At 69.7% G+C, this 42,575-nt stretch carries 34 protein-coding genes (1 of these 34 only partly in view); 20 read left to right on the top strand and 14 right to left on the bottom strand.

The genetic code is table 11. The features are described 5' to 3' along the window. Window positions 1–397: 397 nt before the first annotated feature. A complete protein-coding gene (locus tag ABD091_RS17525) occupies window positions 398–1,423 on the bottom strand; it encodes an alpha-hydroxy acid oxidase (RefSeq protein ID WP_343920833.1) in 1,026 nt (341 codons plus the stop codon). Beyond that, window positions 1,420–2,691 carry a tyrosine--tRNA ligase gene (tyrS, locus tag ABD091_RS17520; RefSeq protein WP_343920831.1) on the bottom strand — a complete coding sequence of 424 codons (1,272 nt, stop codon included), beginning with the start codon at window positions 2,689–2,691 and terminating at the stop codon, window positions 1,420–1,422. The genes ABD091_RS17525 and tyrS overlap by 4 nt, the downstream gene beginning before the upstream one ends. A gap of 66 nt (window positions 2,692–2,757) precedes the next feature. On the opposite strand from tyrS, the gene ABD091_RS17515 reads away from it, so the two are divergent. From ABD091_RS17515 to ABD091_RS17505, 3 genes are all read left to right on the top strand, one after another. Continuing rightward, window positions 2,758–4,149, top strand: coding sequence for a serine/threonine-protein kinase (locus ABD091_RS17515; RefSeq protein ID WP_343920829.1), 1,392 nt, complete (start codon window positions 2,758–2,760; stop codon window positions 4,147–4,149). Between the two features lie 3 nt (window positions 4,150–4,152). Beyond that, on the top strand, window positions 4,153–5,322 hold the full coding sequence (locus ABD091_RS17510) for a WD40 repeat domain-containing protein (protein ID WP_343920827.1): 1,170 nt from the start codon (window positions 4,153–4,155) through the stop codon (window positions 5,320–5,322). Between the two features lie 187 nt (window positions 5,323–5,509). After that, window positions 5,510–7,597 carry an acyltransferase family protein gene (locus tag ABD091_RS17505; RefSeq protein WP_343920970.1) on the top strand — a complete coding sequence of 696 codons (2,088 nt, stop codon included), beginning with the start codon at window positions 5,510–5,512 and terminating at the stop codon, window positions 7,595–7,597. On the opposite strand, the gene ABD091_RS17500 is transcribed toward ABD091_RS17505, so the two are convergent. The 3 genes from ABD091_RS17500 to ABD091_RS17490 all read right to left on the bottom strand — a co-directional run bounded on the left by ABD091_RS17500 (window position 7,534) and on the right by ABD091_RS17490 (window position 10,636). Further along, window positions 7,534–8,352, bottom strand: a complete 819-nt coding sequence (locus tag ABD091_RS17500; RefSeq protein ID WP_343920825.1) for a phosphatase PAP2 family protein — start codon at window positions 8,350–8,352, stop codon at window positions 7,534–7,536. The genes ABD091_RS17505 and ABD091_RS17500 overlap by 64 nt on opposite strands. A gap of 62 nt (window positions 8,353–8,414) precedes the next feature. Continuing rightward, window positions 8,415–9,122, bottom strand: coding sequence for a flavodoxin family protein (locus ABD091_RS17495; RefSeq protein WP_343920823.1), 708 nt, complete (start codon window positions 9,120–9,122; stop codon window positions 8,415–8,417). Between the two features lie 32 nt (window positions 9,123–9,154). Next, window positions 9,155–10,636 (bottom strand): LCP family protein, encoded by a 1,482-nt coding sequence (locus ABD091_RS17490; protein ID WP_343920821.1) that lies wholly within the window; start codon window positions 10,634–10,636, stop codon window positions 9,155–9,157. Between the two features lie 520 nt (window positions 10,637–11,156). Here ABD091_RS17490 and ABD091_RS17485 point away from each other — a divergent pair. Beyond that, a complete protein-coding gene (locus ABD091_RS17485) occupies window positions 11,157–12,524 on the top strand; it encodes a phage integrase central domain-containing protein (RefSeq protein WP_343920819.1) in 1,368 nt (455 codons plus the stop codon). Window positions 12,525–12,529: 5 nt separating this feature from the next. Here the strand turns inward: ABD091_RS17485 and ABD091_RS17480 are convergent, their stop codons facing one another. Both ABD091_RS17480 and ABD091_RS17475 read right to left on the bottom strand, forming a co-directional pair. Continuing rightward, window positions 12,530–13,120 carry a hypothetical protein gene (locus ABD091_RS17480; protein WP_343920817.1) on the bottom strand — a complete coding sequence of 197 codons (591 nt, stop codon included), beginning with the start codon at window positions 13,118–13,120 and terminating at the stop codon, window positions 12,530–12,532. Between the two features lie 700 nt (window positions 13,121–13,820). Further along, window positions 13,821–14,240, bottom strand: a complete 420-nt coding sequence (locus ABD091_RS17475; RefSeq protein ID WP_343920815.1) for a hypothetical protein — start codon at window positions 14,238–14,240, stop codon at window positions 13,821–13,823. A gap of 23 nt (window positions 14,241–14,263) precedes the next feature. Here ABD091_RS17475 and ABD091_RS17470 point away from each other — a divergent pair, with 23 nt between their 5' ends. The 4 genes from ABD091_RS17470 (at window position 14,264) to ABD091_RS17455 (ending at window position 22,023) form a co-directional block, all read left to right on the top strand. Then, the gene (locus tag ABD091_RS17470; RefSeq protein ID WP_343920813.1) at window positions 14,264–17,038 is read left to right on the top strand and encodes a hypothetical protein; all 2,775 of its coding nucleotides are present in this window, start codon (window positions 14,264–14,266) and stop codon (window positions 17,036–17,038) included. A gap of 575 nt (window positions 17,039–17,613) precedes the next feature. Then, window positions 17,614–17,922, top strand: a complete 309-nt coding sequence (locus tag ABD091_RS17465; protein WP_343920811.1) for a hypothetical protein — start codon at window positions 17,614–17,616, stop codon at window positions 17,920–17,922. Window positions 17,923–18,264: 342 nt separating this feature from the next. Beyond that, window positions 18,265–19,065: a DUF5677 domain-containing protein gene (locus tag ABD091_RS17460; protein WP_343920809.1), complete on the top strand. Its 801-nt coding sequence runs from the start codon at window positions 18,265–18,267 to the stop codon at window positions 19,063–19,065. Between the two features lie 312 nt (window positions 19,066–19,377). Continuing rightward, window positions 19,378–22,023, top strand: a complete 2,646-nt coding sequence (locus tag ABD091_RS17455) for a Helicase associated domain protein (protein WP_343920807.1) — start codon at window positions 19,378–19,380, stop codon at window positions 22,021–22,023. A gap of 958 nt (window positions 22,024–22,981) precedes the next feature. On the opposite strand, the gene ABD091_RS17450 is transcribed toward ABD091_RS17455, so the two are convergent. Beyond that, on the bottom strand, window positions 22,982–23,668 hold the full coding sequence (locus tag ABD091_RS17450; RefSeq protein ID WP_343920805.1) for a hypothetical protein: 687 nt from the start codon (window positions 23,666–23,668) through the stop codon (window positions 22,982–22,984). A gap of 297 nt (window positions 23,669–23,965) precedes the next feature. On the opposite strand from ABD091_RS17450, the gene ABD091_RS17445 reads away from it, so the two are divergent. From ABD091_RS17445 to ABD091_RS17435, 3 genes are read left to right on the top strand one after another with little or no spacing between them, the layout of a single operon-like run. Then, on the top strand, window positions 23,966–24,211 hold the full coding sequence (locus ABD091_RS17445; protein WP_343920803.1) for a hypothetical protein: 246 nt from the start codon (window positions 23,966–23,968) through the stop codon (window positions 24,209–24,211). A gap of 23 nt (window positions 24,212–24,234) precedes the next feature. Further along, a complete protein-coding gene (locus ABD091_RS17440) occupies window positions 24,235–24,444 on the top strand; it encodes a hypothetical protein (RefSeq protein ID WP_343920801.1) in 210 nt (69 codons plus the stop codon). A gap of 40 nt (window positions 24,445–24,484) precedes the next feature. Beyond that, window positions 24,485–25,246: a DUF4839 domain-containing protein gene (locus tag ABD091_RS17435; RefSeq protein WP_343920799.1), complete on the top strand. Its 762-nt coding sequence runs from the start codon at window positions 24,485–24,487 to the stop codon at window positions 25,244–25,246. Between the two features lie 84 nt (window positions 25,247–25,330). Here the strand turns inward: ABD091_RS17435 and ABD091_RS17430 are convergent, their stop codons facing one another. Beyond that, window positions 25,331–26,290 carry a hypothetical protein gene (locus ABD091_RS17430; RefSeq protein ID WP_343920797.1) on the bottom strand — a complete coding sequence of 320 codons (960 nt, stop codon included), beginning with the start codon at window positions 26,288–26,290 and terminating at the stop codon, window positions 25,331–25,333. Window positions 26,291–26,479: 189 nt separating this feature from the next. Here ABD091_RS17430 and ABD091_RS17425 point away from each other — a divergent pair, with 189 nt between their 5' ends. From ABD091_RS17425 to ABD091_RS17410, 4 genes are all read left to right on the top strand, one after another. Further along, a complete protein-coding gene (locus ABD091_RS17425) occupies window positions 26,480–27,730 on the top strand; it encodes an AlbA family DNA-binding domain-containing protein (protein ID WP_343920795.1) in 1,251 nt (416 codons plus the stop codon). A gap of 166 nt (window positions 27,731–27,896) precedes the next feature. Beyond that, the gene (locus ABD091_RS17420; RefSeq protein WP_343920793.1) at window positions 27,897–28,871 is read left to right on the top strand and encodes an endonuclease/exonuclease/phosphatase family protein; all 975 of its coding nucleotides are present in this window, start codon (window positions 27,897–27,899) and stop codon (window positions 28,869–28,871) included. Window positions 28,872–29,108: 237 nt separating this feature from the next. Then, a complete protein-coding gene (locus ABD091_RS17415) occupies window positions 29,109–29,627 on the top strand; it encodes a hypothetical protein (RefSeq protein ID WP_343920791.1) in 519 nt (172 codons plus the stop codon). 506 nt (window positions 29,628–30,133) lie between these two features. Next, window positions 30,134–30,448: a hypothetical protein gene (locus ABD091_RS17410; RefSeq protein ID WP_343920789.1), complete on the top strand. Its 315-nt coding sequence runs from the start codon at window positions 30,134–30,136 to the stop codon at window positions 30,446–30,448. A gap of 193 nt (window positions 30,449–30,641) precedes the next feature. Here ABD091_RS17410 and ABD091_RS17405 read toward each other — a convergent pair whose 3' ends face one another. Continuing rightward, window positions 30,642–32,498 carry an SGNH/GDSL hydrolase family protein gene (locus ABD091_RS17405; protein ID WP_343920787.1) on the bottom strand — a complete coding sequence of 619 codons (1,857 nt, stop codon included), beginning with the start codon at window positions 32,496–32,498 and terminating at the stop codon, window positions 30,642–30,644. Window positions 32,499–33,283: 785 nt separating this feature from the next. On the opposite strand from ABD091_RS17405, the gene ABD091_RS17400 reads away from it, so the two are divergent. Beyond that, a complete protein-coding gene (locus ABD091_RS17400; protein ID WP_343920785.1) occupies window positions 33,284–35,830 on the top strand; it encodes a tetratricopeptide repeat protein in 2,547 nt (848 codons plus the stop codon). On the opposite strand, the gene ABD091_RS17395 is transcribed toward ABD091_RS17400, so the two are convergent. After that, the gene (locus ABD091_RS17395; protein WP_343920783.1) at window positions 35,827–37,221 is read right to left on the bottom strand and encodes a hypothetical protein; all 1,395 of its coding nucleotides are present in this window, start codon (window positions 37,219–37,221) and stop codon (window positions 35,827–35,829) included. The two genes, ABD091_RS17400 and ABD091_RS17395, sit on opposite strands and share 4 nt — an antisense overlap. 292 nt (window positions 37,222–37,513) lie before the next feature. Then, complete coding sequence (locus ABD091_RS17390; protein ID WP_343920781.1) at window positions 37,514–37,861, bottom strand: hypothetical protein; 348 nt, start codon at window positions 37,859–37,861, stop codon at window positions 37,514–37,516. 327 nt (window positions 37,862–38,188) lie between these two features. Between ABD091_RS17390 and ABD091_RS17385 the strand changes: the two genes are divergently transcribed. Beyond that, complete coding sequence (locus ABD091_RS17385) at window positions 38,189–38,542, top strand: hypothetical protein (RefSeq protein WP_343920779.1); 354 nt, start codon at window positions 38,189–38,191, stop codon at window positions 38,540–38,542. Window positions 38,543–38,722: 180 nt separating this feature from the next. Here the strand turns inward: ABD091_RS17385 and ABD091_RS17380 are convergent, their stop codons facing one another. Further along, window positions 38,723–38,878, bottom strand: a complete 156-nt coding sequence (locus ABD091_RS17380; protein ID WP_343920777.1) for a hypothetical protein — start codon at window positions 38,876–38,878, stop codon at window positions 38,723–38,725. 174 nt (window positions 38,879–39,052) lie between these two features. Here ABD091_RS17380 and ABD091_RS17375 point away from each other — a divergent pair, with 174 nt between their 5' ends. Next, on the top strand, window positions 39,053–39,394 hold the full coding sequence (locus tag ABD091_RS17375) for a hypothetical protein (protein WP_343920775.1): 342 nt from the start codon (window positions 39,053–39,055) through the stop codon (window positions 39,392–39,394). Between the two features lie 496 nt (window positions 39,395–39,890). On the opposite strand, the gene ABD091_RS17370 is transcribed toward ABD091_RS17375, so the two are convergent. Beyond that, a complete protein-coding gene (locus ABD091_RS17370; RefSeq protein WP_343920773.1) occupies window positions 39,891–40,634 on the bottom strand; it encodes a DUF4145 domain-containing protein in 744 nt (247 codons plus the stop codon). 744 nt (window positions 40,635–41,378) lie between these two features. On the opposite strand from ABD091_RS17370, the gene ABD091_RS17365 reads away from it, so the two are divergent. Together ABD091_RS17365 and ABD091_RS17360 are read left to right on the top strand one after the other, a co-directional pair. Beyond that, entirely contained in the window at window positions 41,379–42,410 is a 1,032-nt protein-coding gene (locus ABD091_RS17365; RefSeq protein WP_343920771.1) for a ComEC/Rec2 family competence protein, read from the top strand. Further along, window positions 42,403–42,575, top strand: the 5' end (the start) of a protein-coding gene (locus ABD091_RS17360) for a hypothetical protein (RefSeq protein WP_343920769.1). 628 nt of this gene lie beyond the right edge of the window; only the first 173 of its 801 coding nucleotides appear in the window; it begins with the start codon at window positions 42,403–42,405; its stop codon lies beyond the right edge, outside the window. Before ABD091_RS17365 ends, ABD091_RS17360 begins: the two co-directional genes overlap by 8 nt.

Here is a 42,575-nt window from a genome sequence, read left to right as displayed (position 1 = left end):
AAAACCACGGCTCGCCGACAGGTCACACAAACTAATTCCATCGACTATCAAACACACTGTTGAGTTCTCAAACATCAGACGCTGTCCGCGCTTGGCCTCTCGGCTTTCGCTCGGTGCGTTTCCAACGTTATGGGCTTTCGTTTCACCGTGCAAATCCTGGCGATTTCGGCCCCATCTCGGCACGCCGCATCACCGGAGTTTTCCGAGCCCGCCTCGTGGCGTGACCCAGACACCCGGTCAGAGGTGATCGTGAGAGATGGCCACCCGGGGCCGGCCGCCCGAACCAGAAGGTTCTTGCTGCCCGCCGCTCCCTGGCGACTCGGAGAACATTAGGCGAGAGCAGGGGACATGCCAAATCGAGTCGTTGTGTCCTGGGCCACAACGACGTTTTCGCAGGTCAGGGGCTTGTCGGCCCACTGGGGACGGCGATCCCGCGCGCGTCGCGCGGCGTCCGACAGCCTGCGAGCAGCAGTGCCTGCGCCGTCTCGTCGGCCAGGCGGGAGAGCAACCGCTCGACCTCGTCGGCGCCACCGAGGGCCAGCGCGTGCAGGGGCGGCCGGCCCAGCAGGGCCGCGTCGGCGCCCAGCGAGAGGGCGGCCAGGACGTCGAGGCCCGAGCGGATGCCGCCGTCGACGAGCACCGGCACCTGCTCACCGACCGCGGCCGCGACGCGCGGCAGGGCCGCACGCGTGGTGGTGGCACGGTCGAGCTGGCGCCCGCCGTGGTTGGAGACCCACACGGCCGAGGCGCCGGCGTCCACGCACGCGCGTGCGTCGTCGGCGCGGAGCACGCCCTTGACCACCACGGGGACGCCGGTCACCTCGTGGAGCCAGCCGATGTCGGCAGGCGCGAGGTCGTCGGCCCAGCGCACCTCCCCCGGCTCCTCGAAGTTGCAGCGGAACCACGACAGGTCGGTTCCGGCCCAGTCCTCCTCGGGCGGTCGCCGCTTGGGACCCGGCACGGGGGTGTCGACCGTGAGCACCACGGCTCGGGCCCCGGCGGCGACCGCGGCGCGCAGGACGGGCGCCGCCGAGTGGCGGTCGGGCGGGAGATAGGCCTGCAGCCACCACGGCGAGCCGGCGTCGATGTCGGCGAACCGGTGGCCTGCGTTGGAGCTGACGACGTGGAGCGCCCCGACAGCCGCGGCCCCCGCGGCCATCGCCGGCTCCCCCGCGGGGTGGGCGACGCGCTGCAGGGAGGTCGGGGCGATGCCGACCGGCGTGCGCAGGACGTCGCCGAGCAGGTCGGTGGTGAGGTCCACGGGTCCGCCGGACAGCACCCGGGGCGCGAACCTGACGTCGCGCCAGGCCGCCGCTGCCTCGGCCGTGGTGATGCCGTCGTCGGCGCCCGCCTCGACGTACTCCCACATCGGGCGGGGCATGACGGACCTCGACTGCTCGGCGAGGTCCGTCACCCAGGTCATCGCGGCAGGACCTGGATCCCGGCGAAGTTCTTCTTGCCGCGCCGGAGCACCAGCCAGCCCTCGCCGAGGAGGTCGGACGCGCCCGGGACGTGGTCGGGGTCCTCGATCCGCACGTTGTTGAGGTAGGCGCCGCCCTCTCCGAGGATGCGGCGCGCCTCCCCCTTGCTCTTGGCCAGCCCGGTCTCGACAAGGAGGTCGACGACCGGCGGCACCTCGCCGTGGACCTCGACGCTGCCTGCCTCGCGCAGTGCCGCTCCCAGGGTCGCGGTGTTGAGGTCGTGGAGGTCACCGCCTCCGAACAGGGCCGCGGCAGCGGCCTTGGCCTGCTCGGTCTCGGCGGCCCCGTGGACGAGGGTGGTGACCTCGTCGGCGAGGTGCTTCTGCCCCGCGCGCAGCCACGGCTTCTCGGAGGTCTCGGCCTCCAGCGCCTCGATCTCCTGCCGGTCGAGGAAGGAGAAGACCCGCAGCAGCTCCCCGACCTTCTCGTCCTCGACGTTGAGCCAGAACTGGTGGAAGGCGTAGGGCGAGAGCATCTCGGGGTCGAGCCAGAGCGCGCCCCCTTCGGTCTTGCCGTACTTCGTGCCGTCGGACTTCGTCAGCAGCGGCGTCGCGAAGGCGTGGGCGCGACCCCCGTCGCTGCGGCGGATCAGCTCGACCCCCGCGGTCAGGTTGCCCCACTGGTCGCTGCCGCCGAACTGCAGCGTCACGCCGTGGTCGCGGTGGAGGTTGAGGAAGTCCCACGACTGGAGCAGGACGTAGCTGAACTCGGTGTAGCTGATGCCCTGCTCGAGGCGACGCGCGACGACGTCGCGCGCGAGCATCCGGTTGACGGGGAAGTGCTTGCCGACGTCGCGCAGGAAGTCGATGGTCGACAGGCTCGCGGTCCAGTCGTAGTTGTTGACCATCGTCGCGGCGTTCGGGCCCTCGAACTCGAGGAACGGCTCGATCTGGCTCCGCACCCGCTGGACCCAGTCCTTCACGACGTCGAGCGAGTTGAGCGAGCGCTCCCCCGAGTCCTTGGGGTCTCCGATCATCCCGGTCGCGCCACCGACGAGCGCGTAGGGCCGGTGCCCGGCGCGCTGCAGGCGCCGGGCCGTCAGCACCTGGACGAGGTGGCCCATGTGGAGGCTCGGGGCCGTCGGGTCGAACCCCACGTAGTACTTCACGCTCCCCGCGGCCAGGGCGCCGCGAAGGGCGTCGAGGTCCGTCGAGTGCGCGAGGAGGCCTCGCCACTCGAGGTCGTCGAGGAGGGTGGGGTCGAGGGACACCGGGCTGCCTTTCGTCGTGTCGTCGCGGCCAAGCCTGCCGCATCGCGGCGTGGATAGCATGCCCGGGTGATCGCAGGCAGGTATGAGCTCGAGCGCGAAGTGGGCCGCGGCGGCATGGGTGCCGTGTGGCTCGCCGAGGACACGGTGCTCGGCCGCCGCGTCGCGGTGAAGAAGGTCGGGATGACCCCGGGTGGGTCCTCGCCCGACCTCGAGCGCGCCGAGCGGGAGGCGCGGCTCGCCGCCCGGCTGAGCCACGCCCACTCGGTCGCCGTCTTCGACCTCGTGACCGACGAGGACGGCCAGTGGCTGGTGATGGAGTACGTCGAGGGCACGACCCTCGCCGGACTCGTCAAGGAGGAGGGCGTGCTGCCGCCGGAGCGGGCCACCCTGCTGCTCCAGCAGGCCGCGGACGCCCTGGCCGCCGCTCACTCGGTCGGGATCGTGCATCGCGACGTCAAGCCGTCGAACATGCTCGTCGACGCCGAGGACCACGTGAAGCTCTCCGACTTCGGCATCGCCAAGGCCGAGGCCGACGTGACCCTCACCCAGACCGGTCTGGTGACCGGCTCCCCCGCCTACCTCGCGCCGGAGGTCGCCTCCGGCCGACCCGCGACCGACGCCAGCGACGTGTGGTCGCTGGGCGCCTCCCTCTTCCACGCGCTGGCCGGGCGGCCGCCGTACGAGGTCGGGGACAACCTGATGGGCACGCTCTACCAGATCGTCCACGAGGAGCCACCGCGGCTGGAGGACGCCGGCTGGCTGGCGCCGCTGCTCGAGGCCACCATGACCCACGACCCTGCGGCTCGCTGGTCCATGGCACAGGTGCGCGACTACCTCGCCGCCGGCCCCTCGGCGACCCGGCCGACCCCCGTCCCTGCGCCCGCCCCGGTGCCCACACCCGTGCCAGGACCGGATCCGACAGCGGCGGTCGAGCACACGGCAGCGCTGCAGGCGGTGCCGGAGCCACGCCGGTCCCGGACCCCGCTGCTGCTGGCCGTCGCCGGGGTCGTGCTGCTGGTGGCGCTGGTCGGGGTCGCCTGGGCCCTGGTGACCGGCGGCGACTCCCCCTCCGCGACACCCGCCGGCGGTGGCGGTTCCTCGTCGTCCGACGGCAACGGCGGCGGGAGCACCGGCAACACGCCGAAGGAGCAGCCGACGGCCGCGGGGATGGAGACCTTCATCAGCGACTACCTCACGACGGCCGCCGCAGACCCGTCGCAGTCGTTCCCGATGCTCACCAAGTCGTTCCAGGCGGCCAGCGGCGGCTACGAGGGCTACTCCGGGTTCTGGGACACGATCGAGAGCGCCCGGCTGGTCGACGTGAGCGCCGATCCCGAGTCGATGACCGTGGCCTACACGGTCGACTACGTGAAGACCGACGGCTCCGAGACCTCGGGCGACGTCGTGCTGGGACTGGTGTTCCGCAAGGGTGAGTACCTGATCAACGAGGAGGCATAGGGGTTGCGGATCCGGATCCAGAAGCGGGGGCTGGTACCGGCAGCGGTGGTCGCGGTCGTGGGCACGGTCGTGCTCTACCTCGGGGCCACCGCCGGACTGGCGGCCTGGCACCGCCAGCAGCAGGACGCCGCGCCGCCCACGGGCCGGGGCTACCTCCCCGGCGTCATCGAGAACGCGCCGTCGTCGCTGCCGACGACCGGCGAGTACGGGCCGCCGGGCCAGGTCGCCGCCGTCTACGCCGGCACGGACGTCGACGACGGTCTCCGAGGCTCCGTGGACCATCCGTGGATCACCATGTCGGCCACGACGGGTGACTACCGTGCCCTCAGTGAGCCGGGTCTCCCGGAGGCAGGGCCCGGCGTCGTGCAGGTGAGCCCCGACGGGGGTCTGATCGCGTGGTCCGGGCCCGACGGCCTGACCGTCTACGACACCGCCACCGGCGACGTGGACCGACCCGACGTGGGTCCGGTCGACGCGGTCGGGCCGTTCGCCGACGACGCGGAGCACCTCGTGGTCCACGCCGCCGGCGCGAAGGTCGTCGACCTCGCCCGCGGCGAGGTGGTGGCCGAGGCCGAGGCCGACGCCGAGTCGGTGCGGGGGGCCGCCTGGCGTCCGGACGGCACCAGCCTCGACCTCGTCACGAGCACGGGACACCTCGTGCTCGGTGTGGACGGGACCAGCGAGACCAGTCCGACGTCGATCCCGCCCGGCTCCCAGCTCGCGTGGGCACCGCAGGGCGACCGGCTGGTCGACCTCCACGACGTCGACGGCACCTTCCGGCTCTTCGTGTCCGACCTGCGCGACGACGGGGCGTTCGGTCCCGAGCGGCGGGTGGACACCACCGGGGTGGCCCTCCTCCACCTCTTCGGCTTCTCCGGCGCCGACACGGTCGCCATCGACTCCTACCTGCTCGAGACCGGCAACATCGAGCGGGTGCTCGACGTCCCCCTCGGGCAGGGGTCGACCCAGGACCTCACGCGGCTGCCCTCGCCGGGTGACAACTGGGTCGACGTCTCGACACTCTCGATCGCCACCGACCTGCTCCCGGTCGGGAGCTATGAGTGGGACAGCCAGGTCTGGCCCTGGAGCTACACCAGCCGGCTCGCGGCCTGCGCGATCTTCATGTTCTTCCTGTTCGGGCTCTACGTCACACGCCGACCGAAGAAGCGATGAGCCCCGCCGACCGGCGCCTGCCCGACGGCAGCGCGGTCGACGCCCTGGCAGACCTACGCTGCCGCCCGCAGCACCTCCGGGTCGTCGTCCTGGCAGGTGCCCAGGATGGGGAGCAGCACGCATGTGCGGGCGGCCGGTCGGTGCCTAGCCTGACGGGACCCCCGACCCCGCCCAGGAGTGATCCCCCCTGTTCCGCGCCGACATCCAGGGCCTGCGTGCCCTCGCCGTCCTCGGCATCCTCGTCTACCACTTGGGCCTGAGCCCCTACCGCGGCGGATTCGTCACCCTCGACGTGTTCTTCGTGCTCTCGGGCTTCCTCATCACCCTCCTGCTGCTCCGGGAGGTGGAGCGCAGCGGCCGCATCGACCTCGTGGCCTTCTACGTACGCCGGGCCCGGCGCATCCTGCCGGCGGCCACCGTGGCGATCGTGGGCACGGTCGTGGCCTCCTACCTCTGGATCAACCCGCTCGACGCCCGTGACGCAGCGGTGGACGGGGTGTGGGCATCGCTGTTCGTCGCCAACGTGCGCTTCGCCATCGACGAGACCGACTACTTCGCCCAGGACGACCTCGCGTCGCCGCTGCAGCACTTCTGGTCGCTGTCGGTGGAGGAGCAGTTCTACCTGGTCCTGCCGGCGCTGCTGCTGGTGACCGTGCTGCTCGCCCGCCGCACCCGTCGTGGCGCGCGCCCGGTCACGGCCATGGCGACGGTGCTCGCGGTCGTCACGGCCGCGAGCTTCGCGTGGTCGGTGCACGCCTCGCAGGTCAGCCCGCAGACGGCCTACTTCTCGACGTTCACCCGTTCGTGGGAGTTCGGTGTCGGTGCGTTGCTGGCCATCGCCGCACCCCGCCTGGTCTCCCGGCTCGGTCCTGCCGCTCGCAACGGCGTGGCCCTCGGTGGGCTGGCACTCGTCGGAGTCGCCCTGTTCACGGTCTCCTCGTCCGACCCCTATCCGGGATGGCTGGCCCTGATGCCCGTCCTCGGTACCGGTGCGGTCCTGGTCGCCGGGAGCGGCGAGACAGGCCCCACCCGGGTCTCGCGGGCGCTCGGAGTCCGGCCGCTGCGGACGATCGGCGACGCGTCGTACTCGCTCTACCTGTGGCACTGGCCCGTGATCGTCGTGGCCGAGCAACGCCTGCAGCGCGACCTGCGACCGCTGGACGTCGTGGTCGTGCTCGGGGTCACGGCCCTCATGACCTGGGCGTCCTACCGCTACGTCGAGACGCCGTTCCGCCACCGCCGCTCCCGACGGCGGGGACAGGGCCTCGCGCTCTACCCCGCCGCCCTGGGCATCGCCGTGGGCAGCTGCCTGCTGGCGGTGGTGGCCGTGGACCGGGGTGTCGAGACGTCGGCGCCCGCGATCGAGGTGGACGACGTCGAGACCGGACCGCGCGGGCGGGACCTCTCCGACGACCCCGTGGTGGCGCTCGTCGAGGCCTCGGTGAAGCAGGCACGACAGGGCGCCCCGGTTCCCGGCGACCTGCGGCCCGGGCTGCGGGACCTCAAGGGGGACACCGCGGACCTCGGCCGGTGCGACAACCTCGACCCGCCGTGGCGCCTCTGCCGCCGTGGCGACGCCACCGGCGAGAAGACCGTCGTGGTGCTCGGCGACTCCCACGGGCGCCACTGGATCCCGGCGATGGAGGAGGTCACCCGGGAGGCCGGCTGGGCGGCGTACTACCTGGTCAAGTCACAGTGCACCCCGGTGCGCGTCGAGGGAGTGCTGAAGGGTGAGGACGGGCCCTTCGAGGAGTGTGCGGACTTCAACGCCTGGGCGATGGACCAGCTCGAGCAGCTCGATCCCGATCTCGTGGTGGTCTCGACCACGGCGGCCTCGCGGCTCTGGGTGGACGGCGCGGTGGTCTCCGACCAGCCGACGATCGACGACGAGGTGCGCCGCGGGTTTCGGGACCTCTTCGCCGACCTGGCGCCGCTGACCCGGCGTACGACGCTGCTGGTCGACGTGCCCAGCCGGACCACCCGTCCCGCCGAGTGCCTCTCCCGACGCGACGCGACGTTGGCGGCGTGCCTCGAGGAGCCGACGGCCCGGCGGGCCGCCGCCTCCGCCACCAGCATCGACGTCGCCCGCCGGGCGGGGGTCGACGTGGTGCGCACCGAGCAGTGGGTGTGCGCCGACGGCCAGTGCCCCGCCGTGGTCGGCGACATGGTCGTGCAGCGCGACACCGGCCACCTCACGACGGTCTACTCGCGTCACCTCGCGGGAGCGCTCGGCAAGCGGCTGGGCCTGGACCGTCGGGGCTCGGCCAGCAGGTAGAGCACCACGAGCAGCACGGCGACGTCGACCGCGGCGACCAGTGCCGTGCCGGCGACGAAGGCGCCGAGCTCGCCGAGCACCGAGCCGCGCAGGGCGGGCAGCGCGTCCAGGAGGAGGACCAGGGCGGTCCCCAGCGCCACGGCACCCAGGCTCGCGGCGAGGAACCACTGCAGGCGGGGCGGTGGGCCCTCCGGCTCTTCACCGAGAGCGACCGTCACGGCCAGGCCCAGGGCCGCCCAGACCCCGACGAGGAGGAAGGCCGCCATCGAGTCGGCGGCCCGGTGCCAGCCGGCCACCATCGTCGCGACCGCGGTCACCAGGGCCACGACACCGCCGAGCAGGGCCGCTGGGACGCGGAGCCGGGGCGGGAGGACGACCAGGACGGCGACCACGGCGGAGAAGACCGCGGTGCTGTGGCCGCTCGGCAGGCTGTTGAGGGTCGCGGGCGCGTACTCGTCGAGGCCGAGGTCGGGGCGTGGAAGCAGGTGGTTCTTGAGCAACCAGGTGGACACGTTGGACGCCACCAGCACGCCGAGGGCGACCAGCCCGGGCACCCTCGCGAGCCGGACCAACGCGATCGTCGCCACTGCTGCCGTCGCGGCGGCGAGGGACGCCACGGACACCACGTCGAGGATCGTGTCGACGGTGGTGCCGAACGCTCCCCGGGTCTCGATGGCCCCGCGCAGGGCCGCGTCCCCGAACTCGCGGCCGAGGACGGTGCGGACGGACCACCAGTAGATGACGGCGAACCCCACGGCGCAGCCGGCTGCTGCGACCAGTCTGCGCCCGACGTCACGACCCATCCCGTGGCCCGCGGTCAGCGGTACTCGGGGTTCTCGAAGTCGAAGCGTGCCCCCGCGTCCCACTCGCGTCGCTGGTTGCCGTGGGCAGGGACTCCCCCGGCCCCCTTGAGCATGCGGGCGAGGTGCATGAGGTTCCACGTCATGAAGGTGGTGTTGCGGTTGGTGAAGTCGTTCTCGGGCCCGCCGCTGCCTTCGTCGAGGTAGGAGGGACCGGGGCCGGCCTCACCGATCCACCCGGCGTCGGCCTGGGGCGGGATCGTGTAGCCGATGTGCTGGAGGGAGTAGAGGACGTTCATCGCACAGTGCTTGATGCCGTCCTCGTTGCCGGTGATCAGGCAGCCCCCGACGCGTCCGTAGTAGGCGTACTGCCCCTCCTCGTTGACGTCGCCGGAGGCGCCGTAGAGCCGCTCGATGACCTGCTTGGTGACGCTGGAGTTGTCGCCCAGCCAGATCGGGCCGGCGACGACGAGGATGTCGCTGGCCATCACCTTCTCGTGCACGCCCGGCCAGTCGTCGCTGGCCCAGCCGTGCTCGGTCATGTCGGTGTAGACCCCGGTGGCGAGGTCGAGGTCGACGGGTCGGATCACCTCCACCGCCACGCCGTGCTTGCGCATGATCGAGGCGCTCACCTCGACCAGGCCGGCCGTGTGGCTCTGCTCGGGCGAGCGCTTCAGGGTGCAGTTGAGGTAGGTCGCCCGCAGGTCGGAGAAGTCGAGGTCCATGGACCCCACGATCCTCCGCGGGGGCCGACATGTCACGAGACGGTCGGGACCACCGGGTCGTAGGCGCAGGAGTCCTTCGTGCTCCGCGGCCTGGACGGGTCGCCGCGCCGGCCCGGTCGCCGTACGGGGTCGAGGGCCGTGGCGACGGTGTCGCGGAGGTAGTCGTAGTCGGGGTCGCCCGAGAAGAACTGCTCGCTCGTCTTGAAGACGACCGAGCGCACCTTGGCGTCCTTCATCCTCAGCGCCAGCTCCGCGAAGGCGGGGAGCAGGCGTTGGGGGACGTCGGAGTAGACGACCTCCTTGCCGGCGGCCGCGAGCTCGGTGTAGCGGCGGACCAGCGTCAGCGGGTCGGCCGCGTCGATGATCGCGGCGACGGCGCACCGCTGACGGTCCATCCGCTCGTAGTCGTCGGAGCCGTAGCGCCCGCGGGCGAACCAGAGGGCGTGGAAGCCGTCGAGGTGCTGGTCCGGGCCGGGCTCGATCCAGCCGGTGGGCGGGATCCCGGCGTCGGTGTTGCCGTTGATCGCCACGCGGGTGTTGACGTTGACCGTGATGCCGCCGATCGCGTCGACCACCTCCTGGAAGCCCGCGAGGTTGACCAGCAGGTAGTAGTCGACGTCGATGCCGAGGCTCCCGCCGACCGCCAGCTTGACCGCGTCGGCGCCCTCGTTGGTGCTCCGGCCCAGGACGCCCGGGTGGAGCAGCGGGATCTCGCGGTAGACCGCGTTCAGCATGTAGGAGGCCGGGTCGCCGTAGCCGGTGAACCCGGTCGGGTAGAGGTCGTGGAGCGGGCTGTCCTCTGGGAACTGGGCGTACATCATGTTGCGCGGCAGGCTGAACATCACCGTCTTGCCCGTCGCGGTGTCGATGCTAGCCAGGATCAACGTGTCCGTCCGGACACCCTCCCGGCCCGCTCCCCCGTCGCCTCCGAGGAGGAGGACGTTGACGCGGTCACGGCCACCCCACGGGTCCTTCTCTGTCACGTCGGTGGGCACGGTCGAGGTCTCGTTGTCGGTGAAGACCGTCTCGACGAGGTCGGCCTGGACGCGCGCGTACTGGGCCGCCACGACGAACGGCGTACCGACGACGACCACCAGGGCGAGCACGAAGAGGTGGCCGACCCACGTGGTCCAGCGCGGCCGGTCCACCGGCCGCACCTGGCGGTAGGTGAGGTAGACGGTGACGGCCCAGGCGGAGAGCGCGACGACGATCACCCACACCGCGACCTTCAGCCGGGCCGGGTCGAGCACCAGGTCGAGCGCGGCACGCAGGTCGCGCCCGGCGTACCAGGCGCTGAAGCCTGCGACTGCCAGCGCGGGCACGAGGACCAGGACACCGAGCAGTCGCCGGCCGGTCCAAAGGAAGCCGCTCCCCGGCAGCACCGCGCCGAGCAGGGTCACCCCCACGGTGCCCGGGAGGCCGGCGGCCCGCCGCCACGGGCGGCGCAGGGCACGCCGGCGACCGGGCGGGCGCAGCACACCCACCCGGACCTCACCGTCCGGGGACTCGACCACAGGCGCAAGGTATCTCCTGCGTCCACGGCGCGGCGGGAGGTGGCGCTGAGGTGTTCGTGGGGCGGGTGGGGCTCGAACCCACGACCCAAGGATTATGAGTCATGGGTCGGCCCGCGGTTCCACCTCGAGAGTGTGCGGCCACCGCCTCCGAATCACACCTCGATTCCCCCAAGCCCGGCGTCGCGCCGTGTCCATTGCGAGTCGATTTCGACTGCAATGGTGACCAGGGACCATCACGGCCGGCACCGTCGTGGGGTGTGCGCAACCCGACGTCCGCACCGCGAACCGCCCAAGCCGGACCTGCACGACGAGCTCTGGACGGTCAGGCACCTCGCGACCTTTCTGCACTGCGGCAGGACGACAGCGTTCGCGACGGCCGCGGTCCCGGGGTTCCCCAAGGCCCTGACCCTGGCTCGCGGCCGGGGGCGCCTCTGGGCGGCAGACGAGGTCCGCGCCTGGGTCTACGGCACCCGGCAGACCATCGCTCCGGCAACGGCCTCGAACCCCGAGGGGGTGCGCCATGGGCCGCCAACCGAGCGCTGATCCTGCTGGACTGCTGCTCGTCAGTCCTTCAGGCCGGGTCCGCGCCACCCCACCAGCCGCAGGAACCCGCTACTGGCGGCTCAGCATCGTCGACGGCGCCGGCCACCGCATCCGGCAGACCACCGGCGGCACGACCCGGGCCAGCGCCGAGCGCGCGCTCCTCGAGCTGGACAGGCACCTGGCCGCCCACAGCCCGGCAGGCGCCCGCGCGCGTCACGGCGCCGAGCTGCTCAGGTACTACCTCGATGACCGCCGACCCAAGAACCAAAGCCACCCCGACCGCTCCCCGCGATGGAGCCAGAGCTACACCGACCAGACCCGGCACCTGGTCAACCACTACCTGTGCCCGGTCCTGGCCAGCACCCCTCTGGCCGAGTGGAGCGCCGAGCATGCCTTCGCCGTCCTCGACCGCTGCCCCACCAACTACATGGTGTCCAAGGTCCGCCGTACGCTCTCGGCCGTCCTCACCCTCGGAGTCGCCGATGGCTTCCTACGATCCGACCAACGGGACCTACACCGGGTCACCGTCCCGCTGCGCCCAGACGTCCGACCTCGTCGTCGAGAACCGCCCGCGCGGCTTCCCGACGCAAGCGTCCTGCTCAGGCCCGACGAGGTGCCGAGCACAGCGCAGGTCGAACAACTCGCGGCTTCCACTCCGCCGTGCATGGAGCCGCGCTCGTGGGAGGGCGTCGTCAACTTCCTCGCCTACACCGGCGTCCGGATCGGAGAGGCACTGGGTTGCGCGGACCGAGATGTCCTCGACGACCTCCCCACCGGTCTGATCGCCGTGCGCTGGCAGCTAATCGAGCCGGTCGGCCAGTCGAAACGTCTGGCCCCGCCGAAGAACGGATACGGCCGGCTGGTCGCGGTCTGCGAGGAAACCCCGTTGGGGTTCCCGCTGCGTAGCTGGCTCCTGGAGCGTGCCGAGGTTGCGGCGCAGGAACGGGTGGGGGGCCACAACCCGGCAGGCGCGCTCTTGGTCACACCACGGGGTCGGTGGTGGACCCGTAGCAACTTCCGCGCTCGATGCTTCAACCCGGCGGCCACTGCCGCGGGGTGGGAGCGACTGAGCTGGCGCGGTCCGGTGCGTCGCAAGGTCGCGGGTCGCTGGGTGACGACCCAGGCCGAGCGCCACGACTGGCGGCACCCTCTCCATTCGCTCCGCCACCACTACGCCTGCACGGCCCGTGACATGTGGGGCTGGACCGGCGCGGAACTGTGCCTGAACGGAGGCTGGGCAGACGAGGCGTTCGTGCACTCCCGCTACTACGGTGCCAGCGAGGAGACCTACCGACGCGCGGTGGCGAAACAGGCGGGTACGTCGCTCTCGGGACGGCTCGCGTGAGCACCTCAGCCGCGGACCGCGCCCTCCCCGGGGCCGGACACCCGTCCGCTGGCGGCGGCCTTCCGAAGCCCGGTGTCTGCTGCGGCCACCGGTGGTCGGAAGACGTCTTGGTGCGAGCAGTTGTGCTGGACGCACACGAAGCCCCGGGGGTCAAGGTGCAGCGAGGGAACCAGCGGCCCGTCGGGCAGCCAGTTGCCTCCCTGAGAAATCCACACCAGCAGCCACTGAACACTGAGACCGTCTTCCATCAGCAACCGCTGCCACAGTGCAGTGGTCGCCCTCACCCGGGTCTCCCCCTTGCCGTAGGCGACGCCCGAGAGCACTCTCCGAAGCGTGGCCGGGCTCTGCTGCGACTGTCTCGCAATGTCAGTCACAGACACGGCGCGGAGCTTGTACAGGGAGCTCTCAAACATCAACACCCAGCGGAAGTGCGCGTCTTGGTCCTCACCCCAGGTGGGCTCGGTGATCGGCACCCCCGGATACAGACCCTGCCGTCCCTCACTCGGTCGTGGCGGACGTGCGCCCGCTGCTGCAAACCCCTGCGGGTCGCACCACCAGCCGCCGTACACCTCCTGCAGGGCCTCCTGGAGCAGCATTCGGTGCTCCTGTGTGGCCTTAAGGTCCGCTGCCTTCAGCAGAGCGGCGGCACCGAGAGTCGACGGCAGCCGCCTGGGCCGCTGCATCGGTCCTGCCGTCACCGCTCTCACGTCTCCCACCGTTGGGCGCTTCCGCGACCGATCCGGAACCAACCGGGGGCTACTGCTGCCCTCGACGTGGATCGGCCGCGACGGACGCTAGGGACGGCGCACGACTCCCCACACGATTCCGATCGCAAAGAGATGCCAACGCAGAGAGATCCCCTGGGACCCGGGTGTCCCGCGCGCGACAAACGAGCTGCGCCTCAGCGAGCTCCGGAGGCCGGTCAGTGCGCGAGGGCGTGGAGGGGCCGAGCACCTTCGGGCCCAGCCGGCGGCCAGCGGCCGCCGGGCGAGGCGCCACGGCGCAATGCCCACGTCGTGCGAGGGACCACTGCCCCCCGGGATGGCGCACCCGACTGCCGATGGGGAATCCGATGGCCCGCAGTCGTCGCCTGAGCAGTGGCGGTCGTGCCCGACCTACCGACCGGTCCGAAGGCCCACGCCCGGACGCCGCCGACGGGACTGACGATCAGCATGCGTGCGAATGTCCCGCCGAGCTCGCCGTGCGCACCGGCGACGGCCGCACCGTAGCCTTCACCGAAGCGCTTGACGCCGTCCTCGCGGGCGGGGAGTCGCCCGGCACTCCGATCCTCCTGGTCTACTGCGCCTGTCGTCGCGCGACCACGGCGGCGACCACAAAGCCCCAGGCCGCCGCCCGCACCGGGTCCCGGAGATCCCAACGCCGATCGGCGACCGCCACGGCCTTCACCGTGGATGGCAGGGGAACATGAGTGAGCCCGACCACCAGGTCCACGACGGCGCGCGGCCAGACTGCTGTGGCGGGCAGGACGACCTCCTCGACCGCCAGTCGCGCGCAGCACACCGCCAGCGATTCTCCGTGCGCCCAGTCTTCGCGCCGGCCGCGGTGCCAGTAGACAACTCGGCCACCCTGATCGACCTCGAGCAGCAGACGGCCCGCATGGTCCCCACCGTCCTCCGAGCCGCGGTCTCGACCGTGACGCATGGCCCACCTCCCGGTCGCCTGAGCCCACGCGAAGATGCGAGTATAGTTCGCCACAGGCTAACTAAAGGACGGTCGTGATGGATAGGGCCACGACTCTGCTCCCCGACGACACCATCCGGTTGCCCCCGAGCACCACCGACGGGGACCTCGACTTCGGCAACCGCGTTCCCGGTGCCCTCCTCGACCTGCTGCCGGGCCGCCGCGTGGCCGCCATGCTCCGCGAGTCCGGGGAGAATGGTGTAGGCCCGGTTCTCGCGGCCGCGAGGTCAACGAAGACGATCGCCCGTCGTATCGCGAAGCTCGACATCCACATCACCGCTGCTCTCCCTCCACCTGAAGCCCTTGCGACCTGCCACCGTCACGCCAATGTCACCCACCACGACCGGGACGACGACCAGGACCCCTTCACCTTGCGAACCACCGTCGTGGAGATGACCGGCACGCCACTGGTCCTACTGCTCATGACCGGTTCCGCCGCTCAGCTCGACGATGACTTCGACCAGCCCGCCACACGTGCCTGTGCCGAGTTCCTGACTCGATTCCGGCCCGCCCTGTCGATGGCAGTTGAGCTGTCTCGAATCGGCCGAGACCCCTGGGCGATGAAGGACATCGTCACCACATTCCGGCGCATCGAGAAGGAGTACGGCATCGCGTCATGGTTGTGCAGCAACGACGACTCCCGCGACTGGGACCCCGACGCCCTGTTCCTTGAGCCCTTCAGCAACACCACCGAGGACCGCCTGTTTCGTGCTGGCCGCAAGGGGCGCGCCGAGTCACTCCGATTCAAGTCGCGGGTCATGGGCGCCATCGAGAGCGAACTGGAACCCGAGATACCCATGGTCGGCGGGCGTGCACGTGACCCCGGCGCCGGTCCGGTGCTCCCCGGTTTCGGCCAGGTACATGAAGTGACCGAACGCGGTCTGCGCGGTCGACCCATCATGTTCGCAGACGGCGCCGAGGGATTCCCCCACCCTCACGAGGCCAGCGGCTCGCTCCCACGGTTGGTGGAAAACGGCCGGGAACTCCCCTATCCCGACATGCTCGAAACCCTGCGGTGGCTGTTTCGCACCGCCGACACACCCGGATGGACCGATCTGGACAAGATCGGCCGTGAGCTCGAACGCCGCCGGTTCTCCCACCAAGGCCTCCGGAGAATCCACGGGCCGACCGCGCTCTTCCAAGCTTCTTCACATGGCACCCGCAAACTGCTCAACCTCATCATGACCCGGCACCTCGACGACTACCACCTGCGTCGAACGACGCGGCGTCGCGACGGCAGTGAGTGGCTCATCTCCGACCTCCCGGCGACAATCAGCACGGCCGACTACCGCCGACTCCGAGAACGCTGGCCTGCACCTCAGATCCGCGACCGCCCCGACACCTACCTGCTCACCAGCACCGAGGTTCTCGTCGACGACATCGAGCCCGGCATCCTCCAGGGCCGACGGCGCCGGAGCGACAACGCCATCATCTACGTGGTGCTCACCCCCGATAGCTCCGCACACCTCGGCGCCCACAGTCGCCCCGTCCCGCCGCTGCCGCAGGCGGTCTACTTCTCCGCGCTCTTCGATGCCCTCGGCCGCAGCGGCGCGTCTCTGACACCACCGCCCGACGACGAGCCTGATGAGCTCGCCCTTCTCTCCGCCGAGGTCGAAGTCGAACGCCAGTCACTGCGACAGCGCCGCCTGGCCCAACAACGCCGATTCCGAGAGCTCGATCCCGGCCAACAACACCAGCTCGACAGCACCGCGACCCGTCCCGACGGTCTCCAGATCGCGGACTCAGTCGAGCGCTCTACCACCTCGGGGACAACCCTTCCGCCCCCAGCTGCCACCGACGACGGCTACATCCACGACCTCAGGGAGAAGTACAACAGCGAGAGGCAGTCACTGCTCACCGACGAAGCGCAACTCCGAGAACGCCAACGTCAGCTCGAGACACTTCAGGGCCAACCCCGGCACCCCGGCCTCCCGGTCGCCGATCTCCTCCTGCTGGCTGGTGCCGCAGCCAACGAGAACGACCGCCAGATGCGCATCCCGTTGCACGCCGCCACCTCGGACTTCCGCATCTACCGCAGGGGTGCTCCCACCAGCCCCGATGACCCGTCGGACCCGACGCCGTCCTTCGCCTGCACCCTGACGATCCACGACCCGGGGGTGGGGACGCGGCAAGCTCAAGTGCGGGGCACCTACCCCACCCGCTACCAGAAGGAGACCAGCGCAAAGGTTCGCGAGATTCTCGAGAGGCTCAACGACGGGGTCCCGCTGCGCAGCCAGGCGGGGACCAGTCGCTCGGACCTCCCCGACTTGCGCCGCGCCCTGGGCGGCCGACAGGCACTGAGGGTGCTGGGCATCTCCGACCCACGACTGCTGACGATGACGATGCAGTGCTGCCACCCACTCCGCCCCCTCGTGGAGCTCGACCTCACCACGCCCACCGAACCCATGACGCTGCCTCCGCTGGATGAGGAGGCTCTCGGGAAGCTCGCCGACGACAAGGGATGGCCACTCGCTCTCATGCGGCGCATCCGGACGTTGCACCTGGAAGGGACCCGCACCACCAGTTCCTGGCTCTACCGCAGCGCCCCTGGCACCAGCACCCTTTATGCCACGGGACGCCGGCGCCGCACCGGATTCCACATCTCCCAGCCACTGCTCCTGAAGACGCCGCGAACCAGGGACGACTGGTACCTCGACGGCAGGACCGCCACCCTCCTGCCCTGCTCGTGGTGCGGCAGCCGAAGGATCTACAGCTCGCGTCTTATGGAAGCGGTCGGCGGGATCTGCAGGGCCTGCCGACGTGATCGCGCGGGAGTGCGCTGGCCACCCGCCTACGACCGGTTCCTCGAATGAGGATCGCCCAGGCCCGCGCCGGCGGAAGCGGGCTCTCGGTCGGGCTACACAGCTCCACGCGCCTGGACGGACCCACTCGTCCGCGTCGGCCCCGGACGGAGGGGCCCGGCCGGTGGAACGACTTCGCCAGGAACCGCACAAAGCTTCGTCCAAGGGTTCGCGCGCTACTTGGGGGATCGACGTCGGACTTGCCGGCCATCGCGACCCGCAAGCGACAAGGTGTGGCAGCGCATCACGCTGCATCGACGCCATTGCACCTCCCTCTTACCGTCCCCTCGCCCGGGCTGCGGCCCTGATGATCGAGCAGGAGACGAGGCCGGTGGGGACCGGCCAAGACGACCGCCACAACCGCTGCGACCGCAAGACCCTGTGCTTGTGGTGCTGTGCAGTTGCATGGGGTTGGCGGGCGCAGTTGCACGTCGCCAACGGTTGAATCCGTGCCAACGGTTGCGCGGTGTCGGCAGTTCCACGCTGCCTACAGTTGTGGCGGTGCCAACCACAGCGCGGAGGCGGGCGCCGGGGCTCCCACGGAAGCGACGAGGCTCTCTCCATGGCTGGAGCGCAAAGCAGGGAAGTTGTTCGTGATCGGGGCGGCTGGCCTCTACGGGTCGTACTCCCTCACCTACTCAAGTTCGGCGATCGCCAAGGCGCTCAGCGTCGAGGTGGACCTCGTCTACGGGGTGCTCGCATCCATGATGCTGTTGTCGTTCCTCATCGGAGCGCTGGGATTGGCGGCATTCGTCACACTTCTGGTCACCGTTGCGGCCGAGTCCCTGGGGCGTGGCGGGTTCGCTGCTCGGATGCGTGGCCGACTTCGCCCGCGAAGTGACAAGGTGCCGGGCGAGCCCGCCGTTGAAGGACCGGCGCGTCCAGACGACAACTGATTTGGCGCCGGCGGCAAGGTTTCAGCACACCGCAGGTTGCTGAGGGGTCCCGGTCGACCACCCGACCGGTGTTCTAGCTCGGACGCGTCACGTCCACCGACCTCGGCCTCGAGGAGCCGATGCGCTCGAGCTCGGCGACTTGGTTCGAGTCACCGCCGCCGCCGACAGGTACGAAGCGCTGCAGCGCCTCCTCTACCTCAACCGGAGTCGACCGCGTTGCGCCGAACCGCGTCGCGCCCCTAGAGCACACCCGCGCCCCGGCACGGGTGCCGACGGCCCGCGCGATCTGCTGCCGCAGGATGTAGCCATGAACACACGAGCCGCTTCCGGGGAGCGGTACGCATGACCGACGACGCGATCGATGAGGACCTTTACCGACGCATCGGAGCCGAACTCCTCGACACCTGGAACGCCGCGCAGGGCGGGCAGTTCACCGCCCGACGCACCCGCGGCTCTTGGACCCAGCCGCAGCTGGGCTCCGTCCACGCGCTCACCGCGCATGTCCACCGCCTCTACGTGCCGGCCACACGGCTCTTAGACGACGGGTGGGCACTGGAAGCCATGCCGCTCGTCCGGACCGCGTACGAGTGCGCCCTGACCGCGCAGTGGGTGGCGCAGACGGAGGACGGTGCCAACGCGTTCGTCAACGAGGATGCCCGGCAACGGCGCGCGTTGGAGCGGACCGTCAAGGCGGGTGTACCGGCGAGCATCCGTGGGGACGGCAAGATCCCCGGCAGCGATCTCGAGCCGCTGGAGACGACCGCTGGCGGCCCTGCCAGGAACTTCGAGCAGCTCTGCGACGACCTGCACCCGGGCGGCGCCTCGGCGTACTTCCCTTACCGGGTGCTGTCCATGTACGCGCACGCCACAGTGGCCCTCGTCGACGACTACCTCGAGCCCAACGAGGACGGTGAGCTCGGTGCGATGCGCCTGGACCCCAAGCCCACCGCGAGCGCCGCCTGGCGGGGCCTTCTCGTCAGCTCGCTGGTCTGGGCTGGACGAGCTGTCGACTACTTCGACCAGGACCATCGACGCCGTAGCCAGTTGCGGGCAGCCGCACGCGAGTTGGGCATCGAGTCCGTGCTCCAGCTCTCGCCGGCGGCCGGGCGCCGGCAGCGAGCCGCTCGACGGGCGCAGCCCTGACTTCAGCCGGTCGGCGTGCCGACGTGGCTGCGGGCCGGGGCCGTGATCCGCTGGGTGCGCGGTCGTCAGGCTCTTGCACTTCTTGCCGGCGGCCCTCCGGGGGCGTCGCGCAGACTACGCAGCGCCCTCCACACGCCTCCCGGGCGGGCAACGCTGATACTGCATCGAGTTGTCAGCGGTCGGACCTACCGTCCTCGTCACAGTTGTTGTCTTACGACCGGAGAGGCCGATGCCTGACGACGCACCCGCGGCCCGGGCCCGCCGCGACGGCGGCCTGTTGTCCTGCGGTCGCGTCGGCGGACGGTGAACGCCATGTCGAAGAGGTTCGCGTCCGCGGTTGCGGCCGACGCGTCGATGCTCGCGCTGTGGGATGCGGCCGCCAACGCGCCGGTCGACCCCGACCAGGTCGGCAGTCGCTCCAGCCGCCCGCGGTGGTGGAGGTGTCCGGTCGCCGACGACCACCGCTGGACGGCCTCACCGTCCTCGATCACCCGGTCGCTCGCGAACGGCTTCACCGGCTGCCCCTGCTGCGCCGGGCGCCAGCTGTCGATCACGAACAGCTTCGCCGCCCGCTACCCCGAAGCGGTCGACCTGTGGCATCCCGACAGGAACGGCGACCTCACGCCCGACCGGGTGCTCGGCGGCTCCTCAGACCTGGCGTGGTGGAAGTGCGCCGAGGGCCCGGACCACGAGTGGCAGGTCTCGCCGCTCGTCCTCGGCAAGGGTGCGGTGGCGAACGGCCGCCGAGGCTGCCCGTTCTGCGCCGGCAAGCGGGCCTCGGTCACCAACAGCGTCGCCACGCACCCGCAGCTGGCCGCCGAGTGGCACCCCACCGCCAACGGCGACCTGCGCCCCGAGGACATCGTCGCGGGCACTGGGCAGAAGCTGTGGTGGCGATGCCTCGAGCAGCCCGCCCACGAGTGGGCCGCCACCGGCGCGAACCGCACCCGGGGCCGCGGCTGCCCGCGATGCATCCGCCGGCTCCGCTCGGTCCTCGAGGTCTGCCTGGCCTACGAGCTCGCGACGTTCCTGCCCGACCTGAACCTCCACGACGACACCCTCGTCGTCGACGGCGTCACCCGCCACGTCGACCTCCACCTCCGCAAACCCCAGGTCGTCATCGAGGTCGACGGACGCTACCGCCACGCCGGCGACGTCGAGCACGACCGCGACGCCCGCAAAACCGCGTTCCTCGAGAACGCCGGCTACCGCGTCCTCCGCGTCCGCGAGCACCCACTCCAGCCCATCGGCCCGCACGACGTCATGGTGCCGACCGACGCGACCGTCAAAGAGACGACCGACGCCGTCCTCCTCCGCCTCCGCGAACTTGACTGGGTGCCCCTCGACGCCGACACCATCGACGACTACCTGGCCGAGGACGAACCGCGCCACGTCGACGAGGCGCTTACCTACCTCCAGGTCGAACGGCCAGGGAAGACGATCCGTCTCCCCGGGCCCGTCACGTTCACCCGCGAGAGCCGCTGGGAGGCCGGCCTGCGGGTCCTCGAGGCGTACGTGGCCCGCGAAGAACACGCGAACGTGCCCTGGGAGCACGTCGAGGACGGTGTCCCGCTCGGCAGGTGGGTCGGCGCCAAACGCGCTCAACGGCGCCGCGGCCGGATGCCGGCAGACCGGGCCGCGACCCTCGAGGCGCTGCCGGGTTGGGTTTGGGACGCTGTCGGAGACCAGTGGGAGCAGGGGCTCCTGAGCCTTACGGCGTTCCGGCAGCGCGAAGGGCATCTCGACGTGCCGGCCCAGTTCTGGGACGAAGACGGCTTCCCGCTCGGCTCCTGGGTCCGCTCCCACCGCCGCGACGGCGGCCGCCGGACCATGACCACCGACCAGCGCACGAGGCTGGAAGCCGTCCCGGGCTGGACCTACACCTCCCCGACCCAGACAGCCTGGGACGCATCCCTGGAGGCGCTCCGTGCGTTCGCCGACCGCCGCACACCCCGTCAGCACCGCGAAGCCGGAGTGAACATCGACGGCTGGTCCAAGCAGCAGCGGGCCCGCTACCACCGCGGCGAGCTACCCGCCGAGCGCGTCCAGCAGCTCGAAGCGGTCACCGGCTGGTCCTGGCGACCACAGGACGACGCGTGGGAGGCCGGCTGGGCGGCGCTGACCGAGCACGTCCGCCGCACGGGTACCGCGTTGGTCCGCCGTGACGCGACCCCCCACGGGTACCCGCTGGGCGCCTGGGTGGGTGAGCAGCGCGTCCGCTATACAGCGGGCGACCTGCCGCAGGAACGCCAGCAGCGGCTGGAGACGCTGGCCGGCTGGTCGTGGCACCCTCATGCCGACCTCTGGGAGCGGCACTTCGAAGCTCTCGAGCAGTTTGTCGCCCGTGAGGGTCACGCCCGCGTCCCGACCGACCACATCGAGGGCGATGTCCCGCTGGCGGACTGGGTCATCAGGCACCGGCAGGAGTTCAAGGCCGGGCTCGTACCCGCCGACCGCGCCGCCCGGCTCGAGGCGCTACCCGACTGGACCTGGGATGTCCTGGCGTCGCGCTGGGAGAAGCACTACACCGCTCTCGAGGCGTTCGCCGCTCGCGAGGGTCACGCGCAGGTTCCCACCGACCATCTTGAGGCCGACCTGAAGCTCGGGCGGTGGGTGGTCGTCCAACGCCAGACGTACCGCAAAGGCGACCTCGCCCCCGACCGTGCTGACCGGCTCGCTCGGACCCCCGGGTGGGTGTGGGACACACGTGACGCTGCCTGGGAGAAGGGCTTCGACGCTCTAACCGGCTTCCAAGCCAGGAATGGGCACTGCCGCGTGCCCGGGACGTGGCTCGAGGACGGCTACCGGCTCGGGCAGTGGGTCACCGTGCAGCGCAACCTCATCCGGACCGGCAAGCTCGCCGACATGCGCCGGGACCGGCTCGCGGCGATTCCGGGCTGGGAGCGCCAACCGAGCACGCCGACCGGGCCTGGGATCGGTCCTCAGACTGTCGTCTGAAGCGGCCGCGAAGTGTAGTTTCCGCAGGTCAGAGGCCGGCCGAGGTCATGCTCGGCCCGGCCTCCGTGCGGAGGGGCGACGCCGAGCCGAGTCCGCTCTGGGCTGAGTGATCTGCCGATCGAGGCTGGCCGCCCGTTCCGCTAGCTCCGCGAGGTCCCCTACTTCCGATGTGACCGCGTCTACCGCGACTTCGAGTCGGTGGACGACTGCGGCAAGAAGACCGCGGAGCTGTGCGCGGAACCCGTTCTCAATCCGACCTGTCCCGGTGTCGACCTCAACAGAGAAGGGGTGAGAACCGAGATCGAGCTGTGGAGGTGCAGGGATGTACGAGTGGTCAGCGTTGGCCGAGTTGGTTCTGGAGTGGTTGGGGCGGCCCGGTCCGCTGGAGGCGCGGATCTACCGCCTGATCTTCGTCGCGATGGTCGTCGCCGTTGTGCGGAGCTGGCTGCGGCGCAGGACGTCCCAGACGAAGGAAGGCTCCGAGAAACCCGTCCGCGCACGGTCATGGCTACGGAGGGGTACTGCGGACGACCTGTAGGCGAGTCGCTAGGGCGGCGCGGAGTACCGTGAGCGTCCGCACGCTGAGGAACCGGAACCTGTCGATCCGGTAGATGTCGGTGACGGTCTTGTGCCGGAGCCCTGCCTGTCGGGCGAGCCCGGATCTCGTCAAGCCGGCGGCCCCCATGCGTACGAGCAGTTCCTCGCCCACGAGCAGCTGCCACGGGAAGGCCGGATGGGCGCCGACACCGCTTTGCAGCAGCTGCGGGACCGGCTCGCACCGGCAGGCCTCAAGGTGTCTATCGGCAAGCCCGGCGCGGCGCTCATCCCCGCGCATAGTGGACCGGGCGTCGCCCAGACCCGCCAGCTGCTCCGGCAAGCAGAACGACGGAGCGCACTGAACACGTCCGGCGGCCGCCTGCTCCACCAGCTGTTGCGCGGCGAGGTCGATAGGGACGGCTCAGCGGCGAGGCAGCTGGAACCTGTCGGAACGAGCGGACGCAGACCGGTTGTCGCCCTTGTAGCGAAGCTGGAACACGTACCGGTTCGTCGGGATGTCCCGAGCCGTGTGCCACGACACTTGGCCGCGTGAGCCGGTGACCTTGGTCTCGCGGTAGTTCCTCCAGTAGCCGTGCCACCGAATCCACAGCGAAACGCTCTCCCACTTGTGTGGCCGACCCTCGCGGGTCAGCTTGCCGGTGAACTTCCAGCCGGTGCTCCCGTAGGGGTCCTTGGTGACCTTCAGCCTCGTCTTCGCCGGCGGCTTCCGCTTCAGACTGAAGGAGTCGGTCGCGGTTCCCGTCGCGATCACCTGGCCGGCTGCGTCGTACTGCTCCCAGGTCGCGGTGACGTCGTAGACGCCGGTGTTGTAGCGCCCGACGCACAGGAAGTCCTTGAAGGAGGTGGATGCTGCGACGCCGCTGTAGTCGTGGCTGTCGTCGTAGCTGCCGTACGGGTCGGTGACCTCCACCTCGACGGCCCAGGCGCCGTTCCAGGTGCCGGTGCCGGATGCGTCGTAGTGGGAGGTGATGGTGATGGGGACGTTGACGCAGTCGCCGCGGTAGGTCGCGGCGTCGTTGGCGGTGATGGTCACGGCTCCGGTCGGGCCGGCGGCTTGGGATGCGGTGGGGGTGAGTGCGACCGACATGAGAGCAGCGCAGATTACGAGGACGACCGTGCGTCCTCGCCGGTACTCACCACCTCCGGACGACCTAGGCCCGTGGGCGGATGGGTGGATCTGGGTCGACTGCTGGTGCGCTGGCATGTGTCCCCCGTGGTGGCTGCGTGATGACGTCGGCCGCAGCCTAGGAGGCGCTAGCGCACTTGACTGGGGGTTCGTCGGTCTTCCCCTGATTTGGCTGAAGTGTCGCCGTGGGCGACCCGGGCTCGTTCCGCCGACTGCGGACGCTGTGGGGGTGTCGGCGGCGACCGTCACCCTCACGTCATGCCCGTCTTCCGCCACCCGAACCACGTCGTCTTCACCGGAGAAGACCGGCGCGAGGTCGAGGTGCTGGTCGACGGACGGTGGTGCTACGGCGAGCAACGGTCATGGGACCGGGCCGACGACGGCACCTGGTCGGCCGTTGTGACCTGGTCGGCCGCCCCCGGCCACAACCACATCGGACGCTTCCCAGCAACCGAGATGCGGCTGCTCGACCAGACGCCTGTGGATGGGGCTCCGCACGACTGACCTGAACGTGGCACGGTGCCCTAGTGGCTCTCGACGACTGGTGCGACCGCGATGTGGCATACCTGCTGATCTTCGGCGACCACCCCGACGTCGACGGCCCGCCGAGTCCGGTCGAGCCAGCCAACAGCGCGGAATCTCAACGGATCTCCTGCCCCGGCCAACTGGCGCTTTCGTCGATTCCGGCACCGGACAACCGGCGGCGACGTAGCGTGCCCAGGACGACCGGCCACTGACGCGGTCACAACAAGGTACAGACGGGGAAACGCAGGTCAGATGGTCAACGACGGCACGAGGTACGAGCGCAAGACAGTCCAGGCAGTTCGCGGGACGGAGCAGCGCTCCATCAACAAGTGGCAGGGCCAGGGTTGGGAGCTCGTTGACCAAGACCGGGGCAGGCTCCGCACCACGCTGACGTTCCGCCGCGCGAAGAAGCCCGTGCCGTGGCGGCTCGTCGCCGCGGCTGCCGTCGCAGTCGTAGTCGTCGTGGCCGGGTCTGCATCTGTGGCGGCCTTCACCGGCGACGACGACGAACCCAGAGCGGAACCCACCCCTACGGCATCGCCCAGCCAGAGCCCGACCGCCGAACCCTCGGAGACCGAGACCGAGACGGCCACCCCGGAGCCCTCCGCGTCGAGCGCCCCCTCGCCAACCGAACCGGCCAACCCTGACGTCCTCACCGCCAAGAACAGCGACGACGTCGCCAAGCTGCTCGCTACCGGGGATTACTGCGACCCCGCCATCGGGAGGTTCGCGAAGGGCCACGCCGACGACACCATCGAGTTCGACGGGTCCGTGGTCAACGTGTTCAAGAGCGGCGCCCGGTCCGACCTCACGATGTCGCCCGGGGACAAGGGGCCTCGCTCCACTACCGGACCGGTCTTCAAGTTCGAGGGCGTCACCTCCGCCGACCTCTCCCTCAAGGGCGCCACCGCACTCAAGGATGGTGACCTGGTCCGCGTCACTGCCACCGTCGACGTCTACAACAGCGACCAGTGCCTGCTCTACCTCGCCCCCGTGAGCACCGAACTCCGCTGAGAGCCAGAGCGCCGCAACTGCGCAGTCCAGCCGTCGTGACGGCCCCCGGGCCGGGCCAGAGGCGCGGCCGGCTCGGTCGGCGAGTCAGGTGGCGCCGAGCACCCTGGTGGCCTCGCGAGCGTCGATGACGGTGGGCTGGGTGAGGAGTTGGTCGAGGAGCACCCAGAACCGTTGTGCGCGGAGGTTCTGCGGACCGGACGGGACCGCGCCGTTCGGGAGCGGGATGTCCGGGCCGAGCTGGTAGACGATGTGGGCGTCGCCGGGTGGGCGGGACTCGGCCGTGTGATCGTCGGCGACAGCGGGGAACCGCTCGGAGAGGTGGGCGACGACTTCGTAGTCGAGGACGCGGTTGAGCTGGCGGACGGCGCCGTCCCATCGGAAGGCGAGGAAGTTCGGGGGGACGGTGGGCCAACCGCCCCCGATGAGCGGGTGGAAGTAGACGCGCTGGTCGGTGACGTACTGGCGGAAGGTGGCGTCGCCGAACTGGTCGTTCGAGATGACGACGCAGTACGCAAGGGCGTCGGCGACGGGGCGCTTCGAGGTGGCGGTGCCCATGTAGTCCTCCAGTTGGTCGAGCCAGAGCCGTTCGGTTCCGCGGATGCGGTGACGGGCAGTGCTGATGTGGGCGCGGATGTCGTCCCAGGACCAGTGCGTCACCGGCACCCCGGCCACGGCGGCGGGTAGGACGTAGTGCGCCCAGGAGGCGGTGGAGTCCGACAGGGTCACGAGACGGGTGTCGAGGCCGGTGTCGGCCGACGCTTGGAGGCGGGGTGCGTAGGCGGCGAGCTGCACTTCGCCGGGGACGATCCAGCCCTGCTTGGCCTCGATGATGACGTGCGCGGTGGGGGTGCGGAGTTCGATGTCGGTGCGGCCGGCGGCGTCGGCGGTCTCGAGGTGTACGGCGACGGCTTGGGGGTCGTCGTGTGGAAGCCCGAGGCGAGTGAGCACTTCGGACATGAGTGTCGGTGAGCGTCCGAGGGTCCACCCGAGGGCGCCGGTGAGGGCGGGTTCGTGGGCGCCGAGGAGGTCGAAGACGGTGTCCACATCGCGTCCGTATCGGCTCACCGAGACCATGACGAGCACCTTCGCATGTGCAACCCCGGTCCTGCAGCAAGGACCTCTGTCGGCCTTCTCCGTCGACAGCGGTGCGGAATCCGATCAGCTGGGGGGCGGCGAGCGGATTACGACGGGCGGTGATGGTTCGCTCAGTCAGCGGGAACCTAGGATCCCGTCATGTTCACTGCGATCCACCAGGCACTGGGGGTGCCCCGCGACGCGCCGCTCACCTACTCCATGCTCGAAGCGGCGGTCACGGCTGGCGTGGTCGAGTCTGACGGGCTGGACTGGAAGCGTGCTCTTCCCCCGGAGGCCGGCCTGGGTGCGACGGACTTCCCGAAGGACGTGGCGGCGATGGCGAACAGCGGCGGTGGCGTGATCGTCTTCGGCGTCGACGAAGCCGAGAAGCGCGCCACAGGGCTAGTCGATGTCGGCGAGCTCACGGAGAGGCATGAGCGCGCCCTGCGCAGCGCTGCCGTCAGTGCCGTGCACCCGCCGGTGTTCAGTCTCTCTGTGCTGCGCCTGCAGGGAGACGGCGGTCTTGCCGTGGCCGTCGTCGTGCCGCCAAGCGTCGACAGCCCGCACGTGATCTACCGCGGCGAGTACTTCGGTGCCCCTGTGCGCAACGATGCCGACACGGTCTGGATGAAGGAGCCCGCACTTGCAGCCGCCTACCGGGGGCGGTTCGACGCGCAGCGTCTCCACGATGAGACCTTGGGATGGCTATACGAGGACGCCGCCGCCAGGTGCGTCCCGCAGATGGCCTGGTTCGTTGGCGCTGCCACACCCCGACGGCCGCAGGCCCCGCATCGTGACCGGTTCCCCGAGCCCCGCACGCTCGTCGACAAGGCCTTCGGAATCAGCGAGGCCCACCTTCGGGCCAAGGATCATCTCGGACGGCCGGTCCCCCGAGGGCGGGCGCCCCTTCGAGAGGTGGACGCCAACAACCTCCGACCCGGCCTGCGGCGTTGGGTGGCCGTGCCGACAAGTACGAAGGCCGTGCACGAGGCGTGGGCGAGTTTCCATCTGGATGGGTCCGTCACGTTGGCCTGCTCCCTCGGCGGGCAGAGGAAGGACGCCGACGAGAACTTCCAGGCCACCCACTTCTACTCGGAGAACCTCGAGGCGGCGGTAGCCAACCTGATGGGGATGATGCGAGTTGCCGCCGGGGAGCTGGACGGCGAGTACGAGGTGCGGGTAGGGGTGGAGTGGGACCGGCGCGAGCCCGTGAAGATGTGGACCCGAGACTGGTTGGGGTACCCCAACGACGGCAGTTCCGTGCCAGTTCCGAGATACTCGCCAGTGGTACGCACCGTGGATGCGAACGACCCTGCTGAGGGATTCGTGCGGCAGGCAGTCGATCTAGGTCTTGACTGCGTCAACCAGGGCGGCATCACGAACCTTCATCATCTCCCCGAACTCACGTAGCCCATCCCCGACACGGCAAGCCCCCTGCGCCCTAGCGCACACGTGGGTAGCCAGCGCCCACTCCTCGAAATGAGGCTGCGGTACTTGTCCGCCCGTTGACGCACTGGACGACTCGGGGCGACTCTGGGAGGGGCGGCTGTCAGGCCGCGGCTTGGGGTGAATCACGATGACTGTGTTGCGGTTCATGACGTGGAACGTGCAGAACCTCTTCGACGCCGGCACCCCGTTCGGCCCGCCGACCCAGGTCGACTTCGACGCGAAGCTCGCCGGGCTCGCCGGCGTCATCAACACCTACGCCCCCGACGTCCTCGCACTCCAAGAGGTGGGGTCCGACACGGCCCTGGCCGCACTTCAGGCGCAGACACCGCAGCTGAAGTACCGGATGCTCGGCATCCCGGACCCGCGCGGGATCCGGGTAGCACTCCTGTCTCGCCGAGCCCTCAACAGCCGGCACGACCTTGCCGCGTTCCCGGCCGGCGTGCTCCCCACCCAGACCGGCGACGACCCGCCCGGGCCCGCTGGCCCACCGACCGTCAGCCAGGTCGGCCGCCCCGGACTGCAGGCGACCATCCGGTACGGCAACCGCGACATCGTCGTCATCGCCTGCCACCTGAAGTCCAAGCTGCTCAGCTACCCCGGCGGCCGGTTCTCCCCACTCGACGAGGACGAACGGGCCCGGTTCGCCGGGTACGCCCTCAACCGCCGCACCGGCGAAGCCGTCGCCCTGCGCGTCTTCCTCAACACCCTCCTCGACGGCGACGGCACCCGGCTGCCGGTCGTCCTGGCCGGCGACCTCAACGACGAGGTCACCGCCGCGACCAGCCAGATCCTGCTCGGGCCACCGGGGTCGGAGATCGGCACGACCGGGTTCAGCCAGGCCGACAGCGGCGACGGGAACCGGATGTGGAACCTCGCACCGCTGCTCCCCGACGGGGAGCACGTCTCCCGGCGCTACCGCGGCCGCGACGAGCTCATCGACCACATCCTCGTCAGCCACCACCTCGTGACCCGGGTCGACGAGGTGCACTCGGTGCCAGCGACGGCACCGCTGCCGTCGATGACCGACGACCCAGAGCCGCCGAACCCCGCCATCCCGAGCGATCACGCCGCCATCACCGCGACGTTCAACCTCGCCGCGTGAAGGCACGCTAGGGCGAGTTCAAGCGCTCGTCGGTTGAGGCCTGCGCCACGCCGCTCCACGGGGGTGGGAGGACCTGCCCACGGACATCGCCAACGACGCCCCGCCCTGAGCTGGCTCGACCAGGAGTGTGGTCCCAAGGTGTTGCGCCCGAGGAGAGGCGCAGCGGGAGCAGGAGACCGCGGATGGGCCCGCGGCAAACCTGCTCTCGCCGCGCAGGACGCGAGATACCGTGCCCCTGTGGCAGTTCCCGCGACCCATCAGCCAGTCGCCCTCGAACCCGTCCAGAGCGACCCGGGGGTGTGGACCGCCGGAGTTCGGTGTGCGTGCGGGTGGGCCGCTGAGGGCAAGGCCGCCACCAAGGTCGCAGCGAAAGCCGAAGCCGAGCGGCGCGGCCGCAGCCACGCTCTCGACCCCTCCGACGCTCCCACCGCGACGACCCGGGCGGCGGAGTCAGCCGCTGCTGCGCTCATCGCTACCGGCGGCGCAGCCAAGAACGGCCTGATGACCCTGGCAGCGCTCGTGGCCGTCGCTGCGGTGCTAGCAATCCCGGTGGTCATCGTGGCCGGCCTAGGCGGCAGTGACCGGGATGACCCGCAGCCAGCGAAACCGAGCAGGGTTGAGGATCCCGGCTCCGGCATCGACTGCGAGAAGGCCGTGACGACTCAGATGGAGCGGGAATACGGCGGTGTGTGGGGCAGCGGCAAGTGGCCCACCGGCGAGTACCCGCGTCGGGTCAAGAGGTGCCAGAAAGGCTAGGCTCCAGCACCGCAACGCCTGGCTAGTTGACCTTGGTCCGCTGCGTCTGGCCGCAATCAGATCGGTCGGTTCCGGGCGGCCGCGATTCATGCCACGGCGTCTCATGGCGTCGACGGCGGGTGCGAACTCGATCCGGCGCACCTGCTGCTCTTCACCGAGCACCCGACCTGTCCGGGCGGCCGATCCTCGACGGTTGAGCGGGAGGCCACGGGCGTGGGACCTCCACGGAGTCCGAGACGGGTGGCGCGGCGCCGCCATAGTGCCAACGACTGCGCCTGCTGTGGTGATGCGGGTGCCTCCGAGAAGTTGCGCGATGCCGAGGTCGACGAGCACCGGCCCTGTGTCCGCGACAACGACGTGCCCTGGTTTGAGGCGACGGCGGTGGACGTGCCGCCGACGGCCGGCCATCGGATGGCTGGCTAACGTGCGCCACGGCACCGGGTCCCGACGCCGGCAGGCACGGCGTGCCTCCACTGTCAACCGATGAAGTTGCGCACGATGGCTCAATGTCCCTCGACCGCGATGTCGCCCATGTCCTGCTCGACCTGATGACCGCGCACTCCGACGACGCGCCGGGCGCTGTGAACGCGATGGCGAGTCAGACGGCGTTCGAAAGGCTCAACGACATCGGCGCGGTGACTCTCACCTGGGATGACGAGACAGATGAGCCTCCCCACCTCGAAGTCACACCCCTGCTCACGGCCACGGGGTTCCTGTTGCGAACCCTCCTCCTCTACACCGCTGAGAGGTCCGGCAGAGAGGTAGTGGACGTCGTTGCCGCGCTACGAACTGCGGTGGACGAACACCTAGAGCAGGAGTAGTTCCAGGCAGGCGCGCCAGTCCGGCGCCGGACACCGGACCTCCGCGGTGCGGCGAGAAGCACCTGGGGGCACCCAGAGGGAAGGCATCGACCGCGCGGGCGGCGCGGCCGGTCCACCAAGCCGGCGCTACTGGACGCCGAGTGGCTCGCCTGGGAGCAGGCGGCACGGGTCGGGTGCCGGCAAGGGGCCGGGGCTACGGCGTTGGCGGCGCGGCAGCCCGAAGGTGTCGAGCCAGGATCGTTCCCCACGCGACGTACCCGGCCTTGTTTGGGTGGAAGGGTGACGTCTTCTCGCGCACGACGGTGTCGGGCTGCATCTGGGTGATCCACCGGTCGGCGTCCTTGGCGCAGTAGCCGTGGCCGCGGAACTTCTTGAACGCGCCGACACCGGCTGTCCATCCTTGTGGTCCTTTGCCGATGACGGAGTTGAGGCCGTTGCTGGTCACGTGGAGCTTCACGTCGCGGTCGGGGCCGGGGACGTCCTTGCGGAAGGTGAATGTGGTGCCGGCGCGGCCTCGCTGGAGGACCTCGCGGGCCCAGGCGAACTCTTCGTCCTGGATGCCGTCGAGGCTGCCTGAGGGCACGGAGAGGCCGGACAGGGCGTTCTTGCAGTAGGTGTACCCGTCCGGTGAGGTCATGCCGCGGCCGCCGGTACGGGTGGCGAGGTCGGGGTACTCGCTGAGGACGACGGCGGCGGGGCTGCCGGAGGGCGCGGAGTCGGTAGCGCCGATGGCGAGGTTGGCGGCGGGCATGGCGGCGGTCCAGTCGGTGGCCAGGCAGGTGTCGGCGCCGGTGAGGCAGGTGCTGACCCGGGCGTAGAATCGCCGGAGTCTATGCAGCTTGGCTTGTGCCTCTCTGTGGAGGGTGACCGGCACGGTGAGGTTGCCGATGAGTCCCCGCTTGTTGGTCAGTGGGCAGTTCTTGTAGCGGCCGCAGGTCTTGAGCACGTCGGCGAACCCGATGTCGTTGCCGCCGATGGAGAGCAGGGCGGCGTCGATGTCCCAGCCGGAGGTGTCGAGCGCGGCCTGGGTGACCTGAGAGCGGGGAACCGGGGCACCTCCGGGCGGATTCGGATAGGGCCCGAGGAGACCCTTGCCGACGGTGGCTCCAGAGCACGCAAGGTGGAGGAACGTCACGGTGGAGTGGTCCGAGGCGTCTTCGAGAGCCAGCGCCGCGAGGGCTTGGGCCGACCAGCCGGCGCGACGGCAGTTGGGGTCGGCGAACCCGCCGTCGCCGCGGGACTCGCCGGAGCCGAACGAGTCCCCCAGACCCACGACGAGCTGGTGGTCGACGTCGATCTGGCGGGTCGTGGAGTGGCCTGCGGCGGGGCCGGACTCGACGACCAACGTGACGGTGTGCGGCCCCTCGGTGAGGTACAGCAATGGGTCGCAGTCGGTGGCGTAGGTGATGTCGTCGACGACGAAGTGGACGTTGGGACCGTTGCCGCACCCGCCCAGACGGACCTCGAGCAGATGATCGTCGGGGAGCGGGGTGGACCAGCGTCCGTCGGTGTAGGCCACAGCGCCGTCAGGTCGAGCAGAGGTCCGCGGCGCTACCTCCCAGGTGAACTCCGGATCCTGGGCGACGCCCTTTACCGCCCTGTACGTGACGGAGCGGGTGTACACGCCGTCGGGCGCCTCGTTGAGGTCGCCGGTGCTGTAAGAGTCCTCCAGGACGGTGCCGGTCGGCATCGCGTCGAGCTCTGCCTGGGTTCCCGGCAAGAAGATCGGCACCGGCGCAGGCTCCACCTCCTGATGGGTGACGGAGGTGGTGTTGCCGTCGCAGTCCTCGATGTGGAACGTCACCGCCATGCTGGTGTCGAAGGTCGACATCAGCGCCGTCCAGTCCGCGGCGGGGTCTAACTCGTACAGGGCAGGGTTGACCGGCGGCGGGCCCGCGGAGAAGCTGCCGACAAGCCTGGCAGTGGCGTCCGCGTTCGTGGTGAAGAATCCGCCCGCCTCGCAGGCTGACTGCTGGTGGTGGGCGACGTGGGCGTCTGCGGAAAAGCTGAGGTCCTCGAGGCTGTTGTCGGTGTAGGTGGTCGTGTACACCTCGTCAAATGAGGAGCCGTCCCCGCCAGAGCTGGCAGAGTCGGTGGTGGTGGCGACGACGGTCCACTCGGCCAGCGGTGGCGGCTCAGCAGCGGTGGCGCGTGGCGGGACGCTGACTAGGAGGCCTGAGGTCAGGGCCAGAGCGAGGCCCGTCATCCGGCCGGACCTGAGGAGCGTCACGAAGGTCCGCGGTGGAGGGGGCTGAACTGGGCCGCCCGAGGGGGGCATGATGCGCGCGGGTGCCATGGCGTCTACCCCGTTCCCTGCGCACGCCTAGGCGCAGCTTGCCAGTGGAGCGTAGACCCGTCTGCGATGCCTCGGCAGACCCAAATGGGGCAAAGGCGTCATGCCTGGAAGCGCTCCGTCGGTCCGACGCACTAGTGGTCTCAGCCGGCCTTGCGAAGGCATTTTCAGGAGTGTCAATCGTTTCCCAGGTGCCACTGTAGTTGGTTGGCATCGCACAGCTGCGCCGGTGGCACCGTGCAACTACTGGCAGCCGGCGCAGCTTGAGCGCTGACAGTTGCACGCCGCCAACCGTTTCGTCAGTGTCGGTGGGTGCGCAGTGCCGACAGTTGCACCATCCCAAGGGGTGCGGCTGCCGCCAACCTCGCGAGAAGCCATCTCGCGGTCGGCCGGCATCCGCTCGCTGTGAAGTCCTCGCGAGGCGCCGGACGTCGTCGCGCCTCGTCGCTACGTGACGGGCGTCGTGGAAAGATGCTGCGATGTCCTCCTGGGGGAGCACTCCAGCCCACTGGCAACGCTGAGCGACGGACGACGACTGGCACATGACGACGCCCACCGGCACCCGGCGCCCCCCTGCCCCAGACTGCAACCTGCTGTGGGCGTCGTCGCACGGGACCTGCGCGCACCCGACATGCGACCGTCCGCTGGTCGTGTTCGACGGCGGCCGTTGGGCGACCCTCGGCGAGATCGCCCACATACGTGCGCACAGCCCCGATGGACCCCGGTTCGACAGCACCTGGACCGGGTCGGCGGATTCGTACGAGAACTGCCTGCTCCTCTGCCGCGACCACCACCGCCTGATCGACAGCAACCCTGATGCTTACCCCGTCGATACGTTGCTGGAATGGAAGCGACAGCACGAGATCGTGGAGCCTGGGTACCGCCTCGAAGTAATGAGCCACATCGCGGCGCCTCCGCCCGCGGCGCGCCTGGCCGTGGTTCGCGACCAAGCGCTGATGGGGCTGGGAGAGACGCTCACCACCCGATCGCGCGTCGCGCTACTGGGCTTGTCCGGAGCCGGCAAGACCGAGATGGCTCGTCAGTGGCTCACCTCACGAGGAGGGGAGTACTCGTTCCGGTGGTGGGTGCGCGGCCACGGCAGGGAGACCCTTGCTAACGACCTAGCGTCGCTGGCGCCGTTGTTGGGGCTCCCCGCCACCCGTGGACAACTCGTCGAACTTCAGGCGGCTGCAGTCAGAGACGAACTCAGCGCCCGAGGGGCATGGCTCTTGGTGGTGGACAACGCCTCCAGCCCGATGGACTTGGCCGACCTCCTCCCAGCCGAGAGCGGGCACGTGATCGTCACCAGCCAGGACCAAAGCTGGTCCGGTGTCGTTCCCCCACTTCTCGTCCCGCCACTCACCGATGCAGAAGCCATCGAACTGCTACGCCGCTCGCCCGCGCTCGACTCCGCAGACCAGGATGACCTGCGCCGCCTCGTCAGCGAGTGCCGAGGTCATCCCTTGGTTGTCGACCAGGCTGCGGGCTACATCGCCAGAACGGGCATGGGTGTCTCGGATTACACCGAGCTACTGCGCACGCGCAGACCGGAGACGCTGGACCGGTCGGCCGGCCGGCCCGACGTGCGGTTCAGCGAGTCGATCCAGATGGCGCTCGACCAAGTGGGATCCGACTCTCACGACATCTTGGCCATCATGGCCCAAGTCGCGCCCGGCCCGTTTGAGATCCGCTCTGTCCCGGACTTCGAGCGCTCCGGCGACCCTGAGGAGTCGCAAGACTGGAGTCGATTCCGATTCGAGGACGCGCTGGCGAACCTCCGGGCCTTCTCGCTGGTGCAGCGCGAGGGAAACACGCTCGTCGCTCACGACCTGGTCACGGACGTCGTAGGTTCCGCCCTGACCGAAGCGCAACGCTTTACCGCCTTCAGTCGCGCGGTCTGGACACTTCTGGAGCAGCTGCCGGACCGTCCGAGCGAGAGCTTCGAGTGGCCGACCATGGAGCGTCTGTTGCCTCATGCTCTCGCCGTCCTCGAACGGGTCGAAGGTCTCGGGCGCGGGGAGGTGTTCTCACTGGCCACCGTGCGTATCCACGACCGACTCGGGGTGTACTTCGGCGGACGCGGCCAGCACGACCGCGCAAGAGAGCACTTCGACCGTGGCCTCGAACTCATGCAGGACCGGGGCCTCACCGACTCCTCGATGTACGGCAGCCTGCTGCACAACCTCGGCAACCTGCATGCAGAACTCGGAGACAGCGTCAACGCAGAGACACTGCTTCGCCAAGCCCTCCAGGTCAAGGAGCGAGCTCTCGGCGAAAACGCCCTGTTAGTCGGCATCTCTTGCGGCGCCCTCGGCGCCGTGCTCGAGGCCACCGGCGACTGGGACGAAGCCCGTCGCTACCACGAACGCGCGGCGAGCATCTACCGCCACAACGACAACCACGGTTGGACCGCCAACGCGCTCATCGACCTCGCCGCCATCGCCAGACAGGACGACCGCCCAGAAGACGCCGACTCCCTCCTTCGGAACGCCATCGACGAGGCCGATCTCTCGGGCGACGCCATCCCCGAGAGAGTCACCGCTCGTCTGCGCCTCGCCGACCTCCGTGCCTCCGCGAGCGATCTCCCCGGTGCCACGAAGCTCGCGAGCGCCGCGCGGACCATCGCGGGCACCTCAGCTGCGCCAGTCCAGCTAGCCGCGGCCCTCGAAGCACAAGGTCGCTACCTCACCTGGATGGGCCTCGAGCAGGCGGGGCTACATCTCTCCCGCCGGGCCCTGGGTGTCTGGAAGCAGGTCTACGCAACCGATCCCATCCGGTACGGGAAGGCGCTCGGGAACTATGGCTACGGACTGGTGCTCGCCGGAAGACCGGACCTCGCACTGGAGCCACTGCAGCAGTCACAAGCACAACTCGAGCAGGTACTACCAGCCGAGGACGAGACCGTCGCTGTTGCCCGACTCCTGACCGCAAAAGCTCAAATGCACCTCCTCGACGAGCCGTCCGCCAGAGAGCTGCTTGAGGTCATCGCCGCGGATGCGGAACCTGGCTCCGAGGCAGTCGACGAGGCACTTCACATCTTGAGTCTCATCGACGGCGCCGCCCCCGAGGCCGACGGGCAGGCGGACTAAGGTGCGCTGGCCGCATCGCCTACAGGTGGGGCGGCCGTTGGGTCCGCCGGCTCGGCGCCGTCCTGAGACGAAAAGTCCGTCGACCGGAGACTAGGGGGCGCCGTCCGCTCCAGCTCGGGTGGCTGCGGCGCCGGTTGACGCAACCTGGGTGGCGCTGCGGACCACGCCTTCAGGTACTGCAGGACGTCGGCGTAGAAGGCGTCGGTCGCGCCGAGCACCGAGTCGATGAACGACCCGCGACCCCGGCCGCGCTTGCCGCCCATAGATCCGGTCAGGGCGAGCCTGAACGACCGGATCTCCTTCGCCGGGTCGAGCACCAGCATGGCGGGGTTCTCCCGGACCGCCCCGAGGAGTTCGGCTGCGCTCGACCCGCGGGCACCGGCGAAGGTCTCGATGCGGACCGAGTCCGGCGCGGACTTGAGCTGGCGCAGCAGCCAGTTGACGCGGGTGGTGGGACGGCCCTCCCTGGGCGCGTCGACGTCGACGTGACAGGTGACCTTGGACGAGCGCAGGTCGGCAGTGACGACGAGCTGCCCGACGGTGTCGGGGATGCGGATGGCGCCGGACAGCATTCCGGTTTCGCACAGCGTCTTCGCCAGGGCCTGCGCCCGAAGGGTGGGGTCGGCCTGTTCCTTGCGGGACAAAACCGGAACAACCTCGGTGCCGAGCTGGCGTCCGAGCCGGAGGCTGGCGAATCGCAGCAGCGCATCGAAGCGCGCCACGACGTCCGGGAGGCCCTTGTCGGTGGGGCGCAGGGTGCCGGCGGCAACGGCGTCGCGCACTGCAACCCAGGTCTCGCCCATGTCGTCGAACTCGAGGGCTCCGGAGCGGCTGTGCTCGAGGTAGCGGATGAGCTCTCCCAGGATCCAGGCCTGGTCGGGGTCAGCGACTCCCCGGAACTCCTTCTGCATCACGGCCTCTGCCAGCACCTGCGTCCAGGAGAGGTGGTGCAGTTCGACCTTCCGGAGCTTCCTCTTGTCCACCTTGGTGGGGTGCTGTCCCGCCACGGCGGGGATCTCGTTGGAGATGGTGAGGACCGCGTCGTAGCCCTGCTCACGCGCGATGTCGAGGTAGTTCTCCAGCTGCTCGGTCTGTAGATCGTTGGACCCGGTCTTGACCTCGACCAGTGCCGTCCAGGACCGGCTGCCGCGGCGCACTCGGATCAGGCCGTCGGGGAACAGCTTCTTCTCGCCTAGCAAGAACGGGACTTCGATGTAGGTCTCGATGGTGCCGGCGGGCGCACCGAGCGGCTTGACGAGCGCCCGGCCGAACTCCCGCACCGCCGAGACGACGGCGAGGAGCGCGGAGGTGGCGCGGCGCTCCTGCTCTTCTGCTCCGTTGATGCCGGAAGTTGGGATGAGGCGGGCTTCGTGCCAGCTCTCCTCGGCCATGTGTACCCCCGTAGTTGGACGATTGCGGCCGAGGCTACCGCCGCAGTTGCTCGTAGAGCGGCTGATTGGTGTTCCCGGACCGCCTCCGGCAGGAGGCTGGCGCTGGCTACGGCCTCAACCGGGTCCTCGCCTGCCTCGTACGGCCCGGCCAGGAAACGAGTCCGCTAAGGGCCTGCGGCAACGGCGCGGTCGATGGAGCGCAGTGCCTCGACGGTGGCCGTGTCGACTTCACGGGTGTCGCACGCCTCGACGGCACACCTCAAGTACGCCTCACCGGCATCGCTGAGGTCGTTCACAGCACCCTCAAGGTTCTGCACACAGCCAGCTCGCAGTCGGCAGCTGCTTGGTCGACGACGGTGTTGAGCTTGTCGGCCGACCTCGTGACCTTGATTGCGGTCAGGTTGCTGGCTCGGAGCGCCGCAGCCTCCGCGGCCGCGTCATCGAGAACCGACTGGCACGCGGCGTCGGTGGACTCCGAGGCAGTCGGCGTGCCCGCTTCAGCGGTGGCCGTGGGCGCAGCGAGGTCGGCGTCGGTGTCACCCTCTCCGCAGCTGCTCATGAGCGTTGTCAGCGCGACGGCGGTGGCGAGTGCTCGGAGCGACATGGTGACGGCGCGGGTGCGCCGCTGGGTCCTGCTCATCGTGATCCCCCGTGAGGTTTCGGTCTGTGACCGCGGGCTAGGTCAGTAGGACGGCACGCATTGGCGAACAGTTGAGGTCAGGCAAGCGGGCTGCATGGGCCTCGGCCGCGCGCCGGTGGGCTCAGCAGCGTGGCGTGGACTGCGCCGCACGACCGGTCGACCTCGCCGCAATGCCGCCTTCCGGACACGCTGACGGGACGGTGGCCGGATTCGGAGCCCGTCCTCCGACGGGCTAGTAGCCGTCGAGAAGAACAGCGACCCGTGGTGTGCATCCGAGGTACGGTCCGCGGAGACTCGATTCGATGCGCCCCCGAGGGATCTTTCACGATGACTTCACACCCAACCCGACTCATCAGCGCGGCGGTGCTGTCGCTCGCGCTCGCCTTCGGCACCGCAGGGACGGCGAATGCCGCATCCCAGCCGTGGGTGACCAAGAAGGAGTACCGCAAGGTCCGAGTCGACATGGGCAAGGCGAAGGTCCACGCGATCTTCGACACCAAGGGTCAGCTCGCCATACCGGCCGGCGACGGCCATCCGTACATGAGCCGGCACTACCGGACGAAGTGGAACGGCACGAAGAAGTGCATCGCGATCGACTTCGAGAAGGATGGCCAGAAGTGGCGCGTCGTTGGGAAGTCACGGCCGTGGCGAGACTCTCCCGGCGGTGGCTGCCTCTACTGACTAGGGACCCGCCGGCTCCCATGCACCGGAGCCAGAACCGACCGAGTCGGGGAAGCGGGCTTCAGGGCGCAGACCGTCGTTCGGAAAGTCCGCGAAGTGTAGTCCGCGCAGGTCAGAGGCCTGGACACTGGCGCTGGTACCGGGAGGGCCAACCCGCGACGCGCCGACCCTCCAGCCGGGTCACGGTATGTACGAGCGGACGTTCTCGACAGCACTGGCCGCCTTGTCAGCCAGCTTCCGCACCCTCTTCGTCGCGGCCGGGTCGCAGCTGCCGCCGAAGGCGCACAGCGACAACTCGTAGTTCGCACGAGCCAGCGGCACCATCGCCTCGTTCACGGCCTGCTCCAGCTCATCCGAGCACAGCACGCTTCGCTCCGGGACCACCCCACAACCCACCAGGTGACGACACTCGGAACGAGACGGCGCGGTCGTGCCGCCCGGCTGTCAGCGGTCACCATCACCATGGCCGCCATGACAACGCTAGAGATACCGCCTGGACCGTGGCGGTGGGTGCCGGCAGGGGCGTCAGGAAACGGGGACGAACGCGGGCTCCAGGCGTCCAACGGCACCTGGGTCGTCCCCGCCGGTGCAATCGTTCACCCGGGCGCCAAGCCGCTGTTGGCCCAAGCTCACGTGTTGCGGCGGTTGCCGAACATCCTTGAGGTGTGGGAAGACTTCCGCAACGCAGAGACACCGGTCAGCCAGGCCGACGCGCTGCTGCAGTTCGCGAACGCGATGACCCGCCTCGGTTGGGACTACTACGGAGAGCTCGACGACCCGGCCGACGATGCCCCCATCCCCGACGGAAGCGGCCCGCCTGTCAGCCTACCGAGTCAGGGTGACCAGGCGTGAGACGCGAGACGACGCTGTCAGCGGTCGGACCTAGCGTCACCGCCACAGATGTTGTCCGACGACGGAGATGCCGATGACTGACGACGCGACCGCGGCCCGGCTCTGCCGCGCCCTCGGCCAGTTGTTCTGCGGTCGCGTCGGCGGACCGTAAAGGCCATGTCGAAGAGGTTCGCGTCCGCGGTCTCTGCCGACGCGTCGATGCTCGCGCTGTGGCACTCGGCCGCCAACGCATCGGTCGACCCCTATCAGGTCGGCAGTCGCTCCAGCCGCCCGCGCAGAGCGCCCCCCGGTACGTAGATGCACCACGGGTTGAGTTGCGGCGCCCTTGCTGCCAAGCGGGTCGCTACTCGAACTGTCCGGAAACTCCAGATTTCGATCATGTGCGGGGTGGCCGCGGTGATGCATCAGGGCGACGAGACGGCCTTACGCCACACCTGACAGACGGTCTGTCGCGGTTCGAGATCAGGGGTTCGTGGCATGGTCTGAGCCCGGTGGCTCACCGGAAGTTCTCCGGATCCCCTGGGTTCATGAGCCTTCCAGCAGGACCGCCACGCGGTGCCGAGTCCTGCGAAGCCCGCTCAGCGTCACTCTCGTCCGCGAGCAAACCTTGGTCGCGCAACAGTCGGGCAGGCATCTCGTACTCGTGAGCGATGAGGTGACGGACGAACTTGCCCAAGCCCTCCGCTTCCCCCGAGGTCACGTCGTCGTAGTCCTCAGGATGGGCACCCTCGTTGCCGAGCTGATTGAGGTGGTCGGCCCACTCCCACAGAGACTTGTGCAAGTCCCCGTCGGCTTTCATGTGCTTGAGAGCCGTCTTGAGGTGTCGCTCGCCCTTGGCGGCCTCGCTGCCCTTGTCCTTCACGAACAGGCTCAGGGCCGACCGAAACATGACTGCAGCCGCTCGATTCGCTCCGATACCGAGGCAGCGCATCCCCTCGTCGTAGGCCGAGGCGACTCCCTTGTGAACGGCTCGATCGAGGGTTCCCATGCCGGGTGCGGGGTACCAGTGCAGTCCTGAGCCGGCACCGTCGGTGATCACTACGACAGCGTCCTTGCAGCCCGCACACCGGAGAATGGCCGCCTGTTCAGCGGCGGCAAAGCCCGGACCAAGCTCGTCGATCTTCGCCATGATCCACATGCCGTTCTTCTCGACCTCGAAGTTCGAGACCCTGCCGCACCTAGGACATGGGCCGGACGGGTCCGAAGGCGTCGGAAGAGTGTCTGGGCTGTGGTCTGGCATGTCGCTGATCCTCCCGCAGAGGGCCGACAAACAGTGACGGTCGGTGGGCCGCGTCGCAGAAAAGCGCTCGAAATGCCTTCCGCTCGGTGCGTACGCGGACGGCGGCCGGGGGCGCGACGGTTGCGGACCGTTAGCGAGGGACCACATGAGGCGGCATCGCCCGCAGGGGTCGCGATGTCATCCGCCAACCTCATGCTGCGCGGCGGCCTCGGCGTGGCGGGAAAGGCTGCGGCGGGCCGGATCCGGCGTCCGACCCTCGACGCGCGAGCTCCAGTCGAACTCCCCCTGCGACTTCGGCGCTCAAGGCCACTCCGTCAGGCCGTAGCCTGCCCCGTCGAGCCAGGATGTCTCGAACTCCCGAAACCCGCCCGTGCGCCGACCCAGGCAGGTGGTCACCGCCGTGCGTCGTAGCACCGCGGCGACGAGGTTTTCCACAGGAGATGTGACTCTCCGGTAGCCATCGTCGCCCCTGAGAACTACTCTGGTGTCATTAGCAGTCGCTGAACCAGAGTGCCACCCCCGTCTCACGGCGGAGGAGCCCCGGTACGAGGCCGCTGATGCAACTGAATCCGAAGATGACGAGGGCCCCAACCGGACGTTCGTCTGACTGAGGCCCTCGCGTTGATCTAGGCAATCGACAGTGTAGGCACACACCGACCAAACCGTCTTCATCGGGACGGGCTCGTGTCGGAGACAGTCGGTCGATCCCCGGCGGCGCCCTCTGCAACCAGAGAGGCTCCGACTATGTACGAGATCGATTTCTTGCCGATCGAAGAGACCGGCAGCACGGGATCGAAGAGCGGCGATGCGATCGCGATGCGCTTCGACGACAACCTCGGCCGGCAGCGCGTCGTCGTGATCGACGGCGGCTACAAGAACACCGGCGACAGGCTCGTGACGCACATCCGGGACTACTACGCCACCACACACGTCGACCTCGTGATCTCCACCCACCCCGACGGTGACCACATCCGCGGTCTCACAGGCGTTCTCGAGGAGCTCACTGTGGGTGAGCTGATGATCCACCGGCCCCACGACCACCACCCTAAGTTCGCGGACTACAGCAACATCGAGGTCATCGACGCACTCATCGGGCAGGCCGAGGAGCGCGGCGTCACCGTCACCGAACCCGTCACTGGGCTGACCCGGTTCGGCGGCATCCTCCGCATTCTCGGACCGACCGCTGACTACTACGAGGAACTCCTCGCGGAGGACCTCGACGGCGAACGTGCGGCCGCCGTCAGCAAGCTCTCGGAGTTCTCCCTGATGCACAAGGCCATGGACCTGCTCAGCCGCGCCCTCGACTACCTCCCCACCGAAACGCTCGGTGAGGGCGGCTACACCAGCCCGCGAAACCGCACCTCGGTCGTCACTCTCCTGGCGGTCGACGGCGACCGGGTGATGTTCACCGGAGACGCCGGCATCGAGTCGCTCGAGCGCGCGATGGACGAGTACGACGCGGTCGTAGGCGACCCGGCCGTGGCGGCGCTGACCCTTTTGCAGGCACCTCACCACGGCAGCCGCCGCAACCTGTCCCCCACGATCCTCGACCGGATTCTCGGGAAGCCCGGGGAGCCGTTCGGCACTGGGTTCGGTACCGCCATCGTCAGCTCGGCGGCGGCCGACCCCAAGCACCCGTCGCCGAAGGTGACCAACGCGCTGCAGCGTCGGGGCATGTCGGTGTTTGCGACCGAGGGCCGCATCCTGTGCTACCCGGGGCGGCCGGGGTGGACCTCGGCGACGGAGCTCCCGCCGCTGGTAGAGGACGATGACTGACACCGACGGAGGTGCCGCAGCCGGGGACCGAGGTAGCGGCAACCCGGACAACGTGCAGGCGGCCGCGACCGTCGCGGGGGTCGACGTCTACGCATTCCGTGCGCGCGTGCTTCCCGCGATACTGGCGACCGCCCCCTTGATTGCGTTGGGGGTGCTTGCGCTGCC

This window comes from Nocardioides aestuarii, assembly GCF_039527245.1.
Taxonomy (GTDB): domain Bacteria; phylum Actinomycetota; class Actinomycetes; order Propionibacteriales; family Nocardioidaceae; genus Nocardioides; species Nocardioides aestuarii.
This window is presented reverse-complemented; position numbering and strand designations above follow the sequence as displayed.

Coding starts and splice junctions, on each gene's coding strand:
- ABD091_RS17400 (WP_343920785.1), top strand. CDS start 33,284: ATGACGACGCCCACCGGCACCCGGCGCCCCCCTGCCCCAGACTGCAAC.
- ABD091_RS17480 (WP_343920817.1), bottom strand. CDS start 13,120: ATGCTGCTCCAGGAGGCCCTGCAGGAGGTGTACGGCGGCTGGTGGTGC.
- ABD091_RS17525 (WP_343920833.1), bottom strand. CDS start 1,423: ATGACCTGGGTGACGGACCTCGCCGAGCAGTCGAGGTCCGTCATGCCC.
- ABD091_RS17485 (WP_343920819.1), top strand. CDS start 11,157: ATGGGCCGCCAACCGAGCGCTGATCCTGCTGGACTGCTGCTCGTCAGT.
- ABD091_RS17395 (WP_343920783.1), bottom strand. CDS start 37,221: ATGGCCGAGGAGAGCTGGCACGAAGCCCGCCTCATCCCAACTTCCGGC.
- ABD091_RS17370 (WP_343920773.1), bottom strand. CDS start 40,634: ATGCCAGACCACAGCCCAGACACTCTTCCGACGCCTTCGGACCCGTCC.
- ABD091_RS17455 (WP_343920807.1), top strand. CDS start 19,378: ATGTCGAAGAGGTTCGCGTCCGCGGTTGCGGCCGACGCGTCGATGCTC.
- ABD091_RS17495 (WP_343920823.1), bottom strand. CDS start 9,122: ATGGACCTCGACTTCTCCGACCTGCGGGCGACCTACCTCAACTGCACC.
- ABD091_RS17410 (WP_343920789.1), top strand. CDS start 30,134: ATGTCCCTCGACCGCGATGTCGCCCATGTCCTGCTCGACCTGATGACC.
- ABD091_RS17425 (WP_343920795.1), top strand. CDS start 26,480: ATGTTCACTGCGATCCACCAGGCACTGGGGGTGCCCCGCGACGCGCCG.
- ABD091_RS17420 (WP_343920793.1), top strand. CDS start 27,897: ATGACTGTGTTGCGGTTCATGACGTGGAACGTGCAGAACCTCTTCGAC.
- ABD091_RS17445 (WP_343920803.1), top strand. CDS start 23,966: ATGCCCGTCTTCCGCCACCCGAACCACGTCGTCTTCACCGGAGAAGAC.
- ABD091_RS17385 (WP_343920779.1), top strand. CDS start 38,189: ATGACTTCACACCCAACCCGACTCATCAGCGCGGCGGTGCTGTCGCTC.
- ABD091_RS17450 (WP_343920805.1), bottom strand. CDS start 23,668: ATGTCGGTCGCACTCACCCCCACCGCATCCCAAGCCGCCGGCCCGACC.
- ABD091_RS17470 (WP_343920813.1), top strand. CDS start 14,264: ATGGATAGGGCCACGACTCTGCTCCCCGACGACACCATCCGGTTGCCC.
- ABD091_RS17390 (WP_343920781.1), bottom strand. CDS start 37,861: ATGAGCAGGACCCAGCGGCGCACCCGCGCCGTCACCATGTCGCTCCGA.
- ABD091_RS17460 (WP_343920809.1), top strand. CDS start 18,265: ATGACCGACGACGCGATCGATGAGGACCTTTACCGACGCATCGGAGCC.
- ABD091_RS17365 (WP_343920771.1), top strand. CDS start 41,379: ATGTACGAGATCGATTTCTTGCCGATCGAAGAGACCGGCAGCACGGGA.
- ABD091_RS17435 (WP_343920799.1), top strand. CDS start 24,485: ATGGTCAACGACGGCACGAGGTACGAGCGCAAGACAGTCCAGGCAGTT.